The organism is Streptococcus sp. 21.1, assembly GCF_016648635.1.
GTDB lineage: Bacteria > Bacillota > Bacilli > Lactobacillales > Streptococcaceae > Streptococcus.
In genome coordinates, this window is sequence record NZ_JACLQL010000004.1 from 56420 (window position 1) to 114090 (window position 57671).

Annotated in this window: 60 protein-coding genes, 1 tRNA gene and 6 pseudogenes (1 of these 67 cut by a window edge); 6 read left to right on the forward strand and 61 right to left on the reverse strand. The window is 40.0% G+C overall.

The features are described 5' to 3' along the window. Positions 1 to 98: 98 nt before the first annotated feature. Positions 99 to 3677: a DNA-directed RNA polymerase subunit beta gene (gene rpoB / locus H7U01_RS04235; protein ID WP_002892041.1), complete on the reverse strand. Its 3579-nt coding sequence runs from the start codon at positions 3675 to 3677 to the stop codon at positions 99 to 101. 359 nt (positions 3678 to 4036) lie between these two features. After that, positions 4037 to 6460, reverse strand: a complete 2424-nt coding sequence (pbp1b, locus tag H7U01_RS04240; RefSeq protein ID WP_070576044.1) for a penicillin-binding protein PBP1B — start codon at positions 6458 to 6460, stop codon at positions 4037 to 4039. 101 nt (positions 6461 to 6561) lie between these two features. On the opposite strand from pbp1b, the gene tyrS reads away from it, so the two are divergent. After that, positions 6562 to 7818 (forward strand): tyrosine--tRNA ligase, encoded by a 1257-nt coding sequence (gene tyrS / locus H7U01_RS04245; protein WP_073686092.1) that lies wholly within the window; start codon positions 6562 to 6564, stop codon positions 7816 to 7818. Positions 7819 to 7970: 152 nt separating this feature from the next. Here tyrS and ilvC read toward each other — a convergent pair whose 3' ends face one another. The 13 genes and pseudogenes from ilvC to H7U01_RS04310 form a co-directional block, all read right to left on the reverse strand. Continuing rightward, positions 7971 to 8993 (reverse strand): ketol-acid reductoisomerase, encoded by a 1023-nt coding sequence (gene ilvC, locus H7U01_RS04250; protein WP_201041169.1) that lies wholly within the window; start codon positions 8991 to 8993, stop codon positions 7971 to 7973. 75 nt (positions 8994 to 9068) lie between these two features. Continuing rightward, a complete protein-coding gene (gene ilvN, locus H7U01_RS04255) occupies positions 9069 to 9545 on the reverse strand; it encodes an acetolactate synthase small subunit (RefSeq protein WP_064523524.1) in 477 nt (158 codons plus the stop codon). Then, complete coding sequence (locus H7U01_RS04260; RefSeq protein WP_201041170.1) at positions 9538 to 11238, reverse strand: acetolactate synthase large subunit; 1701 nt, start codon at positions 11236 to 11238, stop codon at positions 9538 to 9540. Before H7U01_RS04260 ends, ilvN begins: the two co-directional genes overlap by 8 nt. A gap of 133 nt (positions 11239 to 11371) precedes the next feature. Beyond that, a complete protein-coding gene (gene ilvD, locus H7U01_RS04265; protein ID WP_201041171.1) occupies positions 11372 to 13093 on the reverse strand; it encodes a dihydroxy-acid dehydratase in 1722 nt (573 codons plus the stop codon). A 168-nt stretch (positions 13094 to 13261) separates the two neighbouring features. Then, positions 13262 to 14929 (reverse strand): DAK2 domain-containing protein, encoded by a 1668-nt coding sequence (locus H7U01_RS04270; protein ID WP_201041172.1) that lies wholly within the window; start codon positions 14927 to 14929, stop codon positions 13262 to 13264. Then, complete coding sequence (locus H7U01_RS04275) at positions 14929 to 15294, reverse strand: Asp23/Gls24 family envelope stress response protein (protein ID WP_002885694.1); 366 nt, start codon at positions 15292 to 15294, stop codon at positions 14929 to 14931. The genes H7U01_RS04270 and H7U01_RS04275 overlap by 1 nt, the downstream gene beginning before the upstream one ends. Positions 15295 to 15405: 111 nt before the next feature. Next, positions 15406 to 16692, reverse strand: coding sequence for an MATE family efflux transporter (locus tag H7U01_RS04280; protein ID WP_201041173.1), 1287 nt, complete (start codon positions 16690 to 16692; stop codon positions 15406 to 15408). A gap of 61 nt (positions 16693 to 16753) precedes the next feature. Further along, entirely contained in the window at positions 16754 to 18238 is a 1485-nt protein-coding gene (thrC, locus tag H7U01_RS04285) for a threonine synthase (protein ID WP_201041174.1), read from the reverse strand. Between the two features lie 159 nt (positions 18239 to 18397). Beyond that, complete coding sequence (locus tag H7U01_RS04290) at positions 18398 to 19375, reverse strand: hypothetical protein (RefSeq protein ID WP_155213319.1); 978 nt, start codon at positions 19373 to 19375, stop codon at positions 18398 to 18400. 25 nt (positions 19376 to 19400) lie between these two features. Further along, the gene (locus tag H7U01_RS04295) at positions 19401 to 20246 is read right to left on the reverse strand and encodes a hypothetical protein (protein WP_155213318.1); all 846 of its coding nucleotides are present in this window, start codon (positions 20244 to 20246) and stop codon (positions 19401 to 19403) included. A 161-nt stretch (positions 20247 to 20407) separates the two neighbouring features. Next, positions 20408 to 23020: pseudogene (adhE, locus tag H7U01_RS04300) on the reverse strand (bifunctional acetaldehyde-CoA/alcohol dehydrogenase); the annotation flags it as partial. Between the two features lie 116 nt (positions 23021 to 23136). Then, complete coding sequence (locus H7U01_RS04305) at positions 23137 to 25032, reverse strand: M13 family metallopeptidase (RefSeq protein ID WP_064523541.1); 1896 nt, start codon at positions 25030 to 25032, stop codon at positions 23137 to 23139. Positions 25033 to 25113: 81 nt separating this feature from the next. Then, a pseudogene (locus H7U01_RS04310) lies at positions 25114 to 26148 on the reverse strand (alpha-amylase family glycosyl hydrolase); the annotation flags it as partial. Between H7U01_RS04310 and H7U01_RS04315 the strand changes: the two are divergent. Beyond that, positions 26144 to 26671 (forward strand): annotated as a pseudogene (locus H7U01_RS04315) (UTRA domain-containing protein); the annotation flags it as partial. The pseudogenes H7U01_RS04310 and H7U01_RS04315 overlap by 5 nt on opposite strands. 44 nt (positions 26672 to 26715) lie before the next feature. On the opposite strand, the gene H7U01_RS04320 reads toward H7U01_RS04315, so the two are convergent. The 41 genes from H7U01_RS04320 to H7U01_RS04520 form a co-directional block, all read right to left on the reverse strand. Next, positions 26716 to 27276 carry a TIGR01440 family protein gene (locus H7U01_RS04320; RefSeq protein ID WP_070576053.1) on the reverse strand — a complete coding sequence of 187 codons (561 nt, stop codon included), beginning with the start codon at positions 27274 to 27276 and terminating at the stop codon, positions 26716 to 26718. Between the two features lie 15 nt (positions 27277 to 27291). Then, complete coding sequence (locus tag H7U01_RS04325; protein ID WP_080611667.1) at positions 27292 to 27630, reverse strand: hypothetical protein; 339 nt, start codon at positions 27628 to 27630, stop codon at positions 27292 to 27294. 32 nt (positions 27631 to 27662) lie between these two features. Next, positions 27663 to 28019, reverse strand: coding sequence for a hypothetical protein (locus H7U01_RS04330; RefSeq protein WP_002892073.1), 357 nt, complete (start codon positions 28017 to 28019; stop codon positions 27663 to 27665). A 300-nt stretch (positions 28020 to 28319) separates the two neighbouring features. Continuing rightward, positions 28320 to 29201: a class II fructose-bisphosphate aldolase gene (locus tag H7U01_RS04335; RefSeq protein WP_002885816.1), complete on the reverse strand. Its 882-nt coding sequence runs from the start codon at positions 29199 to 29201 to the stop codon at positions 28320 to 28322. A gap of 145 nt (positions 29202 to 29346) precedes the next feature. Further along, positions 29347 to 29432: transfer RNA gene (locus H7U01_RS04340), tRNA-Leu, on the reverse strand. A gap of 192 nt (positions 29433 to 29624) precedes the next feature. Further along, positions 29625 to 30920: a gamma-glutamylcysteine synthetase gene (locus H7U01_RS04345; RefSeq protein WP_080611003.1), complete on the reverse strand. Its 1296-nt coding sequence runs from the start codon at positions 30918 to 30920 to the stop codon at positions 29625 to 29627. Between the two features lie 249 nt (positions 30921 to 31169). Then, positions 31170 to 31556 carry a 50S ribosomal protein L17 gene (gene rplQ, locus H7U01_RS04350; protein ID WP_002885709.1) on the reverse strand — a complete coding sequence of 129 codons (387 nt, stop codon included), beginning with the start codon at positions 31554 to 31556 and terminating at the stop codon, positions 31170 to 31172. Between the two features lie 17 nt (positions 31557 to 31573). Continuing rightward, on the reverse strand, positions 31574 to 32512 hold the full coding sequence (locus tag H7U01_RS04355) for a DNA-directed RNA polymerase subunit alpha (RefSeq protein ID WP_002885793.1): 939 nt from the start codon (positions 32510 to 32512) through the stop codon (positions 31574 to 31576). Between the two features lie 48 nt (positions 32513 to 32560). Then, a complete protein-coding gene (gene rpsK, locus H7U01_RS04360) occupies positions 32561 to 32944 on the reverse strand; it encodes a 30S ribosomal protein S11 (RefSeq protein WP_002885718.1) in 384 nt (127 codons plus the stop codon). Between the two features lie 26 nt (positions 32945 to 32970). Continuing rightward, positions 32971 to 33336 carry a 30S ribosomal protein S13 gene (rpsM, locus tag H7U01_RS04365; protein WP_002885820.1) on the reverse strand — a complete coding sequence of 122 codons (366 nt, stop codon included), beginning with the start codon at positions 33334 to 33336 and terminating at the stop codon, positions 32971 to 32973. Positions 33337 to 33353: 17 nt separating this feature from the next. Beyond that, entirely contained in the window at positions 33354 to 33470 is a 117-nt protein-coding gene (rpmJ, locus tag H7U01_RS04370) for a 50S ribosomal protein L36 (protein WP_000868345.1), read from the reverse strand. A gap of 25 nt (positions 33471 to 33495) precedes the next feature. Continuing rightward, positions 33496 to 33714 carry a translation initiation factor IF-1 gene (infA, locus tag H7U01_RS09980; RefSeq protein WP_001040189.1) on the reverse strand — a complete coding sequence of 73 codons (219 nt, stop codon included), beginning with the start codon at positions 33712 to 33714 and terminating at the stop codon, positions 33496 to 33498. A 117-nt stretch (positions 33715 to 33831) separates the two neighbouring features. Then, complete coding sequence (locus H7U01_RS04380; RefSeq protein ID WP_048790850.1) at positions 33832 to 34470, reverse strand: adenylate kinase; 639 nt, start codon at positions 34468 to 34470, stop codon at positions 33832 to 33834. A 131-nt stretch (positions 34471 to 34601) separates the two neighbouring features. After that, entirely contained in the window at positions 34602 to 35897 is a 1296-nt protein-coding gene (secY, locus tag H7U01_RS04385; RefSeq protein ID WP_002892081.1) for a preprotein translocase subunit SecY, read from the reverse strand. 16 nt (positions 35898 to 35913) lie between these two features. Next, a complete protein-coding gene (gene rplO / locus H7U01_RS04390; protein WP_002885849.1) occupies positions 35914 to 36354 on the reverse strand; it encodes a 50S ribosomal protein L15 in 441 nt (146 codons plus the stop codon). 127 nt (positions 36355 to 36481) lie between these two features. Beyond that, positions 36482 to 36664, reverse strand: a complete 183-nt coding sequence (rpmD, locus tag H7U01_RS04395; protein ID WP_002885773.1) for a 50S ribosomal protein L30 — start codon at positions 36662 to 36664, stop codon at positions 36482 to 36484. Between the two features lie 14 nt (positions 36665 to 36678). Continuing rightward, complete coding sequence (rpsE, locus tag H7U01_RS04400; protein ID WP_002885626.1) at positions 36679 to 37173, reverse strand: 30S ribosomal protein S5; 495 nt, start codon at positions 37171 to 37173, stop codon at positions 36679 to 36681. 18 nt (positions 37174 to 37191) lie between these two features. Continuing rightward, positions 37192 to 37548, reverse strand: coding sequence for a 50S ribosomal protein L18 (gene rplR / locus H7U01_RS04405; protein ID WP_002885810.1), 357 nt, complete (start codon positions 37546 to 37548; stop codon positions 37192 to 37194). 89 nt (positions 37549 to 37637) lie between these two features. Then, positions 37638 to 38174, reverse strand: a complete 537-nt coding sequence (gene rplF, locus H7U01_RS04410) for a 50S ribosomal protein L6 (protein ID WP_002887056.1) — start codon at positions 38172 to 38174, stop codon at positions 37638 to 37640. 126 nt (positions 38175 to 38300) lie between these two features. After that, positions 38301 to 38699, reverse strand: coding sequence for a 30S ribosomal protein S8 (gene rpsH / locus H7U01_RS04415; RefSeq protein ID WP_002887509.1), 399 nt, complete (start codon positions 38697 to 38699; stop codon positions 38301 to 38303). Positions 38700 to 38821: 122 nt separating this feature from the next. Beyond that, a complete protein-coding gene (locus H7U01_RS04420; RefSeq protein WP_001085699.1) occupies positions 38822 to 39007 on the reverse strand; it encodes a type Z 30S ribosomal protein S14 in 186 nt (61 codons plus the stop codon). A gap of 17 nt (positions 39008 to 39024) precedes the next feature. Further along, the gene (rplE, locus tag H7U01_RS04425) at positions 39025 to 39567 is read right to left on the reverse strand and encodes a 50S ribosomal protein L5 (protein WP_002887058.1); all 543 of its coding nucleotides are present in this window, start codon (positions 39565 to 39567) and stop codon (positions 39025 to 39027) included. Positions 39568 to 39593: 26 nt separating this feature from the next. Continuing rightward, positions 39594 to 39899 carry a 50S ribosomal protein L24 gene (gene rplX, locus H7U01_RS04430; protein ID WP_002885874.1) on the reverse strand — a complete coding sequence of 102 codons (306 nt, stop codon included), beginning with the start codon at positions 39897 to 39899 and terminating at the stop codon, positions 39594 to 39596. An 80-nt stretch (positions 39900 to 39979) separates the two neighbouring features. Continuing rightward, the gene (gene rplN / locus H7U01_RS04435; protein ID WP_002885711.1) at positions 39980 to 40348 is read right to left on the reverse strand and encodes a 50S ribosomal protein L14; all 369 of its coding nucleotides are present in this window, start codon (positions 40346 to 40348) and stop codon (positions 39980 to 39982) included. Positions 40349 to 40372: 24 nt separating this feature from the next. Continuing rightward, the gene (rpsQ, locus tag H7U01_RS04440; protein WP_002885836.1) at positions 40373 to 40633 is read right to left on the reverse strand and encodes a 30S ribosomal protein S17; all 261 of its coding nucleotides are present in this window, start codon (positions 40631 to 40633) and stop codon (positions 40373 to 40375) included. A gap of 27 nt (positions 40634 to 40660) precedes the next feature. Further along, a complete protein-coding gene (gene rpmC, locus H7U01_RS04445) occupies positions 40661 to 40867 on the reverse strand; it encodes a 50S ribosomal protein L29 (protein WP_002885754.1) in 207 nt (68 codons plus the stop codon). A 9-nt stretch (positions 40868 to 40876) separates the two neighbouring features. Further along, entirely contained in the window at positions 40877 to 41290 is a 414-nt protein-coding gene (gene rplP, locus H7U01_RS04450) for a 50S ribosomal protein L16 (RefSeq protein ID WP_000960950.1), read from the reverse strand. 3 nt (positions 41291 to 41293) lie between these two features. After that, positions 41294 to 41947, reverse strand: coding sequence for a 30S ribosomal protein S3 (rpsC, locus tag H7U01_RS04455; RefSeq protein ID WP_002885727.1), 654 nt, complete (start codon positions 41945 to 41947; stop codon positions 41294 to 41296). Between the two features lie 12 nt (positions 41948 to 41959). Continuing rightward, on the reverse strand, positions 41960 to 42304 hold the full coding sequence (gene rplV, locus H7U01_RS04460; protein ID WP_002887063.1) for a 50S ribosomal protein L22: 345 nt from the start codon (positions 42302 to 42304) through the stop codon (positions 41960 to 41962). Between the two features lie 15 nt (positions 42305 to 42319). Further along, on the reverse strand, positions 42320 to 42598 hold the full coding sequence (gene rpsS, locus H7U01_RS04465; protein WP_000533765.1) for a 30S ribosomal protein S19: 279 nt from the start codon (positions 42596 to 42598) through the stop codon (positions 42320 to 42322). A 93-nt stretch (positions 42599 to 42691) separates the two neighbouring features. Further along, complete coding sequence (gene rplB / locus H7U01_RS04470) at positions 42692 to 43525, reverse strand: 50S ribosomal protein L2 (protein ID WP_002887065.1); 834 nt, start codon at positions 43523 to 43525, stop codon at positions 42692 to 42694. A 17-nt stretch (positions 43526 to 43542) separates the two neighbouring features. Further along, positions 43543 to 43839 carry a 50S ribosomal protein L23 gene (locus H7U01_RS04475; RefSeq protein WP_002885771.1) on the reverse strand — a complete coding sequence of 99 codons (297 nt, stop codon included), beginning with the start codon at positions 43837 to 43839 and terminating at the stop codon, positions 43543 to 43545. Next, a complete protein-coding gene (gene rplD, locus H7U01_RS04480; protein ID WP_002885795.1) occupies positions 43839 to 44462 on the reverse strand; it encodes a 50S ribosomal protein L4 in 624 nt (207 codons plus the stop codon). The genes H7U01_RS04475 and rplD overlap by 1 nt, the downstream gene beginning before the upstream one ends. Positions 44463 to 44486: 24 nt before the next feature. Next, entirely contained in the window at positions 44487 to 45113 is a 627-nt protein-coding gene (gene rplC, locus H7U01_RS04485; protein WP_002885755.1) for a 50S ribosomal protein L3, read from the reverse strand. A gap of 114 nt (positions 45114 to 45227) precedes the next feature. Then, positions 45228 to 45536, reverse strand: a complete 309-nt coding sequence (gene rpsJ, locus H7U01_RS04490; protein WP_002885653.1) for a 30S ribosomal protein S10 — start codon at positions 45534 to 45536, stop codon at positions 45228 to 45230. 243 nt (positions 45537 to 45779) lie between these two features. Further along, positions 45780 to 46781 carry a Holliday junction branch migration DNA helicase RuvB gene (gene ruvB, locus H7U01_RS04495; protein ID WP_002887068.1) on the reverse strand — a complete coding sequence of 334 codons (1002 nt, stop codon included), beginning with the start codon at positions 46779 to 46781 and terminating at the stop codon, positions 45780 to 45782. A gap of 80 nt (positions 46782 to 46861) precedes the next feature. Continuing rightward, complete coding sequence (locus H7U01_RS04500; RefSeq protein ID WP_201041175.1) at positions 46862 to 48685, reverse strand: acyltransferase family protein; 1824 nt, start codon at positions 48683 to 48685, stop codon at positions 46862 to 46864. Beyond that, on the reverse strand, positions 48682 to 49092 hold the full coding sequence (locus H7U01_RS04505) for a membrane protein (RefSeq protein ID WP_002885750.1): 411 nt from the start codon (positions 49090 to 49092) through the stop codon (positions 48682 to 48684). The genes H7U01_RS04500 and H7U01_RS04505 overlap by 4 nt, the downstream gene beginning before the upstream one ends. Further along, positions 49089 to 49523 carry a low molecular weight protein-tyrosine-phosphatase gene (locus tag H7U01_RS04510; protein ID WP_002885857.1) on the reverse strand — a complete coding sequence of 145 codons (435 nt, stop codon included), beginning with the start codon at positions 49521 to 49523 and terminating at the stop codon, positions 49089 to 49091. The genes H7U01_RS04505 and H7U01_RS04510 overlap by 4 nt, the downstream gene beginning before the upstream one ends. A 275-nt stretch (positions 49524 to 49798) precedes the next feature. Further along, a complete protein-coding gene (locus H7U01_RS04515) occupies positions 49799 to 51091 on the reverse strand; it encodes an adenylosuccinate synthase (RefSeq protein WP_073687834.1) in 1293 nt (430 codons plus the stop codon). 264 nt (positions 51092 to 51355) lie between these two features. Then, the gene (locus tag H7U01_RS04520) at positions 51356 to 51862 is read right to left on the reverse strand and encodes a DNA topology modulation protein (protein ID WP_201041176.1); all 507 of its coding nucleotides are present in this window, start codon (positions 51860 to 51862) and stop codon (positions 51356 to 51358) included. Positions 51863 to 52195: 333 nt separating this feature from the next. On the opposite strand from H7U01_RS04520, the pseudogene H7U01_RS04525 reads away from it, so the two are divergent. Continuing rightward, positions 52196 to 52597, forward strand: a pseudogene (locus tag H7U01_RS04525) (SDR family oxidoreductase); the annotation flags it as partial. A 92-nt stretch (positions 52598 to 52689) separates the two neighbouring features. Further along, on the forward strand, positions 52690 to 52860 hold the full coding sequence (locus tag H7U01_RS04530) for a DUF4649 family protein (protein ID WP_201041177.1): 171 nt from the start codon (positions 52690 to 52692) through the stop codon (positions 52858 to 52860). A 180-nt stretch (positions 52861 to 53040) separates the two neighbouring features. Here the strand turns inward: H7U01_RS04530 and tnpA are convergent, their stop codons facing one another. The 3 genes from tnpA to H7U01_RS04545 all read right to left on the reverse strand — a co-directional run bounded on the left by tnpA (position 53041) and on the right by H7U01_RS04545 (position 55082). After that, positions 53041 to 53505: an IS200/IS605 family transposase gene (tnpA, locus tag H7U01_RS04535; protein ID WP_002883780.1), complete on the reverse strand. Its 465-nt coding sequence runs from the start codon at positions 53503 to 53505 to the stop codon at positions 53041 to 53043. A 228-nt stretch (positions 53506 to 53733) separates the two neighbouring features. Then, the gene (locus tag H7U01_RS04540; protein WP_201041178.1) at positions 53734 to 54879 is read right to left on the reverse strand and encodes a YcjF family protein; all 1146 of its coding nucleotides are present in this window, start codon (positions 54877 to 54879) and stop codon (positions 53734 to 53736) included. A gap of 29 nt (positions 54880 to 54908) precedes the next feature. Next, the gene (locus H7U01_RS04545; protein WP_201041179.1) at positions 54909 to 55082 is read right to left on the reverse strand and encodes a hypothetical protein; all 174 of its coding nucleotides are present in this window, start codon (positions 55080 to 55082) and stop codon (positions 54909 to 54911) included. A 199-nt stretch (positions 55083 to 55281) separates the two neighbouring features. Here H7U01_RS04545 and H7U01_RS04555 point away from each other — a divergent pair. Then, positions 55282 to 55845, forward strand: a pseudogene (locus H7U01_RS04555) (TMEM175 family protein). Positions 55846 to 55941: 96 nt separating this feature from the next. Here the strand turns inward: H7U01_RS04555 and H7U01_RS04560 are convergent. Continuing rightward, positions 55942 to 56135 (reverse strand): annotated as a pseudogene (locus H7U01_RS04560) (CsbD family protein). A gap of 94 nt (positions 56136 to 56229) precedes the next feature. Further along, positions 56230 to 56751 (reverse strand): helix-turn-helix domain-containing protein, encoded by a 522-nt coding sequence (locus H7U01_RS04565; RefSeq protein ID WP_201041181.1) that lies wholly within the window; start codon positions 56749 to 56751, stop codon positions 56230 to 56232. Between the two features lie 369 nt (positions 56752 to 57120). Here H7U01_RS04565 and H7U01_RS04570 point away from each other — a divergent pair, with 369 nt between their 5' ends. After that, positions 57121 to 57671, forward strand: partial view of a replication initiation protein gene (locus H7U01_RS04570; RefSeq protein ID WP_201041207.1) — the 5' portion only. Its footprint extends 427 nt past the window's final position; only the first 551 of its 978 coding nucleotides appear in the window; the start codon lies at positions 57121 to 57123; its stop codon lies off the right edge, out of view.

Below are 57671 nucleotides of genomic sequence, written 5' to 3' on the forward strand. Positions count from 1 at the left end.
GTATTACCTTTCTTTTGTTCTATTGACAATAGCAGCGCTATTCTCACCTTTATCAGCTACCTTAGCAGAGAGAGTGAACTCCCTCTCTAAAGCTTATTTTATTCTGTTTTATCTGAAGCTTCTTTAGCTTTTTCTAATTCAGCAGCTTCTTTGGCTTGTTGTACACGTGCTTTTTCAAGATCATCAACGTGCATGACATCATCGTCTTCACCTTCATCAAGATCACGTAATTCAACTTCGTAGTCATCCTCATCAAGGACACGCATATCAAGACCAAGTGATTGCAATTCTTTAACAAGTACTCGGAATGATTCTGGTACACCTGGTTTTGGAATTGGTTTACCTTTAGTGATAGCTTCATAGGCTTTCAAACGTCCGTTAACGTCATCTGACTTGTAAGTCAAGATTTCTTGAAGGATATTTGATGCACCATAAGCTTCAAGGGCCCAAACCTCCATCTCACCGAAACGTTGTCCACCAAATTGTGCTTTACCACCAAGAGGTTGTTGGGTAACAAGTGAGTAAGGACCTACTGAACGAGCGTGAAGTTTATCATCAACCATATGGTGAAGTTTGATCATGTACATGACACCAACTGACACACGGTTATCAAATGGTTCACCTGTACGTCCATCGTAAAGGATTGTCTTAGCATCACTATCCATACCTGCTTCACGAACAGTATCCCAGAGGTCTTCTGAGCTTGCTCCATCAAAGACTGGTGTTGCGATGTGGATACCCAAGTTACGTGCAGCCATACCAAGGTGAAGTTCCATAACCTGACCGATGTTCATACGTGATGGCACCCCAAGTGGGTTCAACATGATATCAACTGGTGTACCGTCTGGAAGGTAAGGCATGTCTTCAACCGGAACAATACGAGAAACAACCCCTTTGTTACCGTGACGACCGGCCATCTTATCTCCGACCTTGATCTTACGTTTTTGAGCGATATAAACACGAACAAGCATGTTAACACCTGATTGCAATTCATCACCGTTTGCACGTGTAAAGATTTTAACATCGCGAACGACACCATCACCACCGTGAGGTACACGGAGTGACGTATCACGTACTTCACGAGATTTATCACCAAAGATAGCGTGGAGAAGACGTTCTTCAGCAGAAAGGTCTTTTTCACCCTTAGGTGTTACCTTACCAACAAGAATGTCACCTTCTTTAACCTCAGCACCGATACGGATAATACCCATTTCGTCAAGGTCTTTGAGGGCTTCTTCACCAACGTTTGGCAATTCACGTGTGATTTCTTCAGGCCCAAGCTTTGTATCACGTGTTTCTGATTCGAATTCTTCCAAGTGAACAGATGTATAAACGTCATCTTTCACAAGACGCTCACTCATGATAACGGCATCCTCGAAGTTGTAACCTTCCCATGTCATGTATGCGACGATAGGGTTTTGACCGAGGGCCATTTCTCCACCTTCCATAGATGGACCATCAGCGATAAAGTCACCTTTTTCAACAATATCGCCAACCTTAACCAAAGTACGTTGGTTATAGGCAGTACCTGAGTTTGAACGACGGAATTTTTGAATAGTATAAACATCAAGAGAACCATCTTCACGACGAACTTCAACTTTATCAGCATCAGAGTAGACAACTTTACCGTCGTGTTGGGCGATAACCGCAGCTCCTGAATCGTGGGCAGCTTGATATTCCATACCAGTACCAACATAAGGTGCTTTAGGATCAATCAAAGGCACAGCCTGACGTTGCATGTTGGCACCCATGAGGGCACGGTTAGAGTCATCGTTTTCCAAGAAAGGAATACATGCTGTCGCAACGGCAACTACCTGTTTAGGAGAAACATCCACGAAATCTACAAGGTGTGATGGGTACTCTTGGTTATTACCTTGGTGACGACCCATAACAATTTCTTCTGCAAATGTTCCATCTTCGTTCAATTTAGAGTTAGCCTGAGCAACTGTGTACTCATCTTCTTCATCAGCAGTCAACCAAACCACTTCGTTGGTTACTTTACCAGTTGCACGGTCAACCTTACGATATGGTGTTTGAATGAAACCGTACTTGTTAAGGTGTCCATATGAAGACAAGTTATTGATCAAACCGATGTTAGGTCCTTCAGGTGTTTCAATTGGACACATACGACCGTAGTGCGTGTAGTGCACGTCACGAACTTCATATCCGGCACGGTCACGTGTCAAACCACCAGGTCCCAAGGCTGACAAACGACGTTTGTGTGACAACTCTGACAATGGGTTGTGTTGGTCCATGAACTGTGACAACTGTGAAGAACCGAAGAATTCTTTAACAGCAGCAGTTACAGGGCGAATATTGATGATTTGTTGTGGTGTCAAGACTTCGTTATCTTGAACTGACATACGCTCACGTACGTTACGTTCCATACGAGCCAAACCAATACGGAATTGGTTAGCAAGCAATTCACCAACCGCACGGATACGACGGTTACCAAGGTGGTCGATATCGTCTACTTTACCGATACCTTCAGCAAGGTTGAGGAAGTAGCTCATTTCAGCCAAGATATCCGCTGTTGTTAAAGCACGAACTTTATCATCTGGGTTGGCATTACCAACAATTGTAACCACACGATCTGGATCATTTGGTGCTACAACCTTGAATTTTTGAAGAACAACAGGTTCTGTAACCACCGCATAATCGTTTGGTGTGTATACAAATTTGTTCAAATCACCATCCAAGTATTCTGCGATTGAATCAATCACATCACGTGTCATTTCAGTACCAGCTTCAACAAGGATTTCACCTGTTTCAGGATCTACCAAGTTTTCAGCAATTGTTTGTCCCAAAAGACGTGTCTTGATGTTAAGTTTTTTATTGACTTTGTAACGACCAACAGCAGCCAAGTCATAACGACGTGGATCAAAGAAACGAGCTACAAGCAAGCTACGTGAGCTGTCGGCAGTTTTTGGTTCACCTGGACGAAGACGTTCATAAATTTCTTTAAGCGCTTCATCAGTACGTGAATCTGCTGGGTTTTTGTGGATATCTTTTTCAATGGTATTACGAACCAACTCGCTATCTCCAAAGATATCAACAATTTCATCATCACCTGAGAATCCAAGCGCACGCACAAGCGTTGTGAATGGAATCTTACGTGTACGGTCGATACGAGTGTAGGCAATGTCTTTTGAATCTGTTTCAAGCTCAAGCCATGCCCCACGGTTAGGGATAACTGTTGATCCATAACCCACTTTACCGTTTTTATCAACCTTATCGTTAAAGTAAACACCAGGTGAGCGCACCAACTGAGAAACGATAATACGTTCACCACCATTGATGATGAAAGTACCCATCTCAGTCATAATAGGGAAATCTCCGAAGAAGACTTCCTGAGTTTTGATTTCACCAGTTTCTTTGTTAATAAGACGGAAAGTCACAAAGATAGGTGCTGAGTATGATGCATCGTGGATACGAGCTTCTTCAAGTGTATACTTAGGCTCTTTCAATTCGTAACCAACGAATTCCAATTCCATAGTGTCTGTGAAGTTTGAGATAGGAAGTACATCCTCAAAAACCTCTTTAAGACCAGTATCCAAGAATTCTTTGAATGAATCCGTTTGGATTTCAATCAAGTTTGGTAAATCAAGAACTTCTTTGATTCTTGAAAAACTACGACGGGTACGATGTTTCCCGTATTGAACGTCATGTCCTGCCAAGTCTTCTACTCCTTTTCTACATTCGAGACCTGCTTTGCAAGTCGTGCACTTTAAATATTTGTCTTCTGCCTTGTTCAGTTGCTTGTCCCATTAACAAGTGATTAAACACTAACCTCCACTTACCTGATTAAGGATAAGCAAAAAACTTAGTCTTTGAATTTTTAGAACCTTTAAATATGCGTTACAACACTTGAAAATCCTAAAAATAAGCACAAAAATAGCAGCTAAATCTGACCGAAAAAACGTTGATTTAACTGCTGTATCTCTTGATTGGACAATATTTCAACCAAGTAAGACGACAAATAGTTGCCTATATTATACCTAATTTTTTGCTTTTTTGCAAGTTTTCTTGGCAATTCCTAATGCCCTCCAAGAATGCTAGACCAGGCTTTTTGATAGTCACTGTCAGTTCCACCAATAGCAAATTTGTAGGTTGTATCTCCAGGCCCATTTTTAGCCCAATAAGTATCAACCATTTCACCACTTACAGAAACATTACGACCATTGACAGACACTGTTGCTGGTTTAAGGCCTGTTGATTTGAGCACACTTGCCTTAATAGCACTTGAATCGATATTAAACTTATCTCCCGTTTTAAAAATACCTGGATTGGCATTGTAGATGGCGGAAGTTAAACGAGCCATATATTGCGCATTGTAGGTGTAACCCGTTTTAGAATTGGTTGGTGTATTATTGTCATAACCAGCCCAACCACCAAGAGTAATACCAGGCGTTGAGACGATCAACCAAGCATCCGCAAAGTTATCTGTCGTTCCTGTTTTACCCATCCAGTCAGCTGAGGCTGCTGCACCATTGACATTTTTCAATTCAGAATGAAATTGAGTTGTCGCTCCCTTAACCACAACTTCCTTGAGCAGGTTATCCATGATGCTAGCCGTAGCTCTTGAAAAGACTTGAACCCCTTCAGATTTATGCTGATAGATAACTTCGCCAGTACGGTCAGTAATACTATCAATCATATGACCCTTCTCATAGACGCCACCATTTGAAAGCATCTGATAGGCATTTACTTGCTGGGCAACCGTGGTTTCAATTCCCCCGCCAAGAGGTAAACTCTCGATATTGTAGTTAGCAATCTTATAGCCCATCTTGGTCATGTAACCCTCAACATCAACATCATGACGTTGAAGCATTTGATAAGTCCAAAAGGCTGGAATGTTCCACGAGGTATTGAGTGCCTCTTGTAGGTTCATCATAGCTGTACCCTTATCACCATCATGGAGAATAGGCGTTCCACCCGTAAAATTAGTTGGGTAGTTAGAAAGGATACTTGAGCTACCCATCAAACCTTGATCAATAGCAATTCCATAAGCAATAATAGGCTTAATAGATGAGCCTGGGGAGCGTGCCGTATCAAAGGCATGGTTATTTTGATTATTTTCGTAACTACGACCACCAACAAATCCTAGAATTGCTCCAGTCGCATTATCCATGAGCACATTTCCGACTTCAACTCCACTATTTCCACCTTGGTCGAGGAGGCCACCATATTGACTCGCAGCATCTTGCATCGCATTATAAACTGCATTATCAATAGTTGTCTTAACGCTGTAGCCACCGGTTTGTAGCTCTTGTAGAGCCCTCTCACGATAGCTTTCCTTGGTCTTATCATTTTTCAACTCTTGACTCGATACCTTGTCACGTTTAACGAGATAATCATACATGACATCCTGAGCCTCAGACATGACAGAATAGTACAAATAGTCATGACTTACGGCATCAGACTTCTCACCAGTCTTGAAATCTTTAGTGATATCATAATCCTTATAGCTTTCATACTGCGACTTATCTAGATAGCCACCGCGATAAAGATTGTAGAGTACATCTTGCTGACGTGCTAAGCCATAAGAAAGATCCTCTGCATTTTTTAATTGACCGTCAGCTGTATAAGGTGAGTAGACAATTGGGCTCTGTGGCAAACCTGCCAGATAGGCCGCCTGAGGAACTGTCAAATCTGCTGCAGATACCCCAAAGATACCTTGAGCAGCCTCCTCAATACCAGCAATATTTTTCCCCTTGTTGTTACGCCCAAAAGGAGAAACATTCAGATAATCGGTTAAAATTTCATTTTTAGAAGCGCGACGCTCCAATTGTAAGGCATAGATAATCTCTGCCGCCTTACGTTTAAAGGTTGGCGCATCGCCTGTTACCTGTTGCTTGATTAACTGCTGCGTTAGCGTCGAACCACCACTTGAAGAGCCAACCCCCAAAACTGATGACACCAAAGCCCTAAAAACTGCCTTTGGTACAACACCCTTATGCTTTTTAAAATTTTCATCCTCAGTCGCAATGATGGCATTTTTGACATTGTTAGAAATCGCATCACTTTCAATAGGTGTTCTCAGCAAGTCAGTATCAATATCCGCAATCTTCTTGGAATCGGAATAGCTCATCGAAGATACCAAACTAACCTCACTAATCTGATTCAACAAGGTTTTGTCCTTAATCGACGGAACAGACTCAATTTGACTCCCCAGATAACCCAAACCAATTCCTGCACCGAATAAGGTGAGAACGATAATAACCACATAAAAGAAATCAGACAAGAGCTTTAAGGTTTTTAAGAAAACATCACCCATGTCTAAGAGTGTCATCCCATCCTCAGGCGACTTCCGTGCTTGCTTACGATTCCACTTAGATCCAGTCGTAGCTTTCCTTTCTTTAAAAGATTTATCTCCTCTTTTAGACCTAGAACCAGCAAACTTTGTACGAATAGTCTGCCCTAGTCGCCTAAAATAATTTATTATTTTTTCAAAATTCATAGAAATACCTCAAAGCCTATTATAACAAACTTTGACAAAGCTTGCATAGGCCTACTTTCTTTTGGTATAATGGTGCAGAATATACTTTACTGGAGAATATCATGACAATTTTTGAAGAACTAAAAGCACGTGGCTTGATTTTTCAAACCACAGATGAAGAAGCCCTTGTAAAAGCCTTTGAAGAGGGACCAGTCTCATACTACACTGGTTATGACCCAACAGCAGACAGTCTCCACCTTGGACACCTTGTCGCTATCCTTACAAGTCGCCGACTTCAATTGGCTGGACACAAACCTTACGCCCTCGTTGGTGGTGCAACAGGTTTGATTGGTGACCCATCATTTAAAGATGCTGAACGTAGCCTGCAAACCAAAGAAACTGTTGAAGGTTGGGTTGAAAAAATCCAAGGACAACTCTCTCGTTTCCTTGATTTTGAAAATGGTGACAACAAGGCCGTTATGGTCAACAACTATGACTGGTTTGGTTCAGTCAGCTTCATTGATTTCTTGCGTGACGTAGGTAAATACTTCACAGTTAACTACATGATGAGTAAGGAATCTGTTAAGAAACGTATCGAAACAGGTATCTCTTACACTGAGTTTGCCTACCAAATCATGCAAGGTTACGATTTCTATGAACTCAACGATAAGTACGGCGTAACCCTCCAAATTGGTGGTTCTGACCAATGGGGTAACATGACAGCAGGTACTGAGCTCTTGCGTCGTAAAGCAGACAAATCTGGACATGTTATCACTGTACCACTTATCACAGATTCAACTGGTAAAAAATTCGGTAAATCAGAAGGTAACGCTGTCTGGCTTGATGCTACTAAAACAACACCTTACGAAATGTACCAATTCTGGCTCAACGTTATGGATGATGACGCCGTTCGCTTCTTGAAGATTTTCACTTTCTTGTCACTTGAAGAAATCGAAGAGATCGGTAAAGAATTTGACCAAGCTCGTCACCAACGTTTGGCACAAAAGGTTTTGGCTCGTGAAGTTGTGACCTTGGTTCACGGTAAAGAAGCTTACGAACAAGCTGTTCACATCACTGAACAACTCTTCGCTGGTAACCTTAAAGCTCTCTCAGCACGCGACCTTAAAGTTGCCCTCAACGGTGTCCCAACATATGAAATTTCAGCAGATGAAAATCTGAACATCGTTGAACTTCTCGTCAATGCAAAAATTTCACCATCTAAACGTCAAGCACGTGAAGATGTCCAAAACGGCGCTATCTACATCAACGGTGAACGTGTACAAGACTTGGATTACACTCTCTCAGACACAGATAAAATTGATAATGAAATTACTGTTGTCCGTCGTGGTAAGAAGAAAAACTTTGTCTTGACTTACTAATTTATAGCTATTCTCACTCCGTAATGGAGTGAGTTTTTTTGTTGCACTATATTTTACAATTTATCTACCAAAAAAGAGCAGTAGGATTGATTCCCAACTACTCTCTTCAGAAACAAAAAACCAGCACTAGGCTGGTTTTCGAGACTATCACATTAGTTATAGATTTTGAATGCGTCGTCGTCGTTTTGACCAACGAATGGCATTGCTTTACGCAATTCAGCACCAACTTTTTCGATTTCAAGGTTAGCAGCTTCTTCACGGTAAGCAGTAAGTTTTGGACGTCCAGCCTTGTAGTCGTTAACGAAGTCGTTAGCGAATTTACCGTTTTGGATGTCAGCAAGAACTGCTTTCATATTTTCTTTCACTTGTTCAGTGATAACACGTGGACCTGATACGTAGTCACCGAATTCAGCAGTGTTTGAAATTGATTGACGCATTTTCTTGAATCCACCTTCGTAGATCAAGTCAACGATCAATTTCATTTCGTGAAGCACTTCAAAGTAAGCCAATTCTGGAGCATATCCAGCTTCAGTCAAGACTTCAAAACCAGCTTCAATAAGGGCAGTCAAACCACCACAAAGAACTGCTTGTTCACCAAACAAATCTTCTTCAGTTTCTTCTTTGTATGTTGTTTCAAGAAGACCAACACGTGCTGCACCAACACCTTTACACCAGTCCATAGCGATGTCTTTAGCGTTACCTGTAGCATCTTGGTATACTGCGTAAAGAGCAGGTACACCAAAGCCTTCTTCAAATGTACGACGTACCAAGTGACCTGGTCCTTTAGGTGCACACATAAATACATCAACATCTGCTGGTACTTTAATGAATTCAAAGTGGATGTTGAATCCGTGAGCAAAACCAACAGCGTTACCAGCTTCAAGGTTTGGAGCGATTTCTGCTTCGTAAAGTTCTTGTTGGATTTCATCTGGAGCCAAGATCATGATAACATCAGCCAATTTAGTTGCTTCTGCTACTGTGTAAGTATCAAAACCATCTTCTTTAGCTTTATCAAATGATTTACCTGGACGAACACCGATGATAACATCGTGACCTGTATCACGCAAGTTTTGTGCATGCGCATGACCTTGTGAACCGTAACCGATAACGGCGATTTTTTTACCATCAAGTGCTGGTACTTTTACGTCTTTTTCATATTCCATTTGAACTGCCATAGTAGTATGTCTCTTTTCTAAAATAATATTTAATTGCCTTTTTAAGGCTGGGTTAACAAATTTATAATGGATTTTTTAATCGCGGGTAAATCCAGTAGCACCCGTACGAGCAATATTCTTGATACCGTAAGGTCGAATAACTCGTAGAAGCGCCTCACTCTTCTCAGCATCACCAGTCATCTGGATAGTGATAGAGCTTGGTGCAACATCCACCACCGAAGCACGGAAGGGTTGAATGATTGCCAAGATTTCAGCACGTTTAGAAGTTGGTGCTGACACCTTGACCAATATAACCTCACGCTCCAAGTGGGGACGATCAGTGATGTCACGAATGCGAATCACATCAATCTGACGATTAAGCTGTTTAATAATCTGCTCAACCTCATTATGAGAATTCACATCAATGATAATTGTAATACGTGAAACATCAGGATTTTCCGTTGCTCCAACGGAAATACTCTCAATATTGACCTGACGGCGTGAAAGCACTCCAGTGAAGCGATTAAGAACACCTGATCGGTTCTGAAGTTTAGCTGTTAACATTCTACGCATTGAACTTCACCCCCAACATTTCATGATTACTCTTACCAGCTGGAACGATTGGCAAAACATGCTCTTTACGAGAGATATCAACCTCGATGAACATCGGCACATCCTCTTTGATAACTTCCAAATCCTGATCAATCGTTTCTGGATTATCAAACTTATAAGACTTAATGCCATAAGCTTGAGCCATCAGTTGAAAATCAGGAAGAGTGTCAAAGACAGACTCTGACGTGCGCCCTTCGTAGAAGGACTCTTGCCATTGACGCACCATACCAAGTGAGTGGTTATTCAACATAACAACCTTGATTGGCACCTTGTAAATGTTTAAAATAGCCAATTCTTGGTTCGTCATTTGGAAACCACCATCACCAACAAAGAGGATAACTTCTTTATCAGGATTAGCAATTTTAGCACCAATTGCTGCTGGGACACCAAATCCCATGGTTCCAAGACCACCTGATGTCACCAGTTGACGCTCATTTTGGTATGGATAATACTGAGCTGTCCACATTTGATGTTGCCCAACGTCAGTGACAACAACTGCATCACCCTTAGTCAATTCACCGATACGCTCGATAACTGCCTGAGGCTGTACCATGCGTTCTTTCTTATCGTAAGAACGTACACGCTCTTTATCTTTTGTGACTTTTTCAATCCATTTTTCAGTGTTATTCTTAACCACTGGTTCTGCTAAGAGCATTCCAAGAGCTTGCTTGGCATCACCAACAACTGGTAAATCTACCGCAATAATCTTGCCAATCTCAGCCGGATCCACATCAATATGAACAACCTTTGCATTCTTAGCAAATGTTTTTGGATTACCTGTCAAGCGATCATCAAAACGACAACCTATGGCAATCATAAAGTCAGCATCAGTCATAGCAATATTAGATGCATATGAACCGTGCATACCACCCATACCCAAGAAGAGGGGATGACTAGTAGCAATTGTTCCCTGACCTAGAAGACTTGTAACAACTGGAATTTGGTAGCGTTCTGCAAAAGCAACTAGCTCCTTAGCAGATTCAGAATAAGCCACTCCACCCCCAGCTACAATAACCGGCTTCTTAGCTTTGCCCAACTGTTTCAAGATTTTCTTAATTTGCATCTCGTTTGGTCTCAGCGTCGGTTGGTAACTTGGAAGATTGATTTCAGGATCGTTGATGAACGCAGTTTCCTTAGCTACAACATCTTTTGGAAGGTCGATAACAACCGGACCAGGACGTCCTGTCGTTGCGATATGAACCGCTTCTCGAATAGTACGAGGAATATCAGCCGTATCGCGAATCTGGTAGTTGTATTTAGTAATTGGCATGGTAATTCCGACAATGTCAGCCTCTTGGAAGGCATCCTTACCAATACCTGGTGTTGCAACCTGACCTGTAAAGACTAGGAGAGGTACACTATCACTCATAGCATCTGCAATGCCGGTAATAGCATTCGTTGCACCGGGGCCACTCGTTACAAGAGCAACACCGAGTTTACCAGTTGATTTGGCATAACCTTCAGCTTCGTGCAGACTTCCTTGCTCATGACGAGATAAGATATGATTAATCTTGTCATTTTTGTAAATAGCATCATACAAAGGAAGAACCGCTCCGCCAGGATATCCAAAGATAGTTGAAATCCCAAGTTCAAGAAGTGTATCAAGAATTAAATCAGCACCAGAGCGTGCTTCTTCAAGTTCAATTTTCTTCACATGGACCTCCTTTAGTAGTTGTTTTTTTCGAATTGTCTAAAAATTCAAAACCTTGTATACTATGATAACATTTTTAACCAAATTTGCAAGGGTTTCGGAGAAAAATATCACAAACTCTTCGGAAAGAATGTTCTTAGTTTTTTTCTTGTGCTTGACGTTCTGCTTTACGTTCTTCGAATTCTTCGTCACTCATCAAAGTTCCGCCAACATTGGCTGACTTAGCAAAGGCTGTATAGCGACGCAACCAACCACTTGAAATTTTTGATTTGAAAGTTTTCAAATGTTTGCGGCGTTCTTCAAGGGTTGCATCATCGACAAGCAGATCAAGGGTACGATTTGGTAGGTCAATCACGATTTCATCCCCATCTTCGATTAGGGCGATATTACCACCTTCTGCTGCTTCTGGAGAAACGTGACCAATAGCAATACCACGAGTAGCTCCTGAGAAACGACCATCCGTAATCAGAGCCACATCCTTACCAAGACCGCGTCCGACAATCTTAGAAGTTGGTGCCAACATTTCTGGCATACCAGGTCCACCCTGAGGACCTTCGTAACGAATGACAACGACATGGCCCTTCTTAACTGTTCCATTATCAATCAATTCAAGGGCCTGATCTTGTGAATCACAACAAATAGCTTTACCACGGAAAGTTTTAACAGATGGATCTACACCACCGACCTTGATAACAGCTCCATCCTGAGCAATATTTCCGTAAAGGATAGACAAACCACCAACTGGTGAGATAGGATGCTCAATTGGATGGATAATTTCTTCATTCTTGATTTCAGCACCAGCTACGTTTTCTTTCAAAGTTTTACCAGTAACTGTAATACGATCACCTTTAATGGCTCCTTTTTTAATCAACTGATTAATAATGGCTGGAACACCACCAGCTTCATGGACATCATGCATAGTGTAAACACTTGAAGGTGCAATTTTAGAGAGATAAGGTGTCTTCTTGGCAATTTCGTTAATCTCCTTAAGGTCATAGTCAATACCGGCCTCACGCGCAATAGCAAGAGTATGAAGAACAGTATTGGTTGAACCACCCATGGCCATATCTAGAGCAAACGCATCATCGATGGCTTCTTTGGTCACAATATCACGTGGGCGAACATTATTTTTGATGTTATCCATCAATTTTGTGGCTGCTTGACGAACCAATTCACGACGTTCATCTGAAACGGCTAGGATAGTACCGTTACCTGGAAGGGCAAGGCCCAAAACTTCCATCAAACAGTTCATTGAGTTAGCGGTAAACATTCCTGAACATGAACCACAAGTTGGACAAGCATTTTTCTCCAAATAATCGAGCTCATCCATGCTCATATCACCAGCCTGATAAGTACCTACTGCTTCAAACAAACTTGAGAGAGTCGCTTGATGACCAGTCATGTCAACGCCACCCTTCATAGGTCCACCAGAACAAAATACTGCTGGCACATTAGTACGCATGGCCGCCAAAATCATCCCTGGTGTAATCTTATCACAGTTAGGAATGTAGAAAACCCCGTCAAACCAGTGGGCATTAATAACTGTTTCTGCAGAATCGGCAATCAATTCACGAGATGGAAGACTGTAACGCATCCCAATATGTCCCATGGCAATCCCATCGTCCACACCAATGGTATTAAACTCAAAAGGAATACCGCCAGCCTCACGGATAGCTTCCTTGGCAATATCTGCTAATTCACGCAAGTGAACATGCCCTGGAACAATGTCAATATAAGAGTTACAAATAGCAATGAAGGGCTTTTGCATATCCTTGGCAGATTTAACTTGCCCAGTCGCATACAAAAGTCCGCGTGCTGGTGCCTTATCAACACCAACTTTGATCATATCACTTCTCATGATCTTACCTTCAATCTATAAAATTTCTTACAACATATGTTACCACTTTGGAAAGTAATGTCAAGGAATTTTCAGAATATTTTTGTAATTCCGAAAAGATATCCCTGCTATATCAAAACTGACAAAACAAAAAGGAAGCCCTAAGACTTCCTAAATGATTATTCAAAATTATTCAACACTGAAGAGGTATGGATAAACTGGTTGGTCTCCTTGGAAGATTTCAACTTCGATATCTTCGTGAACCTCTTCCAATTTTTCCGCAAGTGCTTGAGCTTGTTCTTGATTACCTTCTTCGCCGACGTAAATCATAACAATTTCACTGTCTTCATCAATCATCTTGTCAAAGGTGTCAAAAAGGGCTTGGTCCATATCTGGGGTAGACACAAGGATCTTACCATCCACCATACCAAGGATATCATTTTCATGAATCTCAAGACCATCAATAGTTGTATCACGTACTGCCAATGTCACGCTACCACTTGTTACATCTGAAAGACTAGCTGTCATAGCTTCAACATTAGCTTCGATACTTTGGCTAGGATCGAAAGCGAGCAAACTTGTAAATCCTTGTGGTACTGTACGTGTTTCAACAACAGCCGCATTGACATCTACTACTTCAGCAGCTGATTGCGCTGCCATAAAGATGTTTTTATTATTTGGCAAGATGATTACATTCTTAGCATTGACCTGTTCAATAGCCTTAACAATATCTTCTGTTGATGGGTTCATTGTTTGACCACCTGAAATCACATAGTCAACACCTTGTGATTTGAAGATTTCTGCAAGGCCATCTCCGGCAACAACTGCAATAAGGGCAAAGTCTTTAGGAGCAGAAGGTGCAGCTTGGATAGCTTCTTCTTTTTGAACTTGTGCATCGTGTTGGTTACGCATGTTGTCAACCTTAACTTTGACAAGAGCCCCATATTTAAGACCTTCTTGCATGACAAGACCTGGATCCTCTGTATGGACGTGAACTTTTACAATTTCATCGTCGTTAACCACAAGAAGTGAATCCCCAAGGTTACTCAAGTAATTTTGGAACTCTTCATAGTCAAAGTCTTTCACATAAGTCGGACCTTGTTTGAGACCAATCATGATTTCCGTACAGTAACCGAAGGTAATGTCTTCTGTGGCAACATGACCAGCAACTGACTTATGGTGTTCTGCATTGATCATCTCTGTCATCGTAGCAGGTGTCGCTTGGAAGTCCTCTGAAGCGATATACTCACCTGTAAGGGCTGACAAGAAACCTTCATAAATAAAGACCAAACCTTGACCACCTGAGTCTACTACTCCAACTTCTTTCAAAACTGGAAGCATCTCTGGTGTCTTAGCCAAGGCAGCCTTAGCTCCGTCAAGAGCTGCACGCATAACCTCAACAGCATCATTCGTAGATTCAGCTTTCTTAATCGCTGCTGAAGCTGCACCACGTGATACTGTAAGGATTGTTCCTTCGACAGGTTTCATAACAGCTTTATAAGCAACTTCAACCCCTGCTTGGAAGGCGTGAGCTAAATCTTGACCATCAAGTTCCGTTTTATCCTTGATACTTTGACCAAATCCACGGAACAATTGTGACGTGATAACACCTGAGTTACCACGGGCACCCATCAAAAGACCCTTAGACAAAATCTGACCAACTTCACCAACTGTTGAAGCTGATTGATCTGCGACAGCTTTAGCTCCGTTATCCATAGTCATTCCCATGTTTGTTCCAGTATCTCCATCTGGTACTGGGAAGACATTGAGTGAATTCACATATTCTGCTTGCTTACCTAGACGTGTTGCTGCCGCTTGGACCATCTCCTGAAGCAAGCTTGTTGTAATTTTAGACACTAGTTTTCTCCTACGACTTTAATATTTTGAACGTAAACATTTACTGTTTCAGCCTTGATACCGAGTTGATTCTCAAGATTAAATTTCACACGTTCTTGAATATTTTTTGAAACCTCACTAATCTTAACACCGTAACTCATAACAGTGTAAACATCCACAGTAATACCTGCATCAGTAGATTTCACGACAACTCCTTTTGCGTAGTTTTCCTTTCCAAGAAGTGCTTGAAAATTATCTCGGATAGCACTCTTACTTGCCATACCGACAACGCCAAAAATTTCTGTTGCTGAACCGCCAACTACTGTTGCGATGACATCATCTGACAATTCGATTTGACCATCTTTTGTATTGATTTTTACAGTCATAATTACTACCTCAAAAAGTTTTTATCAGCTTATTTTACCATATTCGAGCTTACTTGTAAAAAATAAGAAGAAGATACCCTTTGAATAAGAGTATCTCCTCAATATTTATCATTAAAACTTTCTCTTTATGAGATAACGACGGTACATCACATAGAGGAAGACCGCACGCCATACATTATCAACAACAGTTGCAATCCAGACGCCTGCAAGACCCATTCCCAAACTCACTCCTAGGAAGTAGCCTGAGAAAATTCGGATAATCCACATCCCAATAGTTGTCGCATAGAAAGGCATCTTAGCCTTACCCAGACCTTGCCAAACTGCAGTGTAGACTAGAGTCGCCGAAGTCACGGGATTCCCAAGGAAAGAATAAAGAATAACTACCTGACTAGCCGCAATAGCTGCTTTATTATCTATAAAGAGACTTGATAATCCTTGTCCAAAAAGCAAGATACCCCCTGAAACCAGAACCATCAAGAAGGTTGAAATCCAATAAGACTCTCGTATAATACGCTTCATCTGCGCCTTATCCCCTCGTCCCAGACTATTGGCAACCAAGATAACTGTAGCCGTGGCGACTCCCATACCGGGCATATAGTTAAACTGAGTGAGGTTTTCACCAATGGCGTTACCACCGACAACGGCTGTACCAAAGGTAACAATAATAGCCACAATGACCACATCTCCAGCACGCATCATCAGTCGTTCACCTGCTGCTGGCAGAGCAATCCCCAACAACTCCCTGTTGAAAGGTTTGGTAACTTCAAGCTGCTTCACATCCAGTTTCATCGCTTGCCACAGTATCACTGTCCCAACCAGACGAGAAAAAACCGTAGCCGTTGCGACCCCAATAATCCCCCAATGTCCCACAAAGATAGCTAAAGAAGATAAAATAGCATTAAGGACATTAGTCAAAAGACTGACGACCATGGAAATACGAGGCCGTCCCTTGGCCCGTAATATGTTACCAAAAGTAGTCATTAAGGCTAGGAAGACCACTCCTCCACCGACAAGAGCAAGGTAGAGACTACCAGCCTGAGTCACAGATTGCTCAGTACCTAAAAGATTAAGAATGGCCCCACCACCAAAAATGGAAAGTAAACCAAGAATGAGACTAAGAGCAAGGGTAATAATAATAGCATCCCAGGTGTCTCGGTTAGTCGCTTTAACATCTCCCTTCCCTAGACTTCTAGCAATGACACTGGCACTTGAGGCTCCTAGAGCAATGAAGATAGCTTGGTAAATCGTGATTATATTATTGGCTACGGAAACCCCTGATATGGCGACAATACCAACCTGAGCCACTAGGTAAGAATCGACAACCCCCATCAACATTTGTAGAAGGTTTTCGGCCATAGCAGGCAAGGCTATGTTTAGAATTTTCTTTGTTTCTGTCATAATATTCTCTTCTATATTGATAAAAATAGGGCTGATTTCTCAGCTCCTATTTTTTTTATTCTTATACACCAAGATAGCTTTCAACTGCTTTTTGCATATCAGCTGCCGCAACAACTGTTTTATGGCGAACTTCCGCATGTTCAAGTCCATCTACAGCAGCTGGGATAGCTACACCTGAAAGTTGGTGCAAATCTTCTACTGCTTTGAAATCATCCCCACTGTCTTTACCAGTGACAGCTGAAATAGCCACACGTGGGAATTTATATGGGCTAGCTGTTGAAGCGATAACTGTAGGGGTGTGGTCATCTGTCTTTTGAACATATGCTTCGTAAACCGCTGAGGCAACCGCTGTATGAGGATCTTCGATATACTTGTCTTCTTCATAAACACGTTTGATTTCAGCAGCTGTTTCATCCTCAGTTGCAAATCCTGCTGCAAACAAGTCAAGAATATCTTTATCTGCACCAGCCAAAGTATACTCGCCCTTAGTCACAAGTGCATCCATGAGCTCTTTAGTCTTAGCAGCATCATTACCAAGAAGGTGGAAAATCAAGCGTTCCAAGTTAGAAGATACCAAGATATCCATAGAAGGACTTGTCGTTACCTTGAAATCACGTTTCTTGTCATAAGTACCCGTTGCGAAGAAGTCTGTGAGGACGTTATTTTCATTAGAAGCACAGATTAATTTGCCAACCGGAACACCAATCTGACGTGCATAATAAGCCGCCAAGATATTACCAAAGTTTCCTGTTGGTACTGTGAAGTTGACCTTATCTCCGTTTTGGATATGACCTGCCTTAACCAACTGCGCATAGGCATATACATAGTAAACCACTTGTGGTACCAAACGACCAACGTTCATTGAGTTAGCTGATGAGAATTGCGTATGATGAGCCAACAATTTCTCACGCAAGTCAACATCATTAAACATACGTTTCACATCGGTTTGGGCATCATCAAAGTTACCATCAATGGCAATAACGTGAGTGTTAGCTCCTGTTTGAGTGGTCATTTGCAATTCTTGGATTTTTGAAACACCGTCTTTTGGATAAAAGACAATAATTTCAGTTCCAGGAACATCTGCAAAACCAGCCATAGCAGCCTTACCAGTATCACCTGATGTCGCTGTCAAGATAACAATCTTATTATCAACACCTTGCTTTTTAGCTGATGTTGTTAGCAAGTAAGGCAAGATTGAAAGGGCCATATCTTTGAAAGCGATAGTAGAACCATGGAAAAGTTCAAGGTTGTAGTGGTTCTTAAGTTTAACTACTGGTGCAATAGCAGCTGTATCAAATTTGTCGTCATAAGCATTTGTGATACAGTAATCTAATTCCTCTTCCGTAAAATCATCCAAGAAAGCTGACAAGACCAATTTAGCAACTTCTTGGTAAGAAGCATCTTTCAATTGATCAAAGTCCAAAGCAACCTCAGGTGTTGACAATGGTGTGAACAAGCCACCATCTGTTGCCAAACCTTGAAGAATAGCTTGACTAGCAGTTACTTTATTATTTTCGTCACGTGTTGATTGGTATACAAGTGTCATGGTAAATCCTCTTTTTAGATAGTGTGTGGCTCTATTGTAGCATAATTGTCAGAATATTTCTACACGTATTGTGACTTGTGAGAAAATCATTCGGATATCACCTTATTCTCTTCCCTCAACGACATGAAAAAATCCGGAATAGCGATTCCGGATGTCATTTTAAAATTTATCTTTGGTGTCATTCTTAGTTGAGAAAGTAATATCTTTTGATTTACCATCACCACTAAGCGTTACTTTCTTGTCTTTTTTAGTCACTTTTAGCTCTTGACCTTTTTTCACATTGAGACCATCGATATCAACATCTTTATTGACAGAAGTAACAGTCATCTTATGTCCCAAGCGACTAACCTTCCCTTTGAAAAGGGTTGTTGTTGTTTCGCCTGTCTTCGAATCATACTTTTGACCATTATCTTTCGCAGCTTTTTCAAGAGCTTCATCAAGTTCTTTTTCTATGGTTTCCTCACTATAATAGTTTTCAAAGGAATCTCCATAGAAGGCTTTAAATAAATCTCCAAAGGCTGAGAAGGACTTCTGAACCCTCTCACGATAGTCCTTGATATAGGTTTTCTTATCAAAAGTATAGCTAGCAGTCACCTTCGCATTGCTACCTTTTACTTTCATGGTTACAGCAGTATCTTTAAAGTACTTTTCAAGCTCCTTACTATCCAAGTCTGTCAAACTTTCAGACATGCTTGAGCTATACTCTCTACCTAGAGAACTACTGTACCATTTGCCATCAATATTACCTGTCACATAACGGTAAGTCATAAAGCCACCGATACATAAGAAGACAAGGACTACTGCTGACAAAACTGAGACTAGGATGCGTTTTTTCTTTTTGGAATCCATTGGTTTTTTAGGAGCCAAATTTGCCATAGCTACTTGTCCTTCTGGAAAAGGAACCGTAGAAGGTGCAGTTGCTGTTACTACTGGTGCCGTTTCAGTTGGTAGAGGACTAGTACTTGTCTCGACGATTTCCGCCTCAACCTTAATGGGTTCAGTAGTAACTGTATCTTCAGTTTTAGCCGGTGCTTCATTAATAAACTCTCCAGCTTTCAACGCATCCGCCATTTCCTGAACACTCGGCTTACGTCCGTTTACCGTTTCAAAATAGTCCAACCATTCTGCTCTTGTCATTTATATTCCCCTTTAATTTCCTTTTTTATTTATTTTTTGTAAAGCTAATGTCACCAAATTCACTGTGTGCCTTAATAGTAAAGCCTCCATTGTTAGGCGTATAATCTAATACATCACCTTTTTTAAAAGCATCTGAATCTCCAGCCTTATCCACAGTGATTGTTTGCTCCCAACGGTTAATATCACCCGTAAAAGCAGTTGTTGTGACACGACCGGTTTTGGCATCGTAGGTATAACTCTTTGGAAGTTCTTTCTTCACTGTCTCATCAAACTGTTTATAGTAGTCTTTTTCTGACAATGAATAACTATCAAAAACCTCCGAGAACTCCTCGCCGTACTGACCTTTCAATTCAGTAACTCTACTCTGGTAAGCCTGATAAAGACCTTTACGATTGTAAACAAAGCTCACTTTTAAGTGAGCCTTATTGTCAGTAATACTCATTACTGTATTGATATCGGTGATAAGATCTTGACCTTGTGGTAAAGCATTACTAACTTTATTCTTAGTATTAGCAGTATCTTTCAGAGTGGCTAACATTTTCTCACTAAAGGTTGGGCTTGTCCAATCGCCCTCAATGCTTGCGACTCGATAACGGTATCCCATCACGAGACAAACAATCAAAAGTATGGTGAGTATCGCTGCAATCACACCTGATACCATCCCCACAATATTCTTTGAGGTTACTGGCTCCTTTGATTCTTTTACTTGTTGACTAGGATTGAATTGAACACTCACCATCCTATCAGCATTAAACTCTTTAAACTTATTAGTCGCTCTATTCCCTGCTGCAGAAGCCACTGGTGGCCTCAATTCACGAGACTTGAGAGGATGTGCTGTTTCACCCAAACTAAGCCCTTCTTCTTTTGTCATAGGAATCTCCTTATCTCGCTGTAAGGTTATTATAACAATTCTTAAAGCGTTTTTCTATCTTATTCGGGAAAGTCCTTTATTTTTAATTTGGATAAACACTCTAATATAGAAGGTTTCTAGCAAAAAAAAGTAGCCCCTATAGAGCTACTTTAGTCTATCGCTTATCCTTTATAATCAAAGGCAATTTCGATGATTTCTTTCAATTCTGAAATAAGTGGTTCTTTCGGATTAGCTGTTGTACATTGGTCTTCATAAGCATGTTCGGCCAAAGTATAGGCAGTGTCTTGAAGAAGTTTCTTAGTAACACCTTGTCCCTTCCAGTTCATGTCAATACCAACGGCAATACCCAATTCGTATACTTTTTGTGCCAAAACTTCAACCAACTCAGCATCTGATTGCTTGTCAGTACCCCATCCCATGAAACGAGCGATATCTGCGTAATCTTTGTCTGCACGGAAGTAGTCATATTTAGGGAACATAGCGTGTTTTTGAGGATCACGACCGTTGTAACGGATAACGTGAGGCATCAAAATCGCATTAGTACGTCCGTGTGGAATGTCAAACATAGGACCAACCTTATGAGCTAGTGAGTGGTTGATACCAAGGAAGGCATTGGCAAAGGCCATACCAGCCATTGTTGACGCATTATGCATCTTTTCACGTGATTCTTCATCACCAAAGCGGTAAGAATGTTCAAGATTTTCAAAAACAAGTTTAATTGCTTGGAGTGAAAGCCCACGTGTATAGTCACTAGCCATGACTGATACATAAGATTCAATGGCGTGAGTCAAAACGTCCATACCTGTATCTGCTGTAACGCTGGCAGGTACACTCATAACCAAAGCAGGGTCAACGATAGCAATGTCCGGAGTCAAAGCATAATCTGCCAATGGGTACTTGATATGAGTTTCACTATCAGTGATAACCGCAAATGACGTTACCTCTGAACCTGTCCCTGAAGTTGTTGGGATACAGATGAATTGTGTCTTCTGAGCGTAAGGAATCTTGTAAGTACGTTTACGGATATCCAAGAATTTTTGTTTAGCACCGAAGAAGCTTACATCTGGGTGTTCGAAGAACATCCACATAGCCTTAGCAGCGTCCATTGCAGAACCACCGCCAAGAGCGATGATTACATCTGGTTGGAAATCTACAAAGCGTTCCAAACCTTTATAAACGGTATTAGTAGATGGGTTTGGCTCAACATCTGAGAAAACATCTACTGCCGGTCTGTGGCGGTTAAGTTCCAATTGGCGTTTAACCAAGTCTGCATAACCAAACTGAACCATACCAGGGTCACAAACCAACATCACGCGCTCAGCTTCAATGTGACGCAAGTAAGTTATTGAATCTTTTTCGAAGAAGATTTTTGGTGGGACGCGAAACCATTGCATGTTATTGCGACGCTTTGACAATGTTTTAACATTCAAGAGATCAAATGAGCTAACATTGTGTGACACTGAGTTATGACCGTGTGAACCACAACCAAGAGTCAATGATGGAATCATGTTATTGTAGATATTACCGATACCACCTTCAGCTGATGGGCTATTAACCAAGACACGGCAGGCTTTCATGCGGATACCATATTGGAGTTGGAGCTCTTCATTTTCAGTGTGGATAACAGCAGTGTGTCCAAGACCACCCAAATTGAGCATGCCTTCTGCTTTTTTGAATCCATCTTCAACGCCATCAGATTTGATAAGAGCAAGTACTGGAGACAATTTTTCCAAGGCAAGTGGGTGTTCCATTGTTGCATCTGGAATTTCTGCCAAAAGCATTTTTGTACCTGCAGGAACTTTAAGGCCAGCTTTTTCAGCAATTTCAATAGCTGAGTGACCTACAATGGCACCATTTACAGCTGTACGCGCTTCATTAAGAACGACTTTTTCCAATTTAGCAATGTCAGCTTTTTTAGAAATGATGACACATTGATGTGCTTCAAATTCAGCCTTAACTTCGTCATAAATAGCTGCATCAACGATAGCTGCTTGTTCAGACGCACAAATCATACCATTATCAAAAGTTTTTGAAACGATGATATCGTTGACCGCACGTTTAACCTTAGCATCAGCAGCGATGTAAGATGGGACGTTTCCAGCTCCTACACCAAGTGCTGGTTTACCAGTTGAGTAAGCTGCTTTAACCATACCAGGTCCACCAGTCGCAAGTACTGTGGCAATCTTAGGATGGTTCATCAAGAGACCAGTCGCTTCGATAGATGGCTCTTCAATCCACTGAATACAGTTCTTAGGTGCACCAGCTTCAATAGCAGCATCGCGAACAATGCGCGCAGCTTCTGCTGATGATTTTTGAGCTGATGGGTGGAAGGCAAATACAATTGAGTTACGTGTTTTCAACGCAATCAAAGCTTTGAAAATAGTAGTAGATGTTGGATTAGTTGTTGGAGTTACCCCACAGATAACACCTACCGGCTCAGCGATAGAAACCAAACCTTGTTCTTTATCTTCAGCAATAACGCCTACAGTTTTGTCATATTTAATACTATTCCAAATGTATTCAGAAGCATACATGTTCTTGATGGCTTTATCTTCGTAAATACCGCGCCCTGTTTCATCAACGGCCAATTTTGCCAAATACATATGTTTATCTAGAGCAGCAATCGCAGCTTGGTGAACAATATGGTCCACTTGCTCCTGCGTAAAGTTAGCCATAGCATCAAGGGCTTCAACCCCTTTTGTTGCCAATTCATCTATTACTGTTTGAACATCTTTAGTTTGTTTAGTCATATGAAACTCCTTTGAATACTTGTTAAAAACTTCACAATCTTTAACACAAGTATATTATAGCGTTTTCTAGTCGCTATGTAAACCCTTACAACGATAAAAAATAAAGAAATCCGTCCATTTTTGGACAGATTTCATCATTATTACCAAATAATCACGCGATCTTCTGGGGCACGCCACATGCCGTCGCCCTCTTTAACGTCAAATTCCTTGTGGAATTCGTCGAAGTTTGGTAGTTGAACATTGGTACGGAGTTTTCCTGGTGCGTGGACATCAACACTTGCAAGAAGTTGCATATATTCTGTCCGAGCTTTCATGCGCCAGATGCGAGCAAAGTTGGTGAAGAATTCTTCTGCTGAAAAATCTTCCTCTTTCTTAGCGGCTTCAAGGGCTGCAGCGATGCCTCCTAGATCTGCCACGTTTTCAGAAACGGTCAATTTCCCGTTAATTTTAGCACCGTAAGAGTCTTGGCCTTCAAACTGATCGATGACTTTTTGGGTACGAGCGGTAAAGGCTTCGTAATCTTCTGGCTTCCACCAGTCTTTCAAGCTACCATTCTCATCAAAGGAAGCACCATTGGTATCAAAGGCGTGTGAAATTTCATGAGCAATGACCGCTCCAATTCCACCGTAGTTAGCTGAGGAAGATTGATGAAGGTCATAGAAAGGTGCCTGCAAAATCGCTGCTGGGAAGACGATTTGGTTTTGTTGCGGATCATAGTAGGCATTGACCATATTAGCCGGCATGTGCCATTCACTACGATCGACCGGTTGGTTCCACTTGCTCCAGCTATGGGCAATCGAAATTTCGTAGAGAGTCTGAGCATTTTCAACCAAGGTTTTGCTCTCGTCGATAACCTTCTTGGCATAAGTTTCTGGTAACTTTTCAGGGTAACCGATATGAGGTGTGATGACATTGAGTTTGACAATGGCTTTTTCACGAGTCTCAGAGGCGAGCCAATCTGCTTTTTCCAGACGATCTTTGTAAACCTCAATCATAGTTGCAACTTTATGCTCTACGTCTGCTTTTGCTTCTGGTGAGAATTTTTCACCTGCATACCAGAGTCCAAGCGCTTGGCTATATGGTACTTCTGCTATTGATAAGGCTGCTTTTTCTTTTGGACGAGGTTCTGGAATACCTGCAATCGTACGACTATATTCACCAGCCAAAACACGGATTTCTTCCGTCAAAAATAGAGTCCAAGAAAGAGCTGCGCCGAGTTTCAATGCAGCATGAAGGGTCTCCCAGTTGGCTGCTGAGTAGAATGTTGGTGCGAATTCCTTCCAGTAACGCTCTTCTGGCACGATGATTTTATCTGGAGTTTGTCCGATTACTTCTGTAAAGAAGGCATCGAGTGGCAATTCTGGGACCAAGGCCTTGAAATCCGCCCACTCATAGGGATGGTAGAGTTTGTTGTACTCTGATTTTTCTTCGTTCGACAAGACATATTTGGCCAATTCTGCGTCCCCTGCAATCACTTTATCCAGAATATCTTTGATTTCTTCCTCTGAGAAATCAAATTTAGATAAGAGTTTTTCCATCATTTGACGCCAGATAGCCAGTAATTCTGGGCCTTTTTCGTTGCCTTCTTCATAATAGGTCGTATCTGGCAAGATGAGAGCCGGTGCTTCTCCCCACAAGACATTCATTTGGGCATTCTTAAAGTCTGGCGACACGCTAAATGGCAAGAGATTTGGTTTGCCAGCTAGTTCATAGGTGCCCAACTTGCTGGTATAGTCTTCAAAAGAAGACAGAGCCTTGATTTCATTGATCAAGGGCATGGCTGGAGCCACACCAGCTACTTCTCGTGCATCAAAATCAGCTACCATCTTGTGGTATTTGACAAAGTTTTGCAGAATGCTATCTTCGGGTAATTCTTCTCCCCGTTGCCATTTTCCGGTAATATCCAACATCAAGTTTTCGATATCTCGATCCAAGTCCATAAAGCCACCAGTCGAAGGTTTATCATCTGGAATGACTGCTGTCTCAGCCCATTTCCCATTGACGTATTCATAAAAATCATCTTGTAAGCGTGTCATTACACTTCCTCCATCAACATTAAAAGTGCTTTCATTATAACAAAATTCCCCAGCAAAAGCATTTACTGAGGAAAGTTTGGCTTATTTTACTAAGATTGCTAGGGTTTGATAAGGCTTAAGACTTACCTTTTCAGCAAGCTCCGCATCGTCATAGTTGGACAAGAGCACGCGCCCTGCTTGGTATTCTTCTGGAATCTCCACTTCAGCTTCACTTCCATAGAAATTATTGAGCACCAAGAGTTTTTGACCGTCTAAGTGGCGTTCAAAGGCGTAGACCTGCTTGCTATCTTCAAGTGCTGGCTGATAGCTTCCTTCTGAAATGATAGGCATTTCTTTGCGCAAGCGAATCAATTCTTTATAGAATTTAAAGATTGGTCCATCGATTTCATTTTCAACGTTGATGTCTTTATAAGATTTACCAACTTTCAACCATGGAGTGCCTGTTGAAAAACCTGCATTTAGAGAAGCATCCCATTGCATGGGCGTACGAGAATTATCACGTGACTTAGCTTGGATAATCTTGAAGGCTTGCTCAGGAGATTTACCTTGGTCCAAGAGCATTTGATAAGCATTGATGGATTCCACATCCACGTAATCTGCCATCGAGTCATACTCTGGATCGATCATCCCGATTTCTTCACCCATGTAGATGTATGGTGTTCCACGTGACAAGTGGATGCTAGCTGCGAGCATGGTAGCCCCTTCATTACGGAAATTCTTAATATCCACAAAGCGATTCAAGGCACGAGGTTGGTCGTGGTTATTCCAAAAGAGGGCACTCCATCCACCACGATCACTCATTTCCTTGCCCCAGGTGTGGTAGAGGCGCTTGAGCTCTTCAAAATCAAAGGGAGCAATGGTCCATTTTTGTCCATCTTCATAGTCCACTTTTAAATGGTGGAAGTTAAAGGCCATAGACAACTCCTGACGTTCCGGTGCCGAATAAAGAACACAGTTATCAATGGTTGTTGAAGACATCTCTCCGACCGTCATAAAACTATCGTCAGAACCAAAGGTCGCTTCATTCATCATGTGAAGATAATCATGCACGATTGGTTTATCCGTATAAGCCGGTTTCCCTTCATTTTCTGGACAATCTACTAAAACTTCGTCCTTTTCTCAAGTTATTAGCCATGAACAAGTGAACTTCCCTGTATCTGACTTAACCAGTTACCAAGAGCTCATAGAACAACAAGGCATTAAATCACAAACCAACGTTATCTCTCTAGATAAAATCATCGTTGACACCAATCTCTCAGAAAAAACTGGATTTTCAAGAAGCCAACAGGTTTGGCGTCTTATTCGGCAAAGAGTCGTTGATGGCTGTGCCTCTGTCGTTGATATTGATTACCTGGATGCGAGGCTTATGCCTCAACTCAACCGTGGCATCGCTGAGAACTCCATCTATGATTACCTTGAGAATCAGCTCCACCTTAGCATTTCTCATGCCTTTAAAGAAATCACAATTGACAACACTACCGAGCAAGACAAAATCCTCATCGATATCGGTAAAGATCACCACGTCGTCTGCATACGCTCAAAAGTTTATCTGAATAATGGAAATCAGTTTCAGTTCACCGAAAGTCGACACAAACTTGAAAAATTCAAATTTGTCGACTATGCCAAGCGTCATCACTAAAACGAATCCAAAAGAAAAAGTATCGAACACTTGTCCGATACTTTTTAGTTTTTACGGATAGGATCTGCTAGATACTCCGCACGAGCACCACCAATCAACTTAGGTCGACTCGCCAAAGCAGTCACATGGGCACCACCTAATTCTGGAGCAATCGGGCGAAGAGGAACTTGGACCCTCTTCACATGCATACCAATAGAGGTATCCCCAATATCGATACCAGCCTGAGCGACAATTTCCTCCACCTCAACAGGATCCTTCATATAGTCGAAAGCAGCCAGCTGACCACTTCCCCCAGCATGCAAGGTCGGAAGAACATTAACAATTTCCAAATCTTTAGCCATGGCGAGCTCACGCTCAACAACCAAAGCACGATTCAGATGTTCGCATCCTTGAACAGCCAAGTAAATTCCTTTAGGTTCCAAAACTTCAAGAATCGTTTTCACAATTCGTTGGCCAATTTCACGGCTAGAGGCTTTTCCGATTATCCCACCAGCGACCTCACTGGAAGACAATCCCAAGACAAAGATAGCTCCTCGCCCAATAGCGGAACGTTCAACAATATCTTCTACAAGCACACGTGTCTTCTCTTCTAAATCTAGCAACATCACAACAGCCCTCCTTTAGACAACAGCTGTATTCAGGATTCGCACAATAAGATAGTACAGAATCACAAAAAAGATAAGGAAAAATACCCCTAATAATAATAACTGCCTACGGCGTTTCTTACTTAGATCCCAAGAGAAACCAAATCCCATCAAAAAAGGACCAACACTATAACTTAGCATAAACCATAAATCTACGCGTGCTATATGCCAAAAAGAAGAAATAAAGGCCACTAAACCTATTAAGGATAATATCCAAGAAAACTCCCAACAATCTGATTTAGCAAAAGCCAAGCCTATTAAGAAGCAGCCCAAGGCAGGCATGATAATAAATGATAGGGTCATAAAATAAAACATGCCATTATTATAGCATGTTTTACAGTTTCATGTTAGTGGCGGTTAATGACACCATAAGCAATAGTGAATGCAATAGCAGCAATACCCACAACGATTGCCATGACAGCCCAGAAAATAGTCATCGCACGGCGTCCCTTGCGATTGTTGAAAGGAAGTCCCCAACCAATCATGATGACACCTAGCAATCCAAGCCAGATTTTATAAGTGATAACAATCGCCGCATCAAAATAGGCAAAAGCAACCAAACCTAAACCTAGCAAAGAAATCAAATAAGACCACTTACCCTTCAAAAATGAAGGCAAGGCCCAACCAAATAACACTAAACCTAGTAGAGCAAGAGCTCCACCACCAAAAAATACAGGTACAATATAATTATCAAACATATTCATATTATAGCATATCTTAAAAAGTTAGGAAATAGAATCTATCAACCAAAGCCATATCCAATCTTTAAAATTTGTTTCCTCTCAATCACAGATTGATTCGCAGATACTAACTATTTATTTGGGTACAAAAAAACAAGACCCAGAAAGGACCTTGTTTTAATAGCCTAATTGCGCTTTGTTTGCACTACATCTATAATCAAAAGGAACTGAGATTTAGAAAGTGTGGCAAATTTGTGGCAAAACATAAGAAAAAGGCTTGTCCATATTGGACAAACCCTTTATTTTCAAGCTTATATAGTCTAATTAAGCTTTGTTTGCTGAACCGAATACGTCGATACGTTCTTCAACAGCTTCTGTAATAGCTTCGAAACCTGGTTTCAAGAATTTACGTGGGTCGAAGAGTTTCTTCTTGTCGTATTCTGCTTCATTTGCTTCGTATTCAGCAACAAATTTACGTGTTGCGTTAGCAAATGCGATTTGACATTCAGTGTTAACGTTAACTTTAGCAACACCAAGTTTGATAGCTTCTTGGATTTGATCATCAGGAATACCTGATCCACCGTGCAATACGATTGGGAAGTTAGGAACAGCTTCTGTCAATTTTTGCAAGTGGTCAAGGTGAAGTCCGCTCCAGTTTTCTGGGTAAGGACCGTGGATGTTACCGATACCTGCTGCAAGGAAGTCGATACCAGTTGCAACCATAGCTTTAGCATCTTCGATTGGTGCCAATTCACCATCACCGATGATACCATCTTCTTCACCACCGATTGTACCAACTTCAGCTTCAACTGATACACCGTTAGCGTGTGCAAATTCAACAACTTTAGCTGCTTTTTCAAGGTTTTCTTCAACTGGAAGGTGTGAACCGTCAAACATAACTGAAGTGTAACCTACACGGATACATTCCAAAGCGTCATTGTAGTGACCGTGGTCAAGGTGAATAGCAACTGGTACAGTGATACCCATTGATTCAACCAATTCTTCGATAAGGACTTTACACAATTTGTAACCACCCATGTACTTAGCTGCACCCATAGAAGTTTGGATAAGTACTGGAGCTTGTTTAGCTTCTGCTGCACGCAAGATAGCTTGAGTCCACTCAAGGTTGTTTGTGTTAAATCCACCAACTGCGTAACCATTATCACGAGCTGCTTGGACAAATTTTTCTGCTGAAACGATTGCCATTATAAAGGCCTCCTATATTTTTTTGGGTTTGAACCCGTTTACAAGTTTATTCTATCACAATTGAACTCAAAAAACTAGCTTTTCTACAATTTGTAAGCGTTTTGATTTTTTAATACAAAAAAACCAGTCATGTGACTGGTTACTCTGCGGAAAGAGGGACTTGAACCCTCACGACCTAAAGCGGTCACAGGATCCTTAGTCCTGCGCGTCTGCCAATTCCGCCATTTCCGCTAACAACATTAGTTATTATATCAAGATTGACAACTCGTGTCAATACTTTTTTGAAAGTTTTTTAATAACTTTCTCTTGTCTCTTTCGAAACAACTATTATATAATACCATTTATTGTTTGCTGACGTCAATACTTTTTTGACTTTTTTTAAATTTTTTAGCAAAAGTTATCTATTATATCTTTTATCAAATGTTAAGCTAAACTCTTATTCAGTTTATCTAATTTCTCTCTAAGGGGAGCTAAGTAAACTTCTTCTCCAAAACCACGCGATTTTAAGCCATCCTCAGCACAAGCCAATAACGATTCTGTCAAAGGTAAAATCATTTTGAGGCCTGTAGCAGAAATATCTTTTTTCGAAAATAAACGACGAATTCTAGGAAAATCATAGTCAAATGCTTCAAAAAAAGGTGAGTCATTCAAAATATTTTCCAGCTTTTCCAAATTGACTAAAAGACCAAGGTGAAAGGCTGCTGGTGCAAAGGTTGATGAGAAAGGTTGAGTACAAACACTGCGAAACTCAATCGTCCCTCGCGTCGTTAAATCTTGGAATTGATAAGAACGGTGAGTCTTAAAATCTTCCTCACTTGGCTCAATAGTGACTACTTCGCCATGAATAGAGTGTGCTTTGACAGATGACGTACTTAGATAGTCTTTAGCACGTATTGGTTCAAAATAGTAGGTTTCATCACCACGCTTAGCAGTAAAAATGGCTGTCTCAGACAAGTAAGAAAAATAGTCATCTTCGCTCTTAAACACCTTGGGAAATACCCCTGCATTTTCCTCAAACACACCATGCATGGAATTCTCCCAGAAAACATCACGAGAAAGCGCTAAATCCCAATCAGAACCCCAAAATTCAGAGTTTGCCAATAATACTGCCTTGGGTCCCTCTATTTGATTAAAAGCATTTAAAACCCTTAAATAGGACGTTTTTGAAACATCTAACTGTACCTGACTCCCACAGATGAAAGAACCATATTCTGGATAATCATGAAAGAAAGGATCCTTCTTTGCTTTAGATAGCTCGAGAAAATCCATAAGCATCTCATAACGAGGAGATTTAACAGGTCTGTTGTCATTTTTTTCCCAGTTTGGATTCACTCCCCAACCTTGCAACTCATGATTATGATTCTGAAGATAAGGTTGGATTATACCGAGGTAAGTATCCAAACGTTCCTCTACCTCAGAGATTCTTTCAGCCTTTGCAAAAGCAAACTCAATCGTATTGTAAGAGACCTCAAAAAGAATCATATCTCCAGAAGCTTTATCAATAAGCTGAATAGGATTGTTATCAGAATCATACTTATCAGCTTGAAAATCAAAATTATCCATGAGATAGACTAGTAACTGTTTTGTAAGAGAGACATCTGTCGCATTACCACTCAAATTAACGACAGGGTATTCCAACTCAATCCCCACAAATAATTCAGGTTGCTCCTTAATTGGCTCATAGTACCTTTGCTTAAGCAGTTCCTTGGCTGTTGTCAAAATAATGTCCCCCTTTTTGAAATAAGCTTATTCCATTATATCAAAATATTCAGACGATTTATAGCCCAAAAAAACGCCTGCTTACGAAAAATAACAGTATTACCTTTCGTAAACAAGCGTTACATGCTTATTTATTCCCATTTTTATGATGAGTGTTCCCGCTAGGCGTATGCCCAGCGGTAGACCAGAGCTAGACTAAGAAAAGCTAAGCTATTCCATCATCATAACACTCAACAAAATTGATAAAAATTAAACAAGTTCGATGATTGCCATTGGGGCAGCATCGCCACGACGTGGTTCTGTTTTAAGGATACGAGTGTATCCACCGTTACGTTCAGCATAACGAGGTGCGATTTCTGAGAAAAGTTTTTGAAGAGCAGTTGTTGATGTATATTTATCAGTTGCTTCATCATAGCTTTCAGATGCAATTTCGTTACGTACAAATGCAGCTGCTTGACGACGTGCGTGCAAATCACCACGTTTACCAAGAGTAATCATTTTTTCAACTGTTTTACGGATTTCTTTAGCACGTGCTTCAGTTGTAACGATTGCTTCGTTAATGATAAGATCTGTAGTCAAATCACGAAGAACCGCTTTACGTTGTGAGCTTGTGCGTCCAAGTTTACGGTAAGCCATGTTATCCTCCTATATTATTATTTATCGTTTTTGAGTCCAAGTCCAAGATCAGCCAACTTAACTTTGACTTCTTCAAGAGATTTACGACCTAGGTTACGGACTTTCATCATTTCAGGCTCAGTTTTTTCTGTCAAATCATGAACGGTATTAATACCGGCACGTTTCAAACAGTTATATGAGCGTACAGACAAATCAAGTTCTTCGATGGTACGGTCAAGCACCTTTTCATCGTTCACTTTTTCAGTTTCTTTCATTACATCAGTAGCTTTAGCAACATCAGTAAGGTCAGTAAACAAGTTCAAGTGTTCAATCAAAACGCGAGCCGAGAGACCGAGGGCATCTTCAGGGATGATTGTTCCGTTTGTCATGATTTCGATTGTCAATTTATCAAAACCATCATTGCTACCTACACGGGCAGGTTCAACTTGATAATTGACTTTTTTCACTGGTGTGTAGATTGAATCTACAGCCAATGTTCCCACTGGTGCATCGTCTTTCTTGTTTTCATCTGCTGGAACATAACCACGGTTTGTAGCTACTGTCATAGTCGCTTTCAAAGAAGCGCCGTCAGCGATAGTGAAAAGATAATGATCAGGGTTAACAATTTCAATGTCGCTATCAGTCAAGATGTCTCCAGCAGTAACTTCAGCTGGACCTTGGACATCAAGTTCAATTGTCTTTTCGTCTTCGACGTAAGATTTTACAGCAAGTCCTTTAATATTAAGGATGATTTGCATCACGTCTTCACGGACGCCTGGTACGGTATCAAATTCGTGGAGTACTCCATCAATCTTAATTGATGTTACGGCAGCACCTGGAAGTGATGACAAAAGTACACGACGAAGAGAGTTACCCAAAGTTGTACCATAACCACGTTCTAGTGGTTCGATGACAAATTTGCCGTAATCTTTATTTTCATCAATTTTTGTTATTATTGGTTTTTCAAACTCAATCATTTATTATACTCCCTCGAAACGAACCTTGTGTACTATTGTTATTAAAGATTACACACGACGACGTTTTGGAGGACGACAACCATTATGTGGTACAGGTGTTACATCACGGATTGCTGTTACTTCAAGACCTGCAGCAGCAAGAGCACGGATAGCAGACTCACGACCTGAACCAGGACCTTTAACAGTTACTTCAACTGTTTTAAGACCATGTTCTTGTGCAGATTTAGCAGCAGCTTCTGAAGCCATTTGTGCAGCAAATGGTGTAGATTTACGAGAACCTTTGAAACCAAGAGCACCAGCTGATGACCATGCTACAGCGTTACCATGCACATCTGTAATCATAACAATAGTGTTATTGAAAGTAGCGTGAATGTGAGCAATACCAGATTCGATATTCTTTTTCACACGACGTTTACGTGTTGGTTTAGCCAATGTTTTTACCTCCTATTTTATTTTAATTATTTTTTCTTACCTGCAATCGCAACAGCTTTACCTTTACGAGTGCGGGCATTGTTTTTAGTGTTTTGTCCACGGACAGGAAGTCCACGACGGTGACGGATACCACGGTATGAACCGATTTCCATCAAACGTTTGATGTTAAGGTTAACTTCACGACGAAGGTCACCTTCAACTTTGATTGCATCCACTTCGCGACGGATAGCGTCTTCTTGATCATTTGTCAAATCTTTAACGCGGATGTCTTCAGAAACGCCTGCAGCAGCCAAGATTTTCTTAGATGTTGCAAGTCCGATACCGTATACGTAAGTAAGTGAAATTACTACACGTTTATCGTTTGGAATGTCAACTCCAGCAATACGAGCCATGATTTCTCCTTTCTATATTATCCTTGACGTTGTTTGTGTTTTGGATTTGTTGGACAAATTACCATAACACGACCGTTACGACGAATAACTTTACAGTATTCGCAAATTGGTTTAACCGATGGTCTTACCTTCATGTTTCAATCCCTCCAATTATTTCGATTATTTAAAGCGGTATGTGATGCGTCCACGTGTCAAATCATAAGGACTCATTTCAACAGTCACACGGTCACCGACCAAAATACGAATGTAGTTTTTACGGATTTTACCAGAAACTGTCGCCAAAATTTGGTGTCCATTTTCCAATTCAACAGTAAACATAGCATTAGGCATAGTTTCTACAACTTTACCTTCAATTTCAATCACGTCTTCTTTTGCCACGCAAAAGTACCCCCTAAAATTTCGATTTGATTTCCTCTGAGCACAGAGGTAACAATTATAAGTCAGACTAAAGTATTATAACATGCTTAAGTCTGATACGCAAGTAAGATTATATAATTATTTAATTGCTGCAATCGCTTTTTTAACATCAGCGAATACATCGTCGATATCTTGGTTACCTTGAATATCTGATACAAGACCAAGCTCACGGTAATGTGCAATAATTGGCTCCCCTTGAGCAATATTCACATCCAAGCGGCGTTTCACTGTTTCTGGTTTGTCATCTTCACGTTGGTAATAGTCTTCTTCCTTGTAGTCAGCTGGTGGGTTGAATACTTTATGGTAAGTTTCACCTGTTTCGCGGTGAATAATACGACCACTCAAGCGTTCAAGAAGGCAAGATGGATCCACTTCGATATTGATTACTCCATCAAGCTCCAAACCAAGATCAACCAAGATTTGATCCAAGGAATGAGCTTGTTCGATTGTGCGAGGAAAACCATCCAAAAGGAATCCTTTTTCCTTAATGTCGTCTTGAGCCAAACGCTCTTTAACGATTCCGTTTGTTACTTCATCTGGTACCAATTCACCTTTATCGATGAATGATTTGGCCAAAACACCCATTTCAGTTTGGTTAGCCATAGCAGCACGGAACATATCACCAGTTGAGATGTGAGCTACACCAAATTCTTCAACAATTTTTGCAGCTTGAGTCCCTTTACCAGCACCTGGTAGACCCATAATTAAAAGATTCATCTTACGAACTCCTTATTTTTGTTTTCAAATAACTCTATCAAAGTTTAAAAACATTGGTAGAGTTATCAAAAAACAAAAGAGAAGGGACAGAAAGTAACCTTTCTTTCCCTCTCAATTGTTCATGAGAAGACTTAGTCTTCAAGATTCATAAATCCAACGTACTGACGTTTCAATAGGTAACCTTCGAGTTGTTTCATACCTTCGATACCAGTTGAAATCAAGATCAAGAGAGATGTACCACCAAGCGCGATTGAGCTTGTAAGGTGCATAAATTGTTGAGCCGCAATTGGAGCCAATGAAATAAACGCGAGAAATACAGCCCCGATTGTTGCCAATCTCTTAAGCAATGAAGACATGTACTTTTCAGTCTCACGACCTGGACGAACACTAGGAATGTAAGACCCATTCTTTTGAAGATTTTCAGCAGTTTTTTCAGGATTTACTTGGACAAATGTGTAGAAGAATGAGAACAAGATAATCAATATCGCGTAAGTAATCATTCCACTAGGTGTATTATACGAGAGTAGTCCTTGTAAGTGTGATAACCATGTAACCTTCGAGAAGAATGGAAGAATAGTACTAGGAATTGTTGTAATCGAGCTAGCAAAGATAACGGGAATAACACCAGCTGGATTAACTTTCAATGGAAGGTAAGAACTCGTTGGAGCTCCTTGAACCAATTTAGTATATTGAATTGGAATTTGATATTCTGCCTGTTGAACAAATGTCGTAAAGAAGACAATCGCCAAACCTACCACAATTAGCAAAGCAACTATGATATATGAACGAGTCAATTCTCCTGAACGAACGTTGACAAAGAAATCCTCGTAAATTGTTGAGAACATTTTTGGAATAGAAGCAATGATCCCTGAAAAGATAATCATTGACACACCATTACCAAAACCTTTATCTGTGATTTGTTCACCAAGCCATGTCACAATTATGCTACCAGCAGTTAGAATTGTCCCAATCAATAGGTAGGTTGAAACATTTGGTGTTTTAACCAATGAAATTGATGAGAGAGTATTAAAACTTGCTGTAATACCAATCGATTGAACAAAGGCTAAAACAAGAGTGATGTAGCGAGTCGCTTGGTTCAATTTACGACGACCAACTTCCCCTTGTTTGCCCCACTCTACAAATTTTGGATAAATATCCATCTGCAAAAGTTGGACAATGATTGATGCTGTAATGTAAGGACTAACCCCCATCGAGAAGATAGAGAAGTTATTCATGGCATTACCAGACACCAAGTTAAGCATGTTCAAGAAAGGTAAATCACTTAATTGTTTCAAACTTTCCGCATTGATACCAGGAACTGTTACATGAGTCCCTACACGAAAAACGAAAATAATGAAGATTGTAAATAAAATCTTATTACGAACGTTTTTGACTTTCAATGCGTCTTTTAATAGTTTAAAGAACATAATGAGTTACCCCTCATTAGATGACTTCGATTGAACCACCTTTAGCAGTGATAGCTGCTTCAGCAGATTTTGAGAATTTAGCTGCTTTAACAGTCAATTTCTTAGTCAATTCGCCGTTACCAAGAACTTTAACGCCTGATTTTTCAGCACGAACGATTCCAGCTTCTTTAAGAACTGCTGGAGTTACTTCTGTACCATCTTCAAAGACGTTCAATTGATCAAGGTTTACAAGTGCGTATTCTTTAGCGTTGATGTTAGTGAATCCACGTTTTGGAAGACGACGGAACAATGGAGTTTGTCCACCTTCAAATCCTGGACGTACGCCACCACCGCTACGAGCTTTTTGACCTTTTTGACCACGGCCTGAAGTTTTACCGTTACCAGATGAAGTACCACGACCTACACGGTTACGGACTTTACGAGAACCTTCAGCAGGTTTCAATTCATGAAGTTTCATTATTATTTTCTCCTCTTTTTGTAAAATGCTAGCGCCTCTAACCAAGTAAGGTAGCTCAATTAGAAACTCGCCTATACATGAAATTCAGTTTAAGTCGCAAGGGAACCCTCACGACTTAAATCAATTTTTATTTAACGTCTTCCACAGTTACCAAGTGAGATACTGCGTTGACCATACCACGGATAGCAGCGTTGTCTTCTTTAACAACTGAGCTATTCAATTTACCAAGTCCAAGAGCAACAACTGTTTTACGTTGTTCTGGTTTGCGTCCGATTGGAGACTTAGTCAAAGTAATTTTAATTTGAGCCATTGTTATCTCCTTTCTTATGCCAAGTCAGATACTGAGATGCCACGAAGAGCCGCAACTTCTTCAGCACGTTTAAGTTGTTTCAATCCTTCAACAGTCGCACGAACGATGTTGATTGGAGTGTTTGAACCGAGTGATTTAGATGTTACATCAGCAACACCCGCCAATTCGATGACGGCACGAACTGCACCACCAGCGGCAACCCCAGCCCCTTCAACAGCTGGTTTCAACAATACTTTCGCTCCACCAAATTCTGAACGAACTTCGTGAGGAATAGTTGTACCAACCATAGGAACTTCGATAAGGTTTTTCTTAGCTGCTTCAACTGCTTTACGGATAGCTTCTGGAACCTCTTGAGATTTACCAGTACCAAATCCTACGCGACCATTACGGTCACCAACAACAACAAGAGCAGCAAAACGCATGTTGCGTCCACCTTTTACAACTTTAGTAACACGGTTGATAGCAACTACGCGTTCTTCAAGTTCTACTGCATTATCTTTAAATGCCATTATTAAGTGTCCTCCCTATTAGAATTTCAATCCGTTTTCACGAGCTGAGTCAGCCAAAGCTTTAACACGTCCGTGATAGAGATATCCACCGCGGTCAAACACCACTTCAGAAATACCTTTAGCTACTGCGCGTTCAGCAACAAGTTTACCGACAACAACGGCTTGTTCTGTTTTAGTTCCTTTAGAAACTTCTTTATCAAGAGTTGATGCACTTGCGAGCGTTACACCCGCTACGTCATCAATAACTTGAGCGTAGATGCCTGTATTAGAACGGAAAATGTTCAAACGTGGGCGATCAGCAGTTCCAGAGAGTTTTCCGCGAACGCGACGGTGGCGTTTTTGGCGGAGTTTGTTTTTATCTGGTTTCGAAATCACAATTTTCACCTCTTAATTATAATGCTTGCTCATGAGAGCTTTTGGTAAAGAGACAATCCAAAAAGAATTGCCAAAAGGATAAAATCCTATTATTTACCAGTTTTACCTTCTTTACGACGTACGTATTCACCAACGTAACGGATACCTTTACCTTTGTAAGGTTCTGGTGAACGAAGGCTACGGATGTAAGCAGCTGTTTGACCAACAACTTCTTTGTTAATACCACTTACAACGATTGAAGTTGCAGATGGTACTTCAAAAGTAATACCTTCTGGAGCTTCAACTTCGTCTTGGTGAGATTTACCAACTGAAAGAACAAGTTTTGTTCCTTGGAGTTGCGCACGATATCCGACACCGCGCATTTCAAGTTCTTTTTTGAAACCTTCAGAAACACCAACAACCATGTTGTTCAAGTTTGCACGTGAAGTACCGTGGATTGTTTTGTTTTCTTTTGAGTCGTTTGGACGGTGAAGTGTAACTTCGTTGCCTTCAACTTTGATTTCAATGTTTTTGTTAAACTCACGAGTGAGTTCGCCTTTAGGTCCTTTAACAGTAACAACGTTATCGTTGTTTGTTACTTCAACACCAGCAGGCAAAGTAATAACTTTATTACCAATACGTGACATAGTATTTAATTCTCCTGTTAGATTATCAAGCCACAAAGTGACTAGTTTTCACGGGGATGAGTTTCATTGAATATAATCAACGAAACTCGCACAAATCATTTGAGATAAGTGCTTAGTATCAGCTTCTTACCAAACGTAAGCGATAACTTCTCCACCAACGTTCTTTTGACGAGCTTCTTTGTCAGTCAAAAGACCTTCTGAAGTAGAGATGATCGCGATTCCAAGTCCGTTAAGAACTTTAGGAACATCTTCACGTTTAGAGTAAACACGAAGACCTGGTTTTGAGATACGTTTCAAGTTAGTGATAACACGTTCACCGTTTTGTCCGTATTTCAAGAATACGCGGATGATACCTTGTTTGTCATCTTCGATAACTTCAACGTTTTTTACGAAACCTTCACGTTTAAGGATGTCAGCGATACCTTTTTTAATGTTTGATGCAGGTACTTCAAGTACTTCGTGTTTAGCTTGGTTAGCGTTACGAATACGTGTCAAGAAATCTGCAATTGGGTCAGTCATAACCATTTTATATTTTCTCCTCTTACTAGTAGTTTGAATAATTCACTTGCTAGTTAATGATTGAGCTAGGCTCAGATTGTGTTTAATACAATCAAATTAGGTAAAACTAAATTGATTGTACCATGTTTTTACCAAGAAGCTTTGGTAACACCTGGAATTTGACCTTTGTAAGCCAATTCACGGAAGCAAACACGGCAAAGTTTAAATTTGCGATAAACTGAGTGTGGACGTCCACAACGTTCGCAACGAGTGTAAGCTTGCGTAGAGAACTTCGCAGGGCGTTTGTTCTTAGCAATCATTGATTTTTTAGCCAATTTATTTACCTCCTAGATTATTTTGCAAAAGGCATTCCAAGGCCTTTAAGCAATTCACGACCTTCTTCGTCAGTGTTAGCAGTAGTTACGATAACGATATCCATACCACGTACTTTATCAACATCGTCGAAGTTGATTTCTGGGAAGATAAGTTGTTCTTTAACACCAAGTGTGTAGTTACCACGTCCATCAAATGATTTAGTTGGAACACCATGGAAGTCACGAACACGTGGAAGTGATACTGATACCAATTTATCCAAGAATTCGTACATGCGTTCACCACGAAGGGTAACTTTAGCACCGATCGCTACACCTTCACGAAGACGGAAGCCAGCGATTGATTTCTTAGCTTTAGTAATCAATGGTTTTTGACCTGAAATAAGTGCCAACTCAGCAGCAGCTTTTTCAAGAGTTTTAGCGTTGTTTACAGCTTCACCAACACCCATGTTGATAACGATTTTATCAACTTTTGGCACAGCCATAACTGAAGAATAGTTAAATTTTTCAGTCAAAGCTGGAATTACTTCGTTAGTGTATTTTTCTTTAAGACGGTTAGCCATTTAATACTTTCTCCTTTCCTTCGTGATTAGTCAAGCACTTCGCCTGATTTTTTGTTGTAACGAACTTTTTTGCCGTCAACAACTTTGTAACCTACACGTCCAGCTACACCGTTCTTGTCAAGAACTTGAACGTTTGAAGCGTGGATTGGTGCTTCTTTTTCCACGATAGCACCTTGAGGGTTTTCTGCTGATGGTTTTTGGTGTTTTTTGATGATTGCAACACCTTCAACAACAACTTTGTTTACTTTTGGAAGAGCTTTAAGAACTACTGCTTCAGTTCCTTTGTCTTTACCAGCAATAACGCGAACTTTATCGCCTTTTTTTACAAACATTTGAGTATTTCTCCTATTATTTCTTACGCCCTAATGGGCACCCTGAATATATCAGGGGACTAAGTTTGTGTTAATTCAGATTAAAGTACTTCTGGCGCCAAAGATACGATACGCATGTATCCACCTTCACGCAATTCACGTGCAACAGGGCCAAAGATACGAGTTCCACGAGGAGTTTTGTCATCGCGGATGATTACTGCAGCGTTGTCATCAAACTTGATGTATGAACCGTCTGGACGGCGAGCACCAGTTTTTGTACGAACGATAACAGCTTTAACAACATCACCTTTTTTAACAGCTCCACCTGGTGTAGCTTGTTTAACAGTTGCAACGATAACGTCGCCGATGTTAGCGAATTTACGTCCTGAACCACCAAGAACCTTGATAGTCAAGATTTCACGAGCACCGCTATTATCAGCAACTTTTAAGCGACTTTCTTGTTGAATCATTTCAATTGTCTCCTTTTAGTTTTATTAGATAATAACAGCTTCTTCCACAACTTCTACAAGACGGAAGCGTTTTGTAGCTGAAAGTGGGCGAGTTTCCATGATACGAACGATATCGCCTTCTTTAGCAACGTTGTTTTCATCATGTGCTTTGTATTTTTTAGAATAGTTGATACGTTTACCATAGACTGGGTGGTTACGTTTAGTTTCAACTACAACTGTGATTGTTTTATCCATCTTGTCAGATACTACGCGTCCAACAAGGGTTTTACGTTGATTACGTTCCATTATTAGAATTGCTCCTTTCCCAATCTATTATTTGATTTCAGATTGCACAGTTTTAACACGTGCAATTTGTTTTTTCACTTCGTTCAAACGGGCAGTTTGATCAAGTTGACCTGCTGCAGCTTGGAAACGAAGGTCGAAAAGTTCTTTCTTAAGTTCGTTTTCTTTTTTAGCAAGCTCTTCTTGAGACAAGCCACGAAGCTCAGCAACAAACTTTTTGATTTCTTCAAGTTTCATGTCTTCTCCTTATTCTGCTTCACGTTTCACGAATTTACATTTAACTGGCAATTTGTGGCTAGCAAGACGAAGCGCTTCACGTGCAACTTCTTCAGAAACACCTGCGATTTCGAACATTACTTTACCACGTTTAACTGGTGCTACCCAACCTTCAGGTGCCCCTTTACCAGAACCCATACGTACACCGATAGCTTTAGCAGTGTATGATTTGTGTGGGAAGATCTTGATCCAAACCTTACCACCACGTTTCATGTAACGAGTCATGGCAATACGAGCAGCCTCGATTTGACGGTTTGTGATCCAGTGGCTAGTTGTAGCTTGAAGACCGTATTCACCGAATGATACTTCTTTACCACCTTTAGCCTCACCGCGCATTTTTCCACGGAATTCACGACGGTGTTTAACACGTTTAGGTACTAACATTTGTTATTTGCCTCCTTTAGTGTTTTTACGAGCTGGAAGAACTTCTCCACGGTAGATCCAAACTTTAACACCAAGTTTACCGTAAGTTGTGTCAGCTTCTTCCCAAGCGTAATCGATATCAGCGCGAAGTGTGTGAAGTGGAACTGTACCTTCAGAGTATCCTTCTGCACGGGCGATATCTGCACCGTTCAAACGACCTGATACTTGAGTTTTGATTCCTTTAGCTCCAGCACGCATTGCACGTTGGATAGCTTGTTTTTGTGCACGACGGAAAGCAACACGTTGCTCAAGTTGGCGAGCAATTGTTTCACCAACAAGGTGAGCGTCCAAATCAGGTTTCTTGATTTCAACGATGTTGATGTGTACTTGTTTTCCAGTCAATTTGTTAAGTTGAGCGCGAAGAGCGTCAACGTTTGATCCACCTTTACCGATAACCATACCTGGTTTAGCAGTGTGAAGTGAAACAATAACTTTGTTTACAGCACGTTCGATTTCAATAGTTGAAACTGAAGCGTCTGCAAGTTCTTTTTGAATGAATTTGCGGATTGCCAAATCTTCGTGAAGGTAATCTGCGTATTCTTTTTCAGCATACCATTTCGCATCCCAGTCACGGATGATCCCGACACGCATACCAATTGGATGTACTTTTTGACCCACGAGTTTACCTCCTTATTTTTCTGACACAACTACAGTTACGTGAGTTGTGCGTTTGTTGATTGGTGAAGCTGAACCTTTCGCACGTGGACGGAAACGTTTCATTGTTGGTCCTTCGTTTGCGAATGTTTCAGATACTACCAAGTTAGCTTTTTCCAAACCAAAGTTGTTTTCTGCGTTAGCGATAGCAGAGTTAAGAGTTTTCTCAACAATGCGTGCTGCTTTGTTTGGAGTGAATTTCAAGATTGCGATTGCATCAGCAACGTTCTTACCACGGATAAGATCAAGAACAAGACGTGTTTTACGAGGTGAAACACGCACTGTACGAGCCATTGCTTTAGCTGAAGTAATTTCTGCCATTGTGTCCTCCTCCTATTAACGACGTGTTTTCTTATCGTCAGCTGCGTGACCTTTGTAAGTACGAGTTGGTGCAAATTCACCAAGTTTGTGACCTACCATGTCTTCTTGGATGTAAACAGGAACGTGTTTACGTCCATCATAAACTGCGATAGTGTATCCGATGAAACTTGGGAAAATCGTTGAACGACGTGACCAAGTTTTAATTACTTTTTTCTTTTCGTCATTTGCTTGAGCTTCAACTTTTTTCATCAAATGCTCATCGACGAAAGGTCCTTTTTTAAGACTACGTCCCATTTTGTAGTTTTCTCCTTTAAATTGAATGTACCACAGCGGCTTGCACTAAGAAGCGCTACCGAGTTGGCGGATGTTATGTGCTAAGCGACTAAATTATTTTTCGTTACGACGACGAACGATAAGTTTGTCAGATTTAGCTTTCTTGTTACGAGTTTTAAGACCAAGCGCAGGTTTACCCCATGGAGTAGATGGCGCTTTACGTCCAACTGGTGCTTTACCTTCACCACCACCGTGTGGGTGATCGTTAGGGTTCATTACAGAACCACGAACTGTTGGGCGAATACCTTTCCAGCGATTACGGCCGGCTTTACCAAGGTTGATAAGTGATTGTTGTTCGTTACCTACAGTACCGATAGTTGCACGACATGTACCAAGAACCATACGAACTTCGCCAGATTGAAGACGAACAAGTACGTATTTACCTTCTTGACCCAAAACTTGAGCAGAAGCACCAGCGGCACGGATAAGTTCAGCACCTTTACCTGGTTGAAGCTCAATGTTGTGGATAACTGTACCAACTGGGATGTTTGCAAGTGGAAGAGCGTTACCAATCTTGATATCCGCATCTGGACCTGAAACGATACGTTGACCTACTTCAAGACCTTTAGGTGCGATGATGTAAGCTTTAACCCCGTCAGTGTAGTGTACAAGAGCGATGTTTGCAGTACGGTTTGGATCATACTCAATTGTTTTAACAACTGCTTCAACGCCATCTTTGTTACGTTTGAAGTCAATCAAACGGTAGTGACGTTTGTGTCCGCCACCTTGGTGACGTACAGTGATACGACCGTTGTTGTTACGACCAGCTTTGTTCTTAAGAGAAACAAGCAATGATTTTTCAGGAGTGCTTGTAGTGATTTCTGCGAAATCCAAAGAAGTCATGTTACGACGGCCATTTGTCGTTGGTTTATAAACTTTAATACCCACGTTAATTTCTCCTTTGATTATTCAGCTTCAGCTGCAAACAACTCGATTGCTTTAGAATCAGCTGTAAGAGTGATGATAGCTTTTTTAGTTTTTGAAGTGAAACCAGTGTAACGTCCAACACGTTTTTGTTTTGGTTTAACAGTTACAGTGTTCACGCTAGCAACTTTAACACCTTCAAATGCAGCTTCAACTGCTTGTTTGATCAAGAGTTTGTGTGCACGTGTATCAACTTCGAAAGTGTATTTTCCTGCTTCAAGAGCAACCATAGATTTCTCAGTGATAACAGGTTTTTTGATTACGTCATACAAATTCATTATGCAAGAACCTCCTCGATTGATGAGATAGCTTCTTTAGTAACAAGAAGTTTATCTGCGTTTACGATGTCAAGTACACTTGCAGTTGCAGGAGTTGCAACAGTTACGTTTGCAAGGTTACGTGCTGAAAGTTCAGCGAATTTGTTTCCTTCTTCAACGATAACAAGTACTTTAGAATCGATGCTAAGAGCTGAAAGAACGTTTGCGAATTCAGCAGTTTTTGGAGCTGCAAATGAAAGAGCTTCAACCGCTACAAATTTATCTTCTGCAACTTTAGCTGAGTAAACAGATTTCAATGCAAGGCGACGAACTTTTTGAGGAAGTTTGTATCCGTATGAACGTGGAGTTGGTCCGAAGACAACACCACCACCACGCCATTGTGGTGAGCGGATAGAACCTTGACGAGCACGTCCAGTTCCTTTTTGACGCCATGGTTTACGTCCACCACCTGATACTGCTGAACGGTTTTTAACCGCGTGAGTACCTTGGCGAAGGCTAGCACGTTGGCTGATTACGACATCAAATACTACTGATTCGTTTGGTTCGATACCGAAGATAGCGTCGTTAAGTTCAACTGTGCTAACTTCTTTACCAGTTTGGTCAAATAGTTTTACGTTTGCCATTTTTAACTGATTTCTCCTTTCTTATTATTTAGCAGCTTTAACTGCTGATTTGATAGTGATAAGAGATTTCTTAGCACCTGGTACGTTACCTTTGATAAGGATAACGTTTTTCTCTGGGATAACTTGTACAACTTCAAGGTTTTGAATTGTCACACGGTTGCCACCCATACGTCCTGCCAAGTGTTTGTTTTTGAAAACACGGTTAGGCGCAACAGGTCCCATTGAACCTGGACGACGGTGGTAACGAGAACCGTGAGCCATAGGTCCGCGTGATTGACCGTGGCGTTTGATAACACCTTGGAAACCTTTACCTTTTGAAGTACCAGTTACGTCAACAACATCTCCAGCTTCGAATGTGTCAACAGTGATTTCTGATCCAACTTCCAAGCCTTCAATGTTTTTGAATTCACGAATGAAGCGCTTAGGAGCTGTGTTAGCTTTCGCTACGTGGCCTTTGGCAGGTTTGTTGCTCAATACTTCGCGTTTGTCGTCAAAACCAACTTGAACTGCTTCGTAACCGTCTGTTTCAACAGTCTTAACTTGAAGCACAACGTTTGGAGTAGCTTCGATGACAGTAACAGGGATAAATTCACCTGCTTCAGTGAAGATTTGAGTCATTCCCACTTTTTTCCCTAAGATTCCTTTTGTCATGAGAAAATATTTCCTTTACTTTATTGTTTTTTCAAAAAGTTTTTTATGAGCGTTTTTTATGCTCAAAAAAGTTTTTAACGAGCGTTTTTTATGCTCAATGAATCAAGCTTTTAATTAAAGTTTGATTTCTACGTTCACACCACTTGGAAGATCAAGTTTCATCAAAGCGTCAACTGTTTTTTGAGTTGGGTTGATGATGTCGATAAGACGTTTGTGTGTACGCATTTCAAATTGTTCGCGAGAATCTTTATATTTGTGAGTCGCACGAATAATTGTGTAGAGACTACGTTCAGTTGGAAGTGGAACTGGCCCAGCAACTGTCGCACCTGTGCGAGTTGCAGTTTCTACGATTTTTTCAGCCGCTGTATCAAGCGTACGGTGTTCGTAAGCTTTCAAACGGATACGAATTTTTTTGTTTGCCATTTTTTCTCCTCTTTCGTCTATTTAAGATAATAGGCTAGCTCCTCAAGAAAACCAACACGGATTGCGTGGCAGTGCAACCAGGCGTGTCGCAACCTCTTGTATCATAGCTAAGCGCTGTATTTACAGCACCATAATATAATAACAAAAGAACCTACTCATTGCAAGGGATTTTTTAAGTTTTTTTCTTTTTCTTTATTTTATTTTTTGCCTAAACAAAAAAATCCATCTTCGATGGATTTTTTATCAACTTTCTTGAGTGTAGTCGTACCCCATATGTTCATAGGCTTTAACCGTTGCAACACGACCTGTTCGTGTACGCATAATGAATCCTTTTTGAATTAGGTAGGGTTCATACATATCTTCTACCGTTTCTCGCTCTTCTGCAATATTCACCGACAAGGTACCTAGACCAACCGGTCCCCCACCATACATTTCAATCATGGTGCGGAGAATTTTTTGGTCGACATAATCTAGTCCTTCATGGTCCACATCCAACATAGTCAACGCCTTGTCTGCAATCTTATCATCAATGATGCCATCACCCATAATTTGTGCATAGTCTCTCACGCGCTTAAGTAGGCGGTTAGCAATACGAGGCGTCCCACGGCTACGACGTGCTAGCTCTAGAGCAGCTTCAGGTGTTATAGTCATGTCAAAGATTTCTGAAGTACGTTCAATAATTTCCTTCAAATCTGGTAGCTCATAATATTCCATATGACCATTAATCCCAAAGCGAGCCCTCAATGGATTTGACAACATACCTGCTCGAGTAGTTGCACCTACTAATGTGAAAGGTGGTAACTCTAGATGGACACTACGACTTGTTTCGCCTGCACCAATCATGATATCAATGTAGTAATCTTCCATAGCACTATAAAGAACTTCTTCCACTGCCATTGGCATCCGGTGAATCTCATCAATAAATAAGATATCACCTGGCTCCAAGTCATTGAGTATAGCCACTAAATCACCAGCCTTTTCAATTGCTGGCCCAGACGTCTGCTTTAAATTGACGCCCATCTCATTAGCTATCACAAAAGCCATAGTTGTTTTCCCCAAACCTGGAGGACCAAACAAAAGAGTATGATCTAGTGCTTCATCACGAAGTTTAGCTGCCTCTATAAAAATCTTTAATTGGTCTTTAACCTTATCTTGACCAATGTATTCCTTAAAGTACTGAGGACGAAGGGTACGCTCAACATACTCCTCATCTCCTAGTAAATCATTATCTAATATTCTTGCCATAGGCTTATTTTAGCACAAAACAAAAAATGCAGTCAAAATTTGTCCATAAAAAAGAAGACAAGACTTGCCTTCTCTTTTAATTATTTCTTACCACCCTTAACTGGTGCCTTATCAGCTTTCTCTATAGCTTCTTTAATTGTCTTAGTATAGAGTTTAGCGCCACGGTTAATTGAGTCGCTATCAGATCCAAAGTGAACCCCATCTGTACCATTCCAGATAGAGATATTTTCTTTAGCCACTTGATACCAGTCAGCAACTGTCACAAAGTCATATTTCTCAGCCATCTCTAACTCATACTTACGTAACTGAAGCAAAGATTGAGCCTCATTACCAGATTTACTACCATTATACGGTGTCACAAAGATAATATGGTGACCCTTAGGTAAATTCTTGATAATTTTATTAATAACGCCTTTATAGTCGTCAATCTCATTAACACCACCAGCAATGACAACATCCTTAGCAAGAGCATTACTATCCGCGTAATCTTTAAGCAAATCGTTGATTGTTGATAGGTTACGACTGACTACTGCATCTATAGCGACATTATCAATACTTGATTCCAGCTGATCTTTTGATCTAAGAGCTACGGAGTCCCCTAAAATTGTCACTCCCTTATTCACACCAAATGAAGTAGCCTGACTGTTCTCCGCATTTGTACGCGTCAATTTCATCTTAGTTTGAGCTTGCGACAAACCATTAGCTTCTAAATCTTTCTCAAAGTTCCCTACAGCCGGCGCAAAGAGAGAAATAAGCACTGTAATTAAGGTGAGACCACTAAATACATAAAGCACAATATGTCGGTACGGCGTCAAGTCTAGGTCTATTCCAAAGAGACTGGCCTTTCTTCCTGCAATAAATGGCTCTATTATATAGTAGGAAAGTGTCGCAAAAACAATTGACAGAATCGTTGTCAGAATGACTGCAATAATATTATTGGTCAATTGACTAAAGATAATATATAGTGGCCAGTGAAAAAGATAGACACTATAACTGATCTCTGCCAGATAACTAATAAGAGCAGGCTCTGATTTTCCAGGCAATTTCTCATGGAGGACACGGGCAGAGTAAATCATAACAGCCGTGAACAAACTTGCCAAAACAAAACCAAATAGGTAGGTGATGCGTTCCTCAAAATGAAGGACTAAGCCTAACAATACGAGCAAGGCAAAACTCCCTGCCATATAAAGGACTGTCTTTTTCAGAGTCCAAAGACGTATATTTTTCTTGAACCTAGCGGTCGTTTCATACACACCTGAAAGTGTCGCAAAGAGCGAGCCTAGGAAGAATGGATAGGCATGCGTAATTGATGAGAAATATAAGCGAGAAAAACTATCAACAAAGAAAGCACTAATAAACATTGATAAGAAGCTCACCATAAAGCAAGCAAGAGATACCATAAAGACTAGGCCTCTAAATTGATTTTGATGTTTGACACGCTTAGCTAGGAACCAAAGCAAGGCACCCCAAAGAATATAATAGTGAACCTCAATAGCCAGACTCCATGTATGGAGGTAAATATGCTGGTTAAACTGGTTCTCGTAATTTCCTCCAGTCAGAATCTCATAATAGTTAGTTACAAAACCGATAACAGAGGTAATTTGACGTCCAATACCTGCAATAAAATCATTTCGAACCAAGAGTGCCAAAGGGGTACAGATAAGCACCATCAACACAAGTGGTGGTACGATCCGGTAGAAGCGTCGTCGCATAAAACCAAGGTAATCAATGCGATGCGTCCGAGATACCTCATCGATCAAAAGCGCTGTAATCAAATACCCTGAGAAGGTAAAGAAGACATCAACACCGATGAAGCCCCCAGGAAGAACACTTGGGAAGAAATGATAGATCAGAACCAAAAATAGTCCTGTCACACGAATATAAGAAAACCAGTTAATTCTCATCCTTTAAAAATCCCCTGTTTAAATTTCCCTTTGTAGGTAACCTTATTTTCAGTAGTCAATTTTCCTTGGCCATCGGCTTGGCCAGACTTGAACTCACCTTGATAAATCCAACCCTCATGAGATTTGAAGGTTCCTTGACCATTAAAGGAACCATTCTTAAATTCTCCTGTGTAGGTATCACCATTGTCATAGGTCAAAGTTCCTTGACCATTCAAACGGTGGTTCTGCATCTGACCTTTATAGGTAATCTTAGTCCCATCAATCTTGATAGAATGTTGCGTTTTTATAGTCACCAAAAACAAGGACAGGGCACATAAAATAATAACCCCTACTGTGATACGCTCAAATTGATTTCGGTCAATATCAATATTTTTAAAATCAAAATCCTTTAGTTGTTTAAAATTCATTGTCTATCCTTAATCCACTGTAACCAGTCTCGACAACCTGCAGTTACCAATTTATATGTTTCTTCAAAGTCACCTGTGTACCATGGGTCCGGCACTCCACCAGGTCTGAAAAGCTTGATTTTATCGTCATAATGCCCTGCAGATATCTGTAGAAGATCCTCAACATTTGACTCATCCATTCCCACAACTAGATCAAAGAACTCAAAATCAGCCTGACTAATCTGCTGTGAGCCCTTGGAAGAGTCAAAAGAAATAGCATATTTCCTTAAAATCTTTTGGGTACCTTGATGAACTGGATTTCCATGCTCCCATGAAGATGTCGCGCGACTTTCGATATGCAAAGACTTTCCTTGGTCCAGCTCTTTCATCACAAATTCTGCCATTGGGCTACGACAAATATTCCCCAGACAAACAAATACAATCTTCTTCATTATTCACCTCTTGCCCAAAGCTATTAAGAGATATGCTCACTTATTTTCTTTGTCAAAATTACGAACACACTTTTAAATCATGAAAGTAGGTTCTCATTAATTTTCATTTAATCAATCCATATTATACCGAAAAACTAATCAAATAGAAAGGTTTCTTTCCTAATCATATCGAAAAATTAGTAACCTTTTTTAACAGTTGCGACATTCATATTAATCTATAAGTTTAAGGCGTGAGAAAAGAGAACCTAGTTTCCTAGATTCTCCTTTTATTGGCTTTAGATATTTGACCAAACACTTTCAAGAATGTTTGTTTGTTCACGTCCTGGTCCTACAGAGAAAGTAGAGATACGTACACCTACCAATTCACCAACACGACGAACATAATTACGAGCATTTTCAGGAAGCTCATCTAAACTACGGCAACCTGTGATGTCTTCTTCCCAACCTGGCAATTCTTCATAGATTGGTTTACAGCGTTTCAATTGCTCAAGACTAGCTGGGTAGTAATCAATACGCTCACCATCAAGATCATAAGCTACACAAATTTTTACAGTGTCAAGACCTGAGAGAACATCGATACAGTTCAAGCTGAGGTTTGTGATACCTGATACACGACGGCTATGGCGCATCACCACTGAGTCAAACCATCCCACACGACGTGGACGTCCAGTTGTTGTTCCATATTCATGACCAACTTCACGGATACGTTCACCTACTTCATCAGATAACTCAGTTGGGAAAGGACCATCACCAACACGACTCGTATAGGCCTTACATACACCTACGACCTTATTGATTTTAGATGGACCAACACCTGAACCGATTGTAACACCACCCGCAACTGGGTTTGATGACGTTACAAATGGGTAAGTACCTTGGTCAATATCAAGCATAACCCCTTGAGCTCCTTCAAAGAGGACACGTTTGCCTGCATCAAGAACGTCGTTCAAGATAACAGATGTATCTGTGACGTATTGCTTAATTTGTTGTCCGTAAGCGTAGTATTCTTCAAAAATCTCATCGAATGATAATTCTTCAGCCTCATACATCTTACTGAAAAGACGGTTTTTCTCAGCTAAGTTTGTTTTCAAACGATCAGCAAAGATTTCTTTGTCCAAAAGGTCTGCAATACGGATACCTACACGCGCAGCCTTATCCATATAGGCAGGCCCAATACCCTTGTTAGTTGTACCAATCTTATTATCACCTTTAGCAGCTTCTTGCAGTTGATCAAGTTTAATATGGTACGGCAAGATAACGTGCGCACGGTCAGAAATACGAAGGCTCTCTGTTGACACACCTTCGGCATGAAGATATTCCAACTCTTTGACAAGTGATTTAGGATTGACCACTACACCGTTCCCGATAACAGAGATTTTCTCTGGGAAGAAAATACCTGATGGAATCAAGTGCAATTTAAATTTCTTACCATCGATAACAATCGTGTGACCTGCATTGTCTCCACCTTGATAACGTGCGATTACTTCGGCATCTTGACTTAGGAAATCTGTAATTTTCCCTTTACCTTCATCACCCCACTGGGTACCCACAACAACTACTGATGTCATATTATTTTGATAACGGACAGCTCCACCTTTACGAGGCTGTCCCCACCTTTCTTGAAAAACTTCACGGTGGGAATTTCACCCACAAGTTTCGCGTTACAGTTTATTATAGCAGAAAAAAGGCTATTTGTTCAACGTTGAAAGCGCTTCTTACAAAATATTCTGACAGTTATAGCTAAGATTGCAACTCGTTATTTACAATCTCTTTTTTATCCTTACATCTTATATAGAACTACCAGCTATTTTATGACCAAATAATTCTACTAGTTATTTAACCTGCCTCATATAATGATTTAACTGCCTTTGATTCTTTAAAACAGTCGTCTTGTCAGAATAATTTTTAACAACTGTATGATATTGCTCGACATATTTTTTGGAACGTCCGTCTAATAAAATCCATTTCACAAATGCAAAATCAAATTTTTCATTACAGCCTTCTGCCATGCTAGGACGTGTCTTTCCCCTATATGTTAAATAACGCCTAAACGCCCGATAGAGACAATTAACTCTGTTAAAGTTGAAATATACAATACAGTCAGCTTCCCTCATACGTTCTTCATAAAGACAGGCCGAGTAATTCCCTTCAATAATCCAATCACTTTGTAGCATAAATGTTGATATATCGCCAGTCATTTCATCAACTGTTCGCTCTTGCCAATTTGATGTGAAATGAATTTTATCTAAATGAAGTACCTCACAATTGTAGTGTTGACCTAAAAAATTTGCCAAAGTCGACTTTCCAGAACCACTATAGCCAATGATTGCAATTTTCAACTCATGTCTCCTTTTTCAATTCTGTTTCCTGACTAATATCATAACACAAAGCATATATCTTAGAAGGAATTATCATTTGGAACAACTCTCCTTTGGACAAACAAGCACGTAAAGTTCTGTTTAAAGTGAGTTCTTTCTTAGAAAAATAAAAAAGTAAATTTCAACTTATATTAGTCAAAATTCATTGAATTACCAATGATTTAAAGCACATGTTTTTAACAGTAGCCACTATTTAAAATTGAAAAAGGGACAAATTGGGGACAAAACTTAATAACATAATTTCCCTAACATTAGACACTCCCGACTTTGAAGAGTATCTTTAGTAAGTCACCACATTATTTTACTGATAATGAGAGAAAAGGAAACATTATTAACATGTCGTCTGTTCATGAGCAGATTCCATGGCCAGGATTTGCGCATTATGCTGCTTCAAAGGGCGGAGCAAAGCTTTTCACTGAAACGATAGCTATGGAGTACGGAAAACCTAACATACGTGTTAATAATATCGGTCCCGGAGCTATTAACACCCCTATCAATTCCGATAAATTCTTAGATCCACTCCAATACGAAGAAACTGCTAGTATGGTTCCAATGCATCGTATTGGGGAACCTGAGGAAGTCGCTGCAGCTGCTGCATGGTTAGCTTCGGATGAATCAAGCTATGTCACTGGGATTACACTATTTGTTGATGGTGGCATGACACTTTATCCCGCTTTTCAAGATGGTAAAGGGTAATTTGTTTTATCTTTAGATATACCAGTTATTTTCTTTGACAGATATAATCTCTGGTATTAAAATCTTGGAATAAAGAAAGAGAGGTAAAAAATATGATTGAAATTACTTATCTTGATTCTACAAAACAAGAAAGAGTTGTTCGTTTTAACACTTATGATGAATTTGAGCAATCTCAACATGCTTGTTTAATTGGCATATCAGATTATTACCCAGTTCAAAAATTAACCTGTAACGGTCACGATTTAGATTACCGTGGGACTTAAAGTATATTAACTTTTATCTGCATTGCTTCAAATATCAAATCATAACCACCCGTCTAACGGGTGGTTTGATCAAGGGCTATAAGCCCATAATACCAGCCAGCGCCTAAAGACGCTGGCTTTCACTTTGTTCAAGCCTTATTGCTTTTGACTCGTCACAAGCCTCTCAAAGAGGCATTCGCATTACTTACCGTTATCCCTAAAGGGATTTTCATATTCTTTCACGCTTAATTTATCCAAAGCGATATCATGCTTCTCTTGTTCCTGAATATATTTCTTAATTGTGGCTTCATTAAGTCCTACCGTACTTACATAATAACCTTCTGCCCAAAAATGTCTGTTCCCAAATTTATATTTTAAATTGGCGTGTTTATCAAACATCATTAATGCACTTTTACCTTTTAAATATCCCATAAAACTAGCTACACTCATTCGTGGTGGAATACTTACTAACATATGGACATGATCTGGCATTAAGTGGCCTTCTATTATTTCAACGCCTTTATATTGGCATAGTCTATGAAAAATCTCTCCCAGACTACTCCTATATTGATTATAGATTATTTTTCGTCTATACTTAGGTGTAAATACAATGTGGTACTTACACATCCATTTTGTATGTGACAAACTGTGAGCTTTTTGCGCCATAGTCTTAACTCCTTCCGCTTTACAATTGGCTTGAACACCTATATTGTAACTCGTTTGGAGTTTTTTTGTTATGACGGTATAACCTTCGATGCGCACCCGCATAGCGGGTGGTTTATCTGTTTCGCACCTTCGGAGCGAAACGGACTTAAAGTCACATAACGAAAAAAGCTATCACTTATTGTTGTGATAGCTTTTTAAATTTTTAAAAATTAGTTCTTTACAGTTTTGTTATCTTACCTTTTTCTGTCTAGATAATTGCTCTCTAAACATTTTTTGCATCTGTTTCTGCCCATCAGTTGAATTAAGAGACTCTTTGCTTATTTCACCTAGATAAATTTTCTCCATTAGAAGTAAATAGGCTTCTCCTAATGCTGTTGTGACTAACCCTGCTGTCGTTCCAGAAATAACTCCACCTACCCCAGTCCCTACTGCTGGGATAAATTTGAGGATGTTAGAAACGATACTTCTCCCTAGTATAGTTGCTCCTCCAGAACCCAATGTTGATGAAACAAAGGCCGTGAGAAACGATTTATTGATATCCAGTCCGAATATTACCGTAATCGCACTAATCATTGAAATCTGTGTAGGAACTAGTAGGAATGCATCTGCGAAGGGTACTGGCGTGAACCCCTCCCCAAAACTAGCCGCTACTGCTGTTGCTATTGCTGTTCGAGCATGTTTTTTTTTAGCTTCGAGTGAAACTTTCTGAATGTTTTGAAGGGTATCCTGAAGTTCTGATGGTAACACTTCCGCCATTATATCTATCAAAGTATCTAAACCATAGGCTTTGGCAACATATTCTTCATCAAATTCCATGTCTTGGGCTAAAATTGGAACGACTTTAGAAATTTCAAGGTTTTCCTGCTCTACAAGATTTTTCATTTCTAAGGCCTTGTACTTAGGCACAGACTGCGTAAGGACAACAATTATTGGTACCTTTGAATTCTTGTTTTTCTTAGAAAACTCCCTCAGCCACTCTACTTCTGAACTATCAAAAGTACGATTCGCACCTACATTGATACAATACCAAATACAATGAATTGTTTCATTAATATCTTTTGAAGCATATCCATCACTTATTAGCTTTAGTATTTCATCCTTGACACTTTCTTGTTGGTTTGCAGATAATTCAAAACCAGGTGTATCATAAATTGCTAATGGATAATCACTTTTTACAATCTTACGAATTTCTTGAGTTACTGGTCTACCTAGTCCAGTAGCAGCAAAGTCTCCTCTAAATAGGCTATTAATTAAAGTACTCTTTCCTACACCCGATTTGCCTATAACTATAATGTTTAACCGTTTTAGATTATTAATTTTTTCATTGATTTTATCTAGACACTGTTGAGCAATATTATCTGTATCAATTTGCATGCTTTTCTTCCTCTTTTAAACAATCTTGCTTAACGAATATCAGATTCTATCTGATTTTTTCTGTTTCCTATTTCCACTTGTTTTTTATAGACAAAATTAGTTGTTCTTCTCAAAATTGGTGGAATAAGGGCTGCAGATGCCAAAATGACCGCACCACTCCCCAAAACATATGTTACTTTTGAGTGTTTTTGTTTATTTGACATAATAGTACTCCTTAAACTGATATTTTGAGTTAATTATATCATATAGGAAGTTGAAGTAAATTTTTGGAACAGAAAAAACTTTAGTTTAAGATCAAATAGTCCAAATATCCTTTTCGAAATGCAACGCAATTACAAACAAAAAATGCTCGAAAAAATCATTTTGGAGTATAATTTAAGAAATAACACAAGGAGTTTTTTTATGAATAAGGAACGTATATTAGCATTTACGGATGCTGTTGTTGCAATTATTATGACCATCATGGTCTTGGAAATAAAAGCTCCCTAAGAAGCAACTCTTGAAGCTCTAGCTTCCCAATTGCCATATTACTGTGCTTTTTTATTGAGTTCTGTATCCATTTATTTTTCTTGGCTACACCATCATAATTTATTCAATACTGTGAAAAAAGTTTCATTAGGTGTATTTTGGGCGAACGGACTTTGGATCCTTGGAATGGCCTTGATTCCTATGGCTACTTCGTGGCTGAGTAAAAATGTAAATGCTTTTTTACCTGAATTTTTCTATTTCATTGTCTACTGTTTTTGGTCTGTCGCTTATTATGTGTTAGATAATCGTATCTTTGCCTATCAAAATAGAATTGGTAAAACAATGCAACGTGAAGGGATTATTAGACATTTTTGGATTGATTTAGCCTTATTTCTTATTGGGATCATTTTAATTCCTATAATTCCAATTTCTGGGGTAATTCTAACGATTATCCAAATGAGCACCTGGACAATAGTTCCATATATTGTAAAAGCCTGAAATCATTAAAGACTTGATTACTCTAAACTATCTTTTTGATAAATGTAAAAAAGCAGGAGTTTTATTCGATTGAATGAAACTCCTGCTCTTTTATAATTATTTCCCAAAAGAGTTTTTGATATCTTCAACGGCACCATCAATACTACCTTTGACATCCTTCAAGCTATCTTTAGCACTGGCAACTGTTTTCTCAACAACACCTTCAACTTCAGTTTTTTATCGGAAGTGAGTTTTCCAGCACCTTCTTTAACTACACCTTTAGCTTGATTCATTTTTTCTTCGAGACTCATAATAGTTCCTCCTAAATTTTCTTCAATTCTATCAAAATTTGAAACTAATTTCCTAAATATTGCTTTCTGATTTTACAACTAGATAACGTTCCTTTTAGTTTTTATGACTTTTCAACAACTCTTTATTCTCAATTAAAAGTTCTAACGGAGATTTTTCTCTAGCTGGAATAAACCCTGGCTCATATTGATTATGTAATGTTCCTGTAGAAGAAGAGGGATCAATATATAGCTCTGAACCATCTTCCATATAAAGTTGTTTCCCTCGTGTTAGGTAGAGTAAATCTTCTAATAGGTGCTCATTGGTATGTAAGAAACGTTCAATATCTTTTACACCTTTCAAAATTTCACCTATTTTATTCGTGTATTCCTCTGACTCAAGAACACTCTTTTCTAATTCAATTTCCTTACTAGTTCCAAAAAGTTGCGTCGGAGTTGCATTAAAATATTCTGCTATCTTATCTAAATTTGCAAAGGTAGGATAGCTTTTTTGCTTTTCATAGTCAGAAATAGATTGCTTACCAATACCTAGATCATCAGCTAATTGTGTTTGACTTACTCCCTTTTCTGTACGTAGTCGGGCTAAATTAGGTCCAAAGTTTTGTATTATAAAAGGCATATAAAACTCCTCGTCGTGTTTTAAACTTATTTTATCAGCTATAAACTTATAAATCAAGTTTTATCTTGACTATATAATATAAATTTTATAAAATATATTTATAACTTACAAACAAGTTATAAATAGGGAATCTGTTTTTAGAATAGTACATAAGGAACACGTTCCAGAGAGAACTTTGGTTCCTATCATCTATTAGAAAGGTTGAGGCTAGACTTTGTCCAAACAATTTCTAGCGAATCTACAGCTGGCTATTCTAACAGCCAGCAAAAAGGGACACTTAGGACAACGTCCAAAGAACGACGGGACTGGCGAACGTTGATTTGACGGTGTTCCTGAGATCTAAAAACTCTAAAAGAAAGGGGGACAATGTTGATGGTTTCTATACAAGATTTGAGAACCATTCAAGAACAATGTAATTTAAAAGAATTGGTACAAGGGGTAGATGTCAGTATTGATAGATTAACGGTTATCTGGGATACGGAATCTGGATCCCTAAGGCGGATTTTCAAAAATCTGAAACGAGTAATGGCTTCAAAGATTGATTCTTTTGATATCCACGATAATGTACGAGATGACAACTTCTCTTTAGTCAAAGACTTTGATAAAAATGGGTCAATCACCGTTGTGTTCTTTCAGTTAGCAGTTTATGGGAATGAACAACTGATTCGACTTGACTTCAATCCTAATACCTTAAAGGAATTTAATGGAATGACAATATGGAGACAATTAATGTACTTCGCTAGATTGAATTCATTGACGGTACGTTTATCTCGTTTTGATTTAGCTTTTGATATCTTCAACAGACCTGAAATTGTTAATTTACAACATATTAAAGGGGGTGTGACACATAAGATATTCTATGGTCGAGGGGGCGAATTGGAGACGAAATACTGGGGTTCTAGCGGTAGTAATGTACAGGT

Bases quoted from the DNA above. Each gene is read 5' to 3' on its own strand.
- rpsS (WP_000533765.1), bottom strand. From the start codon at position 42,598: ATGGGACGTAGTCTTAAAAAAGGACCTTTCGTCGATGAGCATTTGATG.
- H7U01_RS04505 (WP_002885750.1), bottom strand. From the start codon at position 49,092: ATGAATTTTAAACAACTAAAGGATTTTGATTTTAAAAATATTGATATT.
- rpsM (WP_002885820.1), bottom strand. From the start codon at position 33,336: ATGGCTCGTATTGCTGGAGTTGACATTCCAAACGATAAACGTGTAGTA.
- ilvN (WP_064523524.1), bottom strand. From the start codon at position 9,545: ATGCGTAGAATGTTAACAGCTAAACTTCAGAACCGATCAGGTGTTCTT.
- H7U01_RS04275 (WP_002885694.1), bottom strand. From the start codon at position 15,294: ATGACTGTAAAAATCAATACAAAAGATGGTCAAATCGAATTGTCAGAT.
- rplF (WP_002887056.1), bottom strand. From the start codon at position 38,174: ATGTCACGTATTGGTAATAAAGTTATTACTTTGCCTGCTGGTGTTGAA.
- rpmJ (WP_000868345.1), bottom strand. From the start codon at position 33,470: ATGAAGGTAAGACCATCGGTTAAACCAATTTGCGAATACTGTAAAGTT.
- H7U01_RS04290 (WP_155213319.1), bottom strand. From the start codon at position 19,375: ATGACAAGAGCAGAATGGTTGGACTATTTTGAAACGGTAAACGGACGT.
- H7U01_RS04565 (WP_201041181.1), bottom strand. From the start codon at position 56,751: ATGCCTTTTATAATACAAAACTTTGGACCTAATTTAGCCCGACTACGT.
- rpsE (WP_002885626.1), bottom strand. From the start codon at position 37,173: ATGGCATTTAAAGATAATGCAGTAGAACTTGAAGAACGCGTAGTTGCT.
- rpsH (WP_002887509.1), bottom strand. From the start codon at position 38,699: ATGGTTATGACTGACCCAATTGCAGATTTCTTGACACGTATTCGTAAC.
- H7U01_RS04325 (WP_080611667.1), bottom strand. From the start codon at position 27,630: ATGTTTTATTTTATGACCCTATCATTTATTATCATGCCTGCCTTGGGC.
- rplO (WP_002885849.1), bottom strand. From the start codon at position 36,354: ATGAAACTTCATGAATTGAAACCTGCTGAAGGTTCTCGTAAAGTCCGT.
- ruvB (WP_002887068.1), bottom strand. From the start codon at position 46,781: ATGGCAAGAATATTAGATAATGATTTACTAGGAGATGAGGAGTATGTT.
- tnpA (WP_002883780.1), bottom strand. From the start codon at position 53,505: ATGGCGCAAAAAGCTCACAGTTTGTCACATACAAAATGGATGTGTAAG.
- H7U01_RS04355 (WP_002885793.1), bottom strand. From the start codon at position 32,512: ATGATTGAGTTTGAAAAACCAATAATAACAAAAATTGATGAAAATAAA.
- H7U01_RS04540 (WP_201041178.1), bottom strand. From the start codon at position 54,879: ATGCAAATTGATACAGATAATATTGCTCAACAGTGTCTAGATAAAATC.
- rpsQ (WP_002885836.1), bottom strand. From the start codon at position 40,633: ATGGAACGTAATCAACGTAAAACCCTTGTTGGACGCGTAGTATCTGAC.
- rplP (WP_000960950.1), bottom strand. From the start codon at position 41,290: ATGTTAGTACCTAAACGTGTTAAACACCGTCGTGAATTCCGTGGAAAA.
- H7U01_RS04545 (WP_201041179.1), bottom strand. From the start codon at position 55,082: ATGTCAAATAAACAAAAACACTCAAAAGTAACATATGTTTTGGGGAGT.
- H7U01_RS04295 (WP_155213318.1), bottom strand. From the start codon at position 20,246: ATGACAAAAGAAGAAGGGCTTAGTTTGGGTGAAACAGCACATCCTCTC.
- rplX (WP_002885874.1), bottom strand. From the start codon at position 39,899: ATGTTTGTAAAAAAAGGCGATAAAGTTCGCGTTATTGCTGGTAAAGAC.
- H7U01_RS04475 (WP_002885771.1), bottom strand. From the start codon at position 43,839: ATGAATTTGTATGACGTAATCAAAAAACCTGTTATCACTGAGAAATCT.
- pbp1b (WP_070576044.1), bottom strand. From the start codon at position 6,460: ATGAATTTTGAAAAAATAATAAATTATTTTAGGCGACTAGGGCAGACT.
- rplQ (WP_002885709.1), bottom strand. From the start codon at position 31,556: ATGGCTTACCGTAAACTTGGACGCACAAGCTCACAACGTAAAGCGGTT.
- rpmC (WP_002885754.1), bottom strand. From the start codon at position 40,867: ATGAAACTTGAAGAAATCAAAAAGTTTGTTGCTGAGCTTCGTGGCTTG.
- rplE (WP_002887058.1), bottom strand. From the start codon at position 39,567: ATGGCTAACCGTCTTAAAGAAAAATACACTAACGAAGTAATTCCAGCT.
- thrC (WP_201041174.1), bottom strand. From the start codon at position 18,238: ATGACACTTGTATACCAATCAACACGTGACGAAAATAATAAAGTAACT.
- H7U01_RS04530 (WP_201041177.1), top strand. From the start codon at position 52,690: ATGATTGAAATTACTTATCTTGATTCTACAAAACAAGAAAGAGTTGTT.
- H7U01_RS04380 (WP_048790850.1), bottom strand. From the start codon at position 34,470: ATGAATCTTTTAATTATGGGTCTACCAGGTGCTGGTAAAGGGACTCAA.
- secY (WP_002892081.1), bottom strand. From the start codon at position 35,897: ATGTTCTTTAAACTATTAAAAGACGCATTGAAAGTCAAAAACGTTCGT.
- rplC (WP_002885755.1), bottom strand. From the start codon at position 45,113: ATGACAAAAGGAATCTTAGGGAAAAAAGTGGGAATGACTCAAATCTTC.
- H7U01_RS04500 (WP_201041175.1), bottom strand. From the start codon at position 48,685: ATGAGAATTAACTGGTTTTCTTATATTCGTGTGACAGGACTATTTTTG.
- H7U01_RS04305 (WP_064523541.1), bottom strand. From the start codon at position 25,032: ATGACACGCTTACAAGATGATTTTTATGAATACGTCAATGGGAAATGG.
- rpsJ (WP_002885653.1), bottom strand. From the start codon at position 45,536: ATGGCAAACAAAAAAATTCGTATCCGTTTGAAAGCTTACGAACACCGT.
- rplN (WP_002885711.1), bottom strand. From the start codon at position 40,348: ATGATTCAACAAGAAAGTCGCTTAAAAGTTGCTGATAATAGCGGTGCT.
- H7U01_RS04335 (WP_002885816.1), bottom strand. From the start codon at position 29,201: ATGGCAATCGTTTCAGCAGAAAAATTTGTCCAAGCAGCTCGTGATAAT.
- rplV (WP_002887063.1), bottom strand. From the start codon at position 42,304: ATGGCAGAAATTACTTCAGCTAAAGCAATGGCTCGTACAGTGCGTGTT.
- rpmD (WP_002885773.1), bottom strand. From the start codon at position 36,664: ATGGCTCAAATTAAAATTACTTTGACTAAGTCTCCAATCGGACGCAAA.
- H7U01_RS04515 (WP_073687834.1), bottom strand. From the start codon at position 51,091: ATGACATCAGTAGTTGTTGTGGGTACCCAGTGGGGTGATGAAGGTAAA.
- H7U01_RS04320 (WP_070576053.1), bottom strand. From the start codon at position 27,276: ATGTTGCTAGATTTAGAAGAGAAGACACGTGTGCTTGTAGAAGATATT.
- ilvD (WP_201041171.1), bottom strand. From the start codon at position 13,093: ATGAGAAGTGATATGATCAAAGTTGGTGTTGATAAGGCACCAGCACGC.
- ilvC (WP_201041169.1), bottom strand. From the start codon at position 8,993: ATGGCAGTTCAAATGGAATATGAAAAAGACGTAAAAGTACCAGCACTT.
- H7U01_RS04280 (WP_201041173.1), bottom strand. From the start codon at position 16,692: ATGACAGAAACAAAGAAAATTCTAAACATAGCCTTGCCTGCTATGGCC.
- tyrS (WP_073686092.1), top strand. From the start codon at position 6,562: ATGACAATTTTTGAAGAACTAAAAGCACGTGGCTTGATTTTTCAAACC.
- H7U01_RS04330 (WP_002892073.1), bottom strand. From the start codon at position 28,019: ATGAATATGTTTGATAATTATATTGTACCTGTATTTTTTGGTGGTGGA.
- rplD (WP_002885795.1), bottom strand. From the start codon at position 44,462: ATGGCAAACGTAAAACTATTTGACCAAACTGGTAAAGAAGTTAGCACA.
- H7U01_RS04510 (WP_002885857.1), bottom strand. From the start codon at position 49,523: ATGAAGAAGATTGTATTTGTTTGTCTGGGGAATATTTGTCGTAGCCCA.